General features: G+C 62.8%; 54 protein-coding genes, 1 other RNA gene and 1 riboswitch (2 of these 56 running past the window's edge). Of the genes, 21 read left to right on the forward strand and 34 right to left on the reverse strand.

Annotation, left to right across the window (positions count from 1 at the left end):
- The 4 genes from ftsZ to BLW80_RS24440 all read right to left on the reverse strand — a co-directional run.
- A protein-coding gene (gene ftsZ, locus BLW80_RS24425) for a cell division protein FtsZ (protein ID WP_093760508.1) crosses the window boundary here: on the reverse strand, nt 1-200 show its start. The gene continues 1570 nt to the left of window position 1, outside the view; the window shows 200 of its 1770 coding nt (coding positions 1-200); the start codon lies at nt 198-200; the stop codon falls past the left edge of the window.
- A gap of 98 nt (nt 201-298) precedes the next feature.
- On the reverse strand, nt 299-1624 hold the full coding sequence (gene ftsA, locus BLW80_RS24430) for a cell division protein FtsA (RefSeq protein WP_068734085.1): 1326 nt from the start codon (nt 1622-1624) through the stop codon (nt 299-301).
- The gene (locus BLW80_RS24435; protein ID WP_089267340.1) at nt 1621-2625 is read right to left on the reverse strand and encodes a cell division protein FtsQ/DivIB; all 1005 of its coding nucleotides are present in this window, start codon (nt 2623-2625) and stop codon (nt 1621-1623) included. The genes ftsA and BLW80_RS24435 overlap by 4 nt, the downstream gene beginning before the upstream one ends.
- 540 nt (nt 2626-3165) lie before the next feature.
- Nucleotides 3166-4179 carry a D-alanine--D-alanine ligase family protein gene (locus BLW80_RS24440; protein WP_093760510.1) on the reverse strand — a complete coding sequence of 338 codons (1014 nt, stop codon included), beginning with the start codon at nt 4177-4179 and terminating at the stop codon, nt 3166-3168.
- Nucleotides 4180-4312: 133 nt separating this feature from the next.
- Between BLW80_RS24440 and BLW80_RS24445 the strand changes: the two genes are divergently transcribed.
- Nucleotides 4313-5122, forward strand: coding sequence for a bestrophin-like domain (locus BLW80_RS24445; RefSeq protein ID WP_093760512.1), 810 nt, complete (start codon nt 4313-4315; stop codon nt 5120-5122).
- A 66-nt stretch (nt 5123-5188) separates the two neighbouring features.
- Here the strand turns inward: BLW80_RS24445 and murB are convergent, their stop codons facing one another.
- The 3 genes from murB to BLW80_RS24460 form a co-directional block, all read right to left on the reverse strand.
- Complete coding sequence (gene murB, locus BLW80_RS24450) at nt 5189-6109, reverse strand: UDP-N-acetylmuramate dehydrogenase (protein WP_093760514.1); 921 nt, start codon at nt 6107-6109, stop codon at nt 5189-5191.
- Nucleotides 6110-6297: 188 nt separating this feature from the next.
- Nucleotides 6298-7701 carry a UDP-N-acetylmuramate--L-alanine ligase gene (gene murC / locus BLW80_RS24455; RefSeq protein WP_093760516.1) on the reverse strand — a complete coding sequence of 468 codons (1404 nt, stop codon included), beginning with the start codon at nt 7699-7701 and terminating at the stop codon, nt 6298-6300.
- A gap of 195 nt (nt 7702-7896) precedes the next feature.
- Entirely contained in the window at nt 7897-9069 is a 1173-nt protein-coding gene (locus BLW80_RS24460) for an MFS transporter (protein WP_093760518.1), read from the reverse strand.
- Nucleotides 9070-9199: 130 nt separating this feature from the next.
- On the opposite strand from BLW80_RS24460, the gene BLW80_RS24465 reads away from it, so the two are divergent.
- Nucleotides 9200-10102, forward strand: coding sequence for a LysR family transcriptional regulator (locus tag BLW80_RS24465; protein ID WP_093760520.1), 903 nt, complete (start codon nt 9200-9202; stop codon nt 10100-10102).
- Nucleotides 10103-10119: 17 nt separating this feature from the next.
- On the opposite strand, the gene BLW80_RS24470 is transcribed toward BLW80_RS24465, so the two are convergent.
- The 11 genes from BLW80_RS24470 to rsmH form a co-directional block, all read right to left on the reverse strand.
- Nucleotides 10120-11124 carry a phosphotransferase gene (locus BLW80_RS24470; RefSeq protein WP_170849790.1) on the reverse strand — a complete coding sequence of 335 codons (1005 nt, stop codon included), beginning with the start codon at nt 11122-11124 and terminating at the stop codon, nt 10120-10122.
- Nucleotides 11125-11203: 79 nt separating this feature from the next.
- Nucleotides 11204-12307 carry an undecaprenyldiphospho-muramoylpentapeptide beta-N-acetylglucosaminyltransferase gene (murG, locus tag BLW80_RS24475; protein ID WP_093760524.1) on the reverse strand — a complete coding sequence of 368 codons (1104 nt, stop codon included), beginning with the start codon at nt 12305-12307 and terminating at the stop codon, nt 11204-11206.
- Nucleotides 12304-13452 (reverse strand): putative lipid II flippase FtsW, encoded by a 1149-nt coding sequence (gene ftsW, locus BLW80_RS24480; RefSeq protein WP_089267347.1) that lies wholly within the window; start codon nt 13450-13452, stop codon nt 12304-12306. Before ftsW ends, murG begins: the two co-directional genes overlap by 4 nt.
- An 86-nt stretch (nt 13453-13538) precedes the next feature.
- On the reverse strand, nt 13539-14231 hold the full coding sequence (locus BLW80_RS24485) for a nucleoside/nucleotide kinase family protein (protein ID WP_210185350.1): 693 nt from the start codon (nt 14229-14231) through the stop codon (nt 13539-13541).
- 118 nt (nt 14232-14349) lie between these two features.
- Nucleotides 14350-15747: a UDP-N-acetylmuramoyl-L-alanine--D-glutamate ligase gene (gene murD / locus BLW80_RS24490; RefSeq protein WP_093760526.1), complete on the reverse strand. Its 1398-nt coding sequence runs from the start codon at nt 15745-15747 to the stop codon at nt 14350-14352.
- 172 nt (nt 15748-15919) lie between these two features.
- Entirely contained in the window at nt 15920-17002 is a 1083-nt protein-coding gene (mraY, locus tag BLW80_RS24495) for a phospho-N-acetylmuramoyl-pentapeptide-transferase (RefSeq protein WP_093760528.1), read from the reverse strand.
- A 10-nt stretch (nt 17003-17012) separates the two neighbouring features.
- Nucleotides 17013-18449: a UDP-N-acetylmuramoylalanyl-D-glutamyl-2,6-diaminopimelate--D-alanyl-D-alanine ligase gene (locus BLW80_RS24500; RefSeq protein ID WP_093760530.1), complete on the reverse strand. Its 1437-nt coding sequence runs from the start codon at nt 18447-18449 to the stop codon at nt 17013-17015.
- Entirely contained in the window at nt 18446-19903 is a 1458-nt protein-coding gene (locus tag BLW80_RS24505) for a UDP-N-acetylmuramoyl-L-alanyl-D-glutamate--2,6-diaminopimelate ligase (protein WP_093760532.1), read from the reverse strand. Before BLW80_RS24505 ends, BLW80_RS24500 begins: the two co-directional genes overlap by 4 nt.
- Before the next feature lie 92 nt (nt 19904-19995).
- On the reverse strand, nt 19996-21759 hold the full coding sequence (locus tag BLW80_RS24510) for a peptidoglycan D,D-transpeptidase FtsI family protein (protein ID WP_231077580.1): 1764 nt from the start codon (nt 21757-21759) through the stop codon (nt 19996-19998).
- Complete coding sequence (ftsL, locus tag BLW80_RS24515; protein ID WP_089267351.1) at nt 21756-22136, reverse strand: cell division protein FtsL; 381 nt, start codon at nt 22134-22136, stop codon at nt 21756-21758. Before ftsL ends, BLW80_RS24510 begins: the two co-directional genes overlap by 4 nt.
- 2 nt (nt 22137-22138) lie before the next feature.
- Nucleotides 22139-23134 carry a 16S rRNA (cytosine(1402)-N(4))-methyltransferase RsmH gene (gene rsmH / locus BLW80_RS24520; protein WP_093760534.1) on the reverse strand — a complete coding sequence of 332 codons (996 nt, stop codon included), beginning with the start codon at nt 23132-23134 and terminating at the stop codon, nt 22139-22141.
- A 526-nt stretch (nt 23135-23660) separates the two neighbouring features.
- Here rsmH and BLW80_RS24525 point away from each other — a divergent pair.
- Entirely contained in the window at nt 23661-24512 is an 852-nt protein-coding gene (locus BLW80_RS24525) for an N-acetylmuramoyl-L-alanine amidase (RefSeq protein WP_093760536.1), read from the forward strand.
- Here the strand turns inward: BLW80_RS24525 and BLW80_RS24530 are convergent.
- Both BLW80_RS24530 and BLW80_RS24535 read right to left on the reverse strand, forming a co-directional pair.
- Nucleotides 24509-25768, reverse strand: a complete 1260-nt coding sequence (locus tag BLW80_RS24530) for an RNA polymerase sigma factor (RefSeq protein ID WP_093760538.1) — start codon at nt 25766-25768, stop codon at nt 24509-24511. The two genes, BLW80_RS24525 and BLW80_RS24530, sit on opposite strands and share 4 nt — an antisense overlap.
- 4 nt (nt 25769-25772) lie before the next feature.
- Nucleotides 25773-26123, reverse strand: a complete 351-nt coding sequence (locus BLW80_RS24535) for a YciI family protein (RefSeq protein WP_068732310.1) — start codon at nt 26121-26123, stop codon at nt 25773-25775.
- Nucleotides 26124-26322: 199 nt separating this feature from the next.
- Here BLW80_RS24535 and rnpB point away from each other — a divergent pair.
- Nucleotides 26323-26805, forward strand: an RNA gene (gene rnpB, locus BLW80_RS24540) — RNase P RNA component class A.
- 80 nt (nt 26806-26885) lie between these two features.
- Here rnpB and BLW80_RS24545 read toward each other — a convergent pair.
- The 5 genes from BLW80_RS24545 to BLW80_RS24565 all read right to left on the reverse strand — a co-directional run bounded on the left by BLW80_RS24545 (nt 26886) and on the right by BLW80_RS24565 (nt 33912).
- Nucleotides 26886-27614: an alpha/beta hydrolase gene (locus BLW80_RS24545; RefSeq protein ID WP_093760540.1), complete on the reverse strand. Its 729-nt coding sequence runs from the start codon at nt 27612-27614 to the stop codon at nt 26886-26888.
- Between the two features lie 95 nt (nt 27615-27709).
- Nucleotides 27710-28669, reverse strand: coding sequence for an AraC-like ligand-binding domain-containing protein (locus tag BLW80_RS24550; protein ID WP_093760542.1), 960 nt, complete (start codon nt 28667-28669; stop codon nt 27710-27712).
- Between the two features lie 209 nt (nt 28670-28878).
- Nucleotides 28879-30681, reverse strand: coding sequence for an ABC transporter ATP-binding protein (locus BLW80_RS24555; RefSeq protein WP_093761139.1), 1803 nt, complete (start codon nt 30679-30681; stop codon nt 28879-28881).
- A gap of 400 nt (nt 30682-31081) precedes the next feature.
- On the reverse strand, nt 31082-32665 hold the full coding sequence (locus BLW80_RS24560) for a DHA2 family efflux MFS transporter permease subunit (protein WP_093760544.1): 1584 nt from the start codon (nt 32663-32665) through the stop codon (nt 31082-31084).
- Nucleotides 32666-32679: 14 nt separating this feature from the next.
- Nucleotides 32680-33912 carry an HlyD family secretion protein gene (locus BLW80_RS24565; protein WP_093760546.1) on the reverse strand — a complete coding sequence of 411 codons (1233 nt, stop codon included), beginning with the start codon at nt 33910-33912 and terminating at the stop codon, nt 32680-32682.
- A 186-nt stretch (nt 33913-34098) separates the two neighbouring features.
- Between BLW80_RS24565 and BLW80_RS24570 the strand changes: the two genes are divergently transcribed.
- Nucleotides 34099-34731, forward strand: coding sequence for a TetR/AcrR family transcriptional regulator (locus tag BLW80_RS24570; RefSeq protein ID WP_093760548.1), 633 nt, complete (start codon nt 34099-34101; stop codon nt 34729-34731).
- Between the two features lie 9 nt (nt 34732-34740).
- Here BLW80_RS24570 and BLW80_RS24575 read toward each other — a convergent pair whose 3' ends face one another.
- Nucleotides 34741-35991: an extensin-like domain-containing protein gene (locus BLW80_RS24575; protein ID WP_093760550.1), complete on the reverse strand. Its 1251-nt coding sequence runs from the start codon at nt 35989-35991 to the stop codon at nt 34741-34743.
- A 468-nt stretch (nt 35992-36459) separates the two neighbouring features.
- Between BLW80_RS24575 and BLW80_RS24580 the strand changes: the two genes are divergently transcribed.
- The 5 genes from BLW80_RS24580 to BLW80_RS24600 all read left to right on the forward strand — a co-directional run bounded on the left by BLW80_RS24580 (nt 36460) and on the right by BLW80_RS24600 (nt 41838).
- Nucleotides 36460-37470: an ABC transporter substrate-binding protein gene (locus BLW80_RS24580; RefSeq protein WP_093760552.1), complete on the forward strand. Its 1011-nt coding sequence runs from the start codon at nt 36460-36462 to the stop codon at nt 37468-37470.
- Nucleotides 37471-37642: 172 nt separating this feature from the next.
- Complete coding sequence (locus BLW80_RS24585) at nt 37643-38443, forward strand: ABC transporter ATP-binding protein (RefSeq protein ID WP_093760554.1); 801 nt, start codon at nt 37643-37645, stop codon at nt 38441-38443.
- Nucleotides 38444-38510: 67 nt separating this feature from the next.
- Nucleotides 38511-39299: an ABC transporter permease gene (locus BLW80_RS24590; RefSeq protein ID WP_502688635.1), complete on the forward strand. Its 789-nt coding sequence runs from the start codon at nt 38511-38513 to the stop codon at nt 39297-39299.
- A 218-nt stretch (nt 39300-39517) separates the two neighbouring features.
- Complete coding sequence (locus BLW80_RS24595; protein ID WP_089267363.1) at nt 39518-40213, forward strand: L,D-transpeptidase; 696 nt, start codon at nt 39518-39520, stop codon at nt 40211-40213.
- 74 nt (nt 40214-40287) lie between these two features.
- Complete coding sequence (locus BLW80_RS24600; protein ID WP_093760558.1) at nt 40288-41838, forward strand: DUF4403 family protein; 1551 nt, start codon at nt 40288-40290, stop codon at nt 41836-41838.
- A gap of 106 nt (nt 41839-41944) precedes the next feature.
- Here BLW80_RS24600 and BLW80_RS24605 read toward each other — a convergent pair whose 3' ends face one another.
- From BLW80_RS24605 to BLW80_RS24615, 3 genes are all read right to left on the reverse strand, one after another.
- Nucleotides 41945-42496, reverse strand: coding sequence for a PRC-barrel domain-containing protein (locus BLW80_RS24605; protein ID WP_093760560.1), 552 nt, complete (start codon nt 42494-42496; stop codon nt 41945-41947).
- Nucleotides 42478-42954, reverse strand: coding sequence for a PRC-barrel domain-containing protein (locus BLW80_RS24610; RefSeq protein ID WP_244528436.1), 477 nt, complete (start codon nt 42952-42954; stop codon nt 42478-42480). The genes BLW80_RS24605 and BLW80_RS24610 overlap by 19 nt, the downstream gene beginning before the upstream one ends.
- A 157-nt stretch (nt 42955-43111) precedes the next feature.
- Nucleotides 43112-43705 carry a hypothetical protein gene (locus BLW80_RS24615; protein ID WP_093760562.1) on the reverse strand — a complete coding sequence of 198 codons (594 nt, stop codon included), beginning with the start codon at nt 43703-43705 and terminating at the stop codon, nt 43112-43114.
- Nucleotides 43706-43875: 170 nt separating this feature from the next.
- Between BLW80_RS24615 and BLW80_RS24620 the strand changes: the two genes are divergently transcribed.
- Both BLW80_RS24620 and BLW80_RS24625 read left to right on the forward strand, forming a co-directional pair.
- Nucleotides 43876-44613 (forward strand): response regulator, encoded by a 738-nt coding sequence (locus tag BLW80_RS24620; protein ID WP_093760564.1) that lies wholly within the window; start codon nt 43876-43878, stop codon nt 44611-44613.
- A gap of 9 nt (nt 44614-44622) precedes the next feature.
- Complete coding sequence (locus BLW80_RS24625; protein ID WP_093760566.1) at nt 44623-45945, forward strand: ATP-binding protein; 1323 nt, start codon at nt 44623-44625, stop codon at nt 45943-45945.
- A 3-nt stretch (nt 45946-45948) separates the two neighbouring features.
- Here BLW80_RS24625 and BLW80_RS24630 read toward each other — a convergent pair whose 3' ends face one another.
- Complete coding sequence (locus BLW80_RS24630) at nt 45949-47436, reverse strand: hypothetical protein (RefSeq protein ID WP_093761141.1); 1488 nt, start codon at nt 47434-47436, stop codon at nt 45949-45951.
- Nucleotides 47437-47655: 219 nt separating this feature from the next.
- Here BLW80_RS24630 and BLW80_RS24635 point away from each other — a divergent pair, with 219 nt between their 5' ends.
- The 6 genes from BLW80_RS24635 to thiC all read left to right on the forward strand — a co-directional run bounded on the left by BLW80_RS24635 (nt 47656) and on the right by thiC (nt 53132).
- Entirely contained in the window at nt 47656-48162 is a 507-nt protein-coding gene (locus BLW80_RS24635) for a lytic transglycosylase domain-containing protein (RefSeq protein ID WP_093760568.1), read from the forward strand.
- 88 nt (nt 48163-48250) lie between these two features.
- Nucleotides 48251-48395, forward strand: a riboswitch (TPP riboswitch).
- Nucleotides 48383-49420: an FAD-dependent oxidoreductase gene (locus tag BLW80_RS24640; protein ID WP_093760570.1), complete on the forward strand. Its 1038-nt coding sequence runs from the start codon at nt 48383-48385 to the stop codon at nt 49418-49420. Its footprint overlaps the riboswitch before it by 13 nt.
- A complete protein-coding gene (gene thiS, locus BLW80_RS24645) occupies nt 49411-49608 on the forward strand; it encodes a sulfur carrier protein ThiS (protein ID WP_068732274.1) in 198 nt (65 codons plus the stop codon). Before BLW80_RS24640 ends, thiS begins: the two co-directional genes overlap by 10 nt.
- A gap of 186 nt (nt 49609-49794) precedes the next feature.
- Nucleotides 49795-50577 (forward strand): thiazole synthase, encoded by a 783-nt coding sequence (locus BLW80_RS24650; protein WP_093760572.1) that lies wholly within the window; start codon nt 49795-49797, stop codon nt 50575-50577.
- Nucleotides 50564-51172, forward strand: a complete 609-nt coding sequence (locus BLW80_RS24655; RefSeq protein ID WP_093760574.1) for a thiamine phosphate synthase — start codon at nt 50564-50566, stop codon at nt 51170-51172. Before BLW80_RS24650 ends, BLW80_RS24655 begins: the two co-directional genes overlap by 14 nt.
- A 31-nt stretch (nt 51173-51203) precedes the next feature.
- Complete coding sequence (gene thiC / locus BLW80_RS24660; RefSeq protein ID WP_093760576.1) at nt 51204-53132, forward strand: phosphomethylpyrimidine synthase ThiC; 1929 nt, start codon at nt 51204-51206, stop codon at nt 53130-53132.
- A 134-nt stretch (nt 53133-53266) separates the two neighbouring features.
- Here the strand turns inward: thiC and BLW80_RS24665 are convergent, their stop codons facing one another.
- Together BLW80_RS24665 and BLW80_RS24670 are read right to left on the reverse strand one after the other, a co-directional pair.
- Nucleotides 53267-53734, reverse strand: a complete 468-nt coding sequence (locus BLW80_RS24665) for a hypothetical protein (RefSeq protein ID WP_093760578.1) — start codon at nt 53732-53734, stop codon at nt 53267-53269.
- A gap of 18 nt (nt 53735-53752) precedes the next feature.
- Entirely contained in the window at nt 53753-54412 is a 660-nt protein-coding gene (locus tag BLW80_RS24670; protein ID WP_093760580.1) for a hypothetical protein, read from the reverse strand.
- A 476-nt stretch (nt 54413-54888) separates the two neighbouring features.
- On the opposite strand from BLW80_RS24670, the gene BLW80_RS24675 reads away from it, so the two are divergent.
- Nucleotides 54889-55110 carry a helix-turn-helix domain-containing protein gene (locus BLW80_RS24675; RefSeq protein WP_089267375.1) on the forward strand — a complete coding sequence of 74 codons (222 nt, stop codon included), beginning with the start codon at nt 54889-54891 and terminating at the stop codon, nt 55108-55110.
- A gap of 9 nt (nt 55111-55119) precedes the next feature.
- Here BLW80_RS24675 and BLW80_RS24680 read toward each other — a convergent pair whose 3' ends face one another.
- Nucleotides 55120-55389 carry a hypothetical protein gene (locus BLW80_RS24680; RefSeq protein WP_139285925.1) on the reverse strand — a complete coding sequence of 90 codons (270 nt, stop codon included), beginning with the start codon at nt 55387-55389 and terminating at the stop codon, nt 55120-55122.
- Nucleotides 55390-55608: 219 nt separating this feature from the next.
- Here BLW80_RS24680 and BLW80_RS24685 point away from each other — a divergent pair, with 219 nt between their 5' ends.
- Nucleotides 55609-55989, forward strand: a complete 381-nt coding sequence (locus BLW80_RS24685) for a RidA family protein (protein ID WP_093760584.1) — start codon at nt 55609-55611, stop codon at nt 55987-55989.
- A gap of 6 nt (nt 55990-55995) precedes the next feature.
- On the opposite strand, the gene BLW80_RS24690 is transcribed toward BLW80_RS24685, so the two are convergent.
- A complete protein-coding gene (locus tag BLW80_RS24690) occupies nt 55996-56499 on the reverse strand; it encodes a DUF2380 domain-containing protein (protein ID WP_093760586.1) in 504 nt (167 codons plus the stop codon).
- 199 nt (nt 56500-56698) lie between these two features.
- Here BLW80_RS24690 and BLW80_RS24695 point away from each other — a divergent pair, with 199 nt between their 5' ends.
- Nucleotides 56699-56806 carry the 5' portion of a collagen-like domain-containing protein gene (locus BLW80_RS24695; protein ID WP_093760588.1) on the forward strand. The gene runs 489 nt beyond the window's last position, so only the first 108 of its 597 coding nucleotides appear in the window; its start codon is at nt 56699-56701; its stop codon lies beyond the right edge, outside the window.

Consider the following 56806-nt stretch of genomic DNA (forward strand, 5'->3'; position numbering starts at 1 on the left):
TGCGTGCCCATCTGCACGATGCGCTGGGCCTTCGACATAGTCAGCGCCTGCGCATCGGTGTTGGCGACGACGAAATCGACGCCCTGCAGACCGGCGGTGATCATGTTGTTGACGGCGTTGCCGCCAGCGCCACCGACACCGAACACGGTAATGCGGGGCTTCAGCTCGCTGATATCAGGAACGTTGAGATTGATGGTCATGAGGTTGCCTCTCGATTACGCGCGCGTTGTGTGGTCATGCCATTGGCCGGTGGCCGATGGCGTCGGAGATGGAAAAAACACTGGCCGGAAAAATTTCATCAGAAGCCCTCTCGAAGCCATCGTCCGACCTTTCCGAAATAACCGTCACTGGTCCCTGTCTTGAGCTGCCGCGTATGCCGCGGTTCGACATGTTCAAGATGAGCGAATTGCGGATAGACCAAGAGGCCCGACGGCACCGCGAACGAAGCGCTCTTGGCTTCATTGGGCAGCCGGCCGAAGCCGAGTGGTCGTGCAATGCGAACGGACCGTCCGAGAATCTGGCTGCCGAGTTCGGCAAGGCCCGTGAGCTGCGACGCGCCGCCTGACAGCACCACGCGTGCGCGCGGTTCTGCAGCGAAGGGCGAATCCGCCAACCGGTCCCTGACCATTTCAAAAATCTCCTCGGCACGCTGACGCACGATGTTCGCGATCGTGGCGCGGGATACGACCTGCGGAAAATCGCGATCGTTATCACCAGCCGTCGGCACGTTCATGAGTTCGCGCGCATCGGAGCCACCCGTCAGCACCGTGCCATATAACGTCTTGATTCGCTCGGCATCCGCGATGCAAGCACCGAGTCCGCGCGCGAGATCCATGGTGATGTGTTGCCCGCCGACCGCAAATCCCGACGCGTGCACGAAGCGTCCGCCGGAATAGGTCGCGATCGTTGTCGTACCTGCGCCCATCTCGACGACCGCAGCGCCGAGATCGGTCTCGTCGTCGGTGAGAACAGAGAGACCTGCGACGTAAGGCGCCGCAGCCATGGCTTCGACATTGAGATGGCAGCGCTCGACGACCAGCATCAGGTTACGTGCGACCGTCGCGTCCGCAGTGACGACGTTCATATCGACGCCGAACTGCGAGGCGACCATGCCCTTGGGATCGCGAATGCCCTTCACGCCATCGAGCGAATAGCCGACCGGCAATGCATGGAGCACCGTGCGGCCCGGCGGCGTCGCGTGGCGCATGCCGGTCGAAGTGACACGTGCGATATCGGAGGCCGTGACGGCGCCGCCCTTGATATCGGCTGACGCTTCAATCAGTTGGCCCTGCAGGCGACCGGCCGAGACCGACAGCAGCACGGATTCGACGCGAACCTTGGCCATACGTTCGGCCAGCGCCACCGCCTGACGGACGGCCTGCTCGGCCTCGCCCATATCGACGATCGCACCGGACTTGACGCCGCGCGACTGGATCTGGCTGTAGCCGATCAGCTCAACCGCGTGGCTGCGGCCACGCAGAGCTTCGTTCGGCGCGGATGGCCGCAGACGCGCGATCATGCACGCGATCTTGCTGGTGCCGACGTCCAGCGACGCCACCAGCGCGGTGCGGTTGGCCGCCATCTGACGCGTTTTCGGCGCCTGGTTGCGATCGAGACCGGTCATGCCGCGCCAGCCTTCTTCTTGGACTTGTCTTGTGCCTTGAACAGATCTTCGCGCGCCTTCGCTGCGTCTTCCGACAGCCGCACGGTCAGCCGATCCGACAGCCGCATGTCGATGGCGACGATGTCGCGCGAGAACAGGCGATCTTCCTTGTCGAGCTTGCTGAGCATGGCCAGCGCGTTGCCGACGTCGATTTCCGGGAGGCGAATGTCGAGGCCATCCTTCAGGCGGAGATTCCAGCGGCGCTCACCGACGAAGATCGCGGCCTTGGTGACCGAGCGGACCTGTGGGTAGCGATCCAGCAGCGCGAGGAAATCCCTAGCGTTGCTGTCGGCGCCCTTGCCCACCACCAGCGGCAGCGACATGAAGCGGCGCGACACGTAGTTTTCGAGAACGGCACCGTCATCGGCGATCACCGAGAGACGACCGTCCTCCTGCCACAGCGCAAAGGCCGTGCGCTCGGTGACATCGATCTGCAGACGGTTCGGATACAGCTTCAGCACATTGGCGTCGGCGATCCACGGATTGGCCTTGAGCTTGTCGCGGACAGCCGCGGCATCGAGGAAGAACAGCGAGGAGCGACCATTGACGCCGCCGATGGCCAGGATCTCGTCCTGGGTCAGCTGCTTGCGGCCGTTGAGAATGACGGAGGCAATGCGGAAGCCGGCGGCATTGGCCGCAGCGTTGCGCGCATCGCTAAAAGCTTCGACCATTTCGTCGACGTGATTGCCCTTGACCACGCCAAGCGCGAGGCTGCCCGTCAGCATCAACACTGTGGCCGCAATTCCGACGCGGCGCGGCGCGTAACGCTCAAGCGTCGCGATGAAGCGATTGGAACTCTGTTCGCGGACGGCAGGCTTGGCGGCACGAAAACGGGCCCAGAAGCGGGCGAGCGGGCTCAGCTGCTCACGCAGCAGAATGCCTGCCCCAAGGGCAGCCATTTTAAGATCAGCTTGGGGCCTCAAGGGTCGCACCGACCGAGAGAGGCGTCCTCCACCATCCATACCACGAGCTCGTCACAGGTTACGTCCGCATTGGCGCGGGACTTGAGGCGCGAGTGACGTCTCGGTCCTGCCGGGATGGATTCAAGCCTTTGAAAAAGGCCGGTTTTCCATCGATACGCGTCGTCACGGAGTCCCCGCAAAGCTCACGCCTCGGCAGCCAAGCGCACACGCGCCGCCAGCGTTAACCTTCGGCCTTCCTGGTAAACAAAGTGTAAAGGGGATGGGCGCAGAGCGCGATTTGATGCGGCTGTGGAAGACTTTAGCCGAGGTGTGGCTGACGTGCCCGAGGGAACTGCGGCGGCTTCATGGCTGGCATCGCCGGGTTGCCAGAATTAACGCGGGGATCGGGTGGTGCGGCGGTGAATCGCTGGTGCGCTCCCTCGCCCCCTAGCGAAGCTACGCTTCGCACGGCTTGCGGGGAGAGGGTTGGGGTGAGGGGCGCTTCGATCTGCAAACGCCAGCGATGAGGAGAGCACGGTGCGCTGCCCCTCACCCGCCGCGAAGACGCGGCGACCTCTCCCCGCACAGAGCGGGGAGAGGTTAAAAGCCGCCTGCCCGTTTCACCGCGAGCTCGATCTGCCCGTTCAGGAAATCCACGAAACTGATCCCCTGGGCGTTGAGCGCCTTGGGATAGAGCGAAGCCTTGGTCAGGCCCGGAAGCGTATTGGTCTCCAGATAGACTGGGCCTTTGGCCGACACGATGAAGTCCGACCGCGAATAGCCGCGGCACGACATCGCGCGGTGCGCCTTGACCGCGAGATCCATGATCGCCGCTGAAACCTCCGGCGTGAAACGCCCGGGGCAGATCTCTTGCGTCGACTTCGCAAGATACTTCGCCTCGTAATCGAAACCGCCATCGGCCGGAATGATCTCGATCGGCGGCAATGCGATCAGCGAGCCATCGGCCTGCTCCAGCACGGCGCAGGTGGCCTCAACGCCAGCGACGAACGGCTCAATCACATAGTCCTCGGTCCTGGCCGCATTGCGCACGGCGACGAGATCCTGCTTCGCATTGACGAACATCAGACCGTAGCTCGATCCGTCACGTGCGGGCTTGGCGATCAGCTTGCCGTATTCGGCGAGCGCGGCTTCCATGTCGTTCAATGCGACACCCGCCGCGATGGGCACGCCTGCGATGGCCGCGAAACGCTTGGCGCCGACCTTGTCGAAAGACAGATTGGATGACGCCGAACCGGAACCGGTGAACGGGATGCCGCGCATTTCGCACATCACCTGCAGCTCGCCATTTTCCGCAGCGCCGCCATGCATGCCGAGCACCAGCACGCGGTTCTCGGCTTGGGCCTTGTCGAGCGCCTGCGTCAGCACGCCGATGCTGCTGCCACCGGGCTTGAACGGATCCTCGAACGGACGATCATGGGAGAGCAGCGCCGTGCCCGACGTCTCGTAGACGCGGTCATCGGCATCCCAGAACCAGAGATCCGCATCGGGCAGCGCGCTGTGCAGCGCCTGTGCGGAGGCCACCGACACCAGACGCTCCTTGTTCAGGCCACCAAACATGATGGTGATCCGCTGAGGTCTCGCCTGCTCCGTCATTGTGTCGTCTCCGAACCCATCCGCGAATCGCGCCTTTGCCGACAAGGCAATAGCATCACGCTAGCCGAGTCATATAATGCCTTGTCGGAGGCGGTTTTGCGAGCCCGCCCCGCGGTGACATGGAAGCGACCTGATGATCAGAGCCTGGCTCGAACTCTCTACCTTCGGCATCTTCGCGACGCTGGGCACCATCTATTACGGAGTCGCGCTGATCCTCGTGGGGCTGACATCCAGCCGGCTGCTGTCGATGCGGCTGAAGTCCCTCCACGGCATCGTCGCGCCCTTCTTTTCCTCGGTGGCCATCCTGTTCGGCCTGCTCACGGGCTTCCTTGCCAGCGACGTCGGCGATCGCAACCGCCAGGCCGTCCGCGCCGTTCAGATCGAGGCCGGCGAGTTGCGCAACATCCATACGCTGAGCGTGGCATCGGTCACCGACATGTCCAACATACGCGCCGCGCTGAAGGCCTATGTGACATCGGAAGTAACGGAGGAATGGCCGGCAATGCTCCTCGGCCTGAAGTCGCCGCGCACCGATGTGGCCTATGACAGCCTGCTGCGCGAAATCAGCGACCCCGCCATCACGCGCGACGCCAGCAACACGGTGCATGGGGCGCTGATGGGCGCCTCGATCCGCGCCGGGACCGCGCGCAACGACCGGCTCAGCCTGTCGACCGACCACACCAACGATCTGAAATGGACGTCGGTCCTGTTGCTCGGGCTGATCACGCAACTGGCGCTGGCGCTGGTGCATCTGGAACGTCCGCGGGCCATGCTCGCGGCGCTCACGGTGTTCGCCAGCGGCGCCATCGTCGCGCTCGGCATTATCGCGCTGCAGGAGCATCCGTTCGACGGCGCCTTCCGCGTCGCCCCTGCGCCACTGGAAAATCTGCTGAGCATCAGCGAGGCCGGACCGGCGTCGGCACTACCGCCACCGCCGAAATAGTAGCCAAAGCGTTTCCGAGCGAAGTGGTGCCGGTTCGCGTCAAGGAAACGTATCAGACAAATAGTATTACGGTGCGACGCCGATCCGCTTGATTTCCCAGTGCAGGTCGATGCCCGACTGCGCCAGCACGCGCGCACGCACGGTCTCGCCGAGCGTTTCGATATCGCTCGCTGTGGCATCGCCGGTGTTGATCAGGAAATTACAGTGCATCTCCGACACCTGCGCGCCGCCGACGCGCAGTCCGCGACATCCCGCGGCATCGACCAGCTTCCACGCGCTGTGCCCTGGCGGGTTCTTGAACGTGGAGCCACCGGTCTTCTCACGGATCGGCTGCGCGGTCTCGCGATGCGCCTGCACTTCTTCCATCCGCGCGCGAATGGCGGCGGGCTCCGTCACAGCTCCGCGGAATTTCGCTGACGTGAAAATGATCGACGGTGAGACACCGGAATTGCGATAGACGAACGCCATGCCGGCATTGTCGAAAACATGTTTCGTGCCATCGCGGCCGATGCCGGTGGCCTCGATCAGTACATCCTTGGTCTCGTCGCCATTGGCACCAGCATTCATGCGCAGCGCGCCGCCGATGGAGCCGGGAATGCCGAAATAGAATTCCAGCCCGCCGACATTCGCCGCTGCCGCCGTCTCCGCCACGCGCTTATCGAGCGCAGCCGTGCCGGCGCTGACAATGTCGCCATCGGCTGACGTTGCGCCGAAGCCGCGCGGGCTCAGGCGAATGACAACGCCTTCGATGCCGCCATCGCGCACGATGAGATTGGAGCCGACGCCGACGACGGTGACGGGAATGTCGGAGGGAAGCTTCGAGAGGAAGTAAGCGAGATCGTCTTCATCAGCCGGCGTGAACAACACCTGCGCGGGGCCGCCGACGCGAAACCATGTCAGCGGTGCGAGGGATTCATTGGCGAGCAGACGCCCGCGCAAATCGGGCATGGCGGATTTGAGTTGGGGGGTGATGTCGGGGAAGGTCATAGCGTGTTTTGCACGGTGCGAAGTGTGCACCCTCCCCCCTTGCGGGGGAGGGTGGCGCGTAGCGCCGGGAGGGGGGTAAGCCGCAGGCGCCGTCGCTCGGGGTTACCCCCCTCCCCGACCCTCCCCCGCAAGGGGGGAGGGAGCGCAGCGGCGTGTGTTGCGATGCCGATATCAAACATCAACAATCCCTACCCCAGCGCCTTCAATTCGCCCGGCAATGCGTAGGCCCATTGCGTGATGTTGCCTGCACCCAAGCACACCACCGTATCGCCACTCTTGGCGACACCAGCGACCACCCCCGCAAGCGCCGCGGACTCCTGCAGCGGAATCACCTCACGATGGCCGTGGGCGCGCAGGCCGAGCACGAAATTGTCGCGGTCGATGCCCTCGATCGGTGCTTCGCCGGCGGGATAGACGTCGGCGACGATGACGGTATCGGCGTCGTTGAAGCAGGTGCAGAATTCCTCGAACAGCGACTGCAGGCGCGTGTAGCGATGCGGCTGCACCACGGCGATCACCTTGCCTGCGGTGCTTTCACGCGCGGCGCGCAGCACGGCGGAAATCTCCACGGGGTGATGGCCGTAGTCGTCGATGATGGTGACGCCGTTCCACTCGCCGGTCTTGGTGAAGCGGCGCTTGACGCCGCCGAAGCCCGCGATGGCCTTGCGGATCGCCTCATCGGACATGCCGAGTTCATGCGCGACGGCGATCGCTGCCGTGGCATTCAGTGCGTTGTGACGACCCGGCATCGGCAGCAGCAGATTGTCGATCTCATGCGCGGTGCCGGCCTTGCGATCGCGGAACGCGACCTTGAAGGACGAACCGCCATTGGCAGGTTTCAGATCGACCAGCCGCGCATCGGCCTGCGGGTTCTGTCCGTAGGTGATAATGCGGCGATCCTCGATCTTGCCGACGATGCTCTGCACCACCGGGTGATCGATGCACATCACGGCGAAACCATAGAACGGCACGTTCTCGACAAAGTGGCGGAACGCATCCTGCACGGCATCGAAGGTCTTGAAGTGATCGAGATGCTCGGGATCGACATTGGTGACGATGGCGACATCGGCCGGCAGTTTCAGGAAGGTGCCGTCGCTCTCGTCGGCTTCGACGACCATCCACTCGCCCGCGCCAAGGCGCGCATTGGTGCCATAGGCATTGATGATGCCACCATTGATGACGGTGGGATCGAGTTCGCCGGCATCGAGCAATGCGGCGACCATCGACGTCGTTGTGGTCTTGCCATGGGTGCCGGCGATGGCCACGCAGCTCTTCAAGCGCATCAGCTCGGCGAGCATCTCGGCGCGGCGCACCACGGGAATGCGCTGGGCGCGCGCGGCCATCAGTTCCGGATTGTCGCGCTTGATCGCGGTGGAGACGACGAGCACGTCGGCGCCGGACACGTTATCGGCCTTGTGACCGACATGGATGGTGATGCCTTTTTCTCTGAGGCGATTGACGTTGGCGCTTTCGGAAGCGTCCGAGCCCTGCACGGTGTAGCCGAGATTGCACAGCACCTCGGCAATGCCGCTCATGCCGATGCCGCCGATACCGACAAAGTGAATAGGTCCGATTTCGCGCGGCAGTCTCATGGGGCGTCTCTATGTTCCATCATGCCCGGGCAACGCGAAGCGAGCTTCGCTGTACGTCCGGGCATCCAAGGCTTGTTCTAACTGATGACTCCTTCAAACAGACGTGGATGGCCGGGACAAGCCCGGCCATGACGAAAAAGACGGAAATTTGGCTTGCGGATCAGGCGAATCCGCCACCTTCGCTGCTGTTGTGCCCTACTCTGCCGCCGCGGGAACCGCAGCCCGCCCCCGGTCGAAGCGGATTGCGCAAAGTGCCACAGCGAGCGCCGCCAGCGGCGCCAATGCAGCGACCCACGGCACCGAGGCGAGCCCGCCATGATCGATAACCGCACCGCCGAGCCAGGCGCCGATGGCGTTGCCGAGATTGAACGCCGCGATATTGAAGCTCGAGGCCAGGCTCTGACCAGCACCATGGGCCTTCTCCAGCACCCACATCTGCAACGGCGGCACGGTGGCGAAGCCCACGGCGCCGAGCAGCGCCACGAATGCCACCACGGCGATCTGACTGTGAACGGCGAAGGTCATCAGGAACAGCACCACCGCCAGCGCAGCGAGACTGCCCAGCACCGTCGGCAGCAGCCAGCGGTCGGCGAGCCGTCCGCCGACCAGATTGCCGACCACCAGCCCGCCGCCGAACACCAGCAGGATCGGCGACACCGCGGTCTCCGAAAAGCCGGCCAGCCGGGTCAGGATCGGCGCGATGTAGGTGAACAGCGCGAACACACCAATCCAGCTCAGCACCGTAGTGAGCAGGCCAAGCAGCACCTGCGGACGCGCGAGCACCGCCAGATCCTGTTTCAGATTCGACGGCGCCGGCTTTTCCCTATCTTGCGGCACGAACAGCGCGATGATTGCGAAGGCGGCGACGCCAACGGCGGTCACAGAGAAGAAGGTCGCGCGCCAGCCAAACCCCTGCCCCAGCCAGGTACCGAATGGCACGCCGAGAATATTCGCCACGGTCAGACCGGTGAACATGATGGCGATGGCCGAGGCCTTTTTGTCCGGCGCCACCAGCGTGGTGGCGACAACGGAGCCGACACCGAAGAAGGTGCCATGCGCGAACGCGGTCAACACGCGTGCCGCCATCAGGCTCCAGTAGTCCGGCGCGAGCGCGCAAGCGAGATTACCCAGCGTGAAGATGCCCATCAGCACCAGCAGCACGGTTTTGCGCGGCCAGCGACTGGTGGCGATGGTCATGATCGGGGCGCCGAGCACGACACCCAGCGCGTAGCCCGAGATCAGCAGACCCGCGGCCGGGATCGACACGCCGAGGTCGCCGCCGACCTCGATCAGGAGACCCATGATGACGAATTCGGTGACACCAATTCCGAAGGCGCCGGCGGTAAGCGCGTAGAGTGCGAGAGGCATGATCCTATCCCGTGCGTGAAACGGGCCAGATGCCCGACAGCGGGAGATGTGGACCTCCGGACATTGATGAGATAGACGTGGCATAGGCACAATATTTGTGAATTGAATTCACTCAATAGATTGAAGTCAGATGTCACGACTGGACGTCAACCGCTCCGGCGAGATGGAAGTGTTCACCCGCGTGGTCGAGCTCGGCGGTTTTTCGACCGCGGCGCGGGCCTTCCGGATGACCCCCTCTGCCGTCAGCAAACTGGTGGCGCGGCTGGAAGGGCGGCTCGGCGTGCGGCTCATCAATCGCTCGACGCGCAAGCTTCAGCTCACGCCGGAAGGCAGCGCTTTCTATGAGCGCGCACTACGCATTCTCGACGAGATCAGCGCGGCCGAACGCGAAGCTGCCATCGGCGCAACACCGAGCGGCCTGCTGCGCGTCAATACCAGCGTGCCCTTCGGCCTGCGTCTCCTGCTGCCGCTGCTGCCGGATTTCGCGAAGCGCTATCCCGACATCAAGGTCGAGGTCGTGCTGACCGATCTCGTCGTGGATCTCCTGGAAGAGCGCGCCGATGTCGCCATTCGCGTTGGCTTGATGCGCGAGTCACGACTGCTGGCGCGCAAACTCGGCGAGAGCCGGATGGTGGTGGTTGCCGCGCCGGACTATCTCAAAGAGCGCGGCACACCCAAGACGCCGGACGATCTCGCTGACCATAATCTGCTGCGCTTCGGCTTTGCCAAGTGGGAGAACGGCTGGCCGTTCAAGATCGGCGGCGAAACAATCGCCGTGATGCCGTCAGGGAATGCCCTCGTCAGCGACGGCGAAGCGATGCAGCACCTCGCCGTGGCCGGCATGGGCCTCGCGCGACTGGCGCGCTTTCACGTCGAGGCCGATATCAAAGCCGGCCGGCTGGTGCCGGTGCTCGAAGCTTTCAATCCAGGCGACATCGAACCGATCCACGCGGTGTTCGTCGGCCACGGCGGACAATTGCCCGCAAGGGTGCGGGCGTTTCTGGATTATCTGGTGGAGACCGTGAGGCTGTAGCGTCCAGCATCTCGTCGTCATGCCTCCGCTGTGCCCATCACTTGAAAGGCACTGATCGGCGGAGGCAGCCCCGGCGGTTTCTCGCCCGTGAAAAATGCAGCGAGATACATCTTTCCAAGCAGATGCCTGGTCTCCAACGCGTCGGGCGCCAGCCGCCCATCGCGCAAGGCCTGCTGGAATTCCGCAAGTGTAGGAGCCGAGAGATCCGTGTCCGGCACCGAGCGCGACGCGGTCGCGACGGCGCTGAACTGGACGCCCGCATAAAACAGACGGGTGAGCGCGCGCATCAATTCGAGACGATCGCGCAGGCCGCGATCGGGCGGGTAACCGAGCCATGCCTGCAAAAGCACCTCTTCGAGTTCAGGTGACGGCGCAAAATTATCGAGTATGGTCGCCATGTCGACGACGGGATCGTTGCAATAGGCCGACTCCCAATCGACCAGCCACAGACGCTCGCCATCGAACAGAAGGTTGCGCGGCAGGATATCGTTGTGGCTGGAAACCGCCTCGTCGCTATTCCACGTATAGGCGCTACGGAGGTCTGCCAGACGCTGCGTGTGGGCATCGAGCACGCCAGGCGCAAACAGATTTGTGCGGCAGACATGGGCCCACAGCCGGGCGGTGATGTCCGGATAATCGACGAAGCGCCCGAACCTCGGCGTCGCCTGCAGGCGCCGCAGCATTTCTCCCAGCGCCTGTGCCAAAGCATGGGGACCGCCGGGATAGGACTGCAGAGGCTGTTCGACGATGAAGTCCATCACCGCCACACGGGCGACCTCGTCCACATGATAGAGCCGCGGCGCGATCCCTGCCTCTGCAGCGATGCGCATCGACGTATATTGATGCGGGTTGCGCAGCGGACTGGCAAAGCCCTCCATGCGCAATACGTAGCGGCGGCCGCCGGCATCCACGCGATAGACGAGCGCGCCCGAGACGCCACCCGGAATCGGCCGGATGGAATCGATGGTTGCAGAACCGACGGTCGCCCTGAGCGCAGCTTGTGCGATCCCGCGGTGCGTCATCGGAATATCAGAAAGATACTCTCCGCTCATTGTCCCCCCGGCGAACCGCGTGGGGACGACGTGTAGCAGAATCGATGAGCTAAATCTTCGCGACCTTGGCAACGAGATCCGCCAGCCGCTCTGCCGCGTCGAGCTTGCCGACCTTGCGGGCGCCTGAGGCCATCGCGGTCAACCGCGCCGGCTCGCCGGCCAGCGCCGAGATTTCAGCAGCCAGGCGATCCGGCGTGAAATCGGCCTGCGCGATGCGGAGTGCGCCGCCGGCATCGGCAAGCACACCGGCATTGGCGAACTGATCCTGATCGAGCGCACCGGGCAGCGGCACCAGAATGGACGGACGGCCGATGGCGCCAAGTTCGGCGACGGTGCCCGCACCGGAGCGCGAGATCACAAGTTGGCTCGATGCGAGACGCGCGGGGAGATCGCTGAAGAACGGCGCAAATTCGGCTTTGATCTTGAGCTTGTCATAGACCGCACGCACACGGCTCATGTCTTCGTCGCGCACCTGTTGTGTGAGCACGAGGCGATTCCACAGCGCCGGTTCGAGACGCTCGATCGCCGGCGGGACGATATCAGCCATGATGCGCGCGCCCTGGCTGCCGCCGACGACGAGCAAGCGGAATGGCCCGGTGAGATCCGGCGCTGCATAAGGCACGGCGGCGGCGGCGAGGATCGCCGGGCGCATCGGCGTGCCTGTCGTGGTGGTCTTCTTCGACAATTCGGGATCGCGGTCGAGCACGCCAGGCAGCGATGTGGCGATGGCGCTGACCTTGCCCGACAGCATGCGGTTGGCGCGGCCCATCACCGCATTGGAATCGTGGATGAGGGTGGGGATGCCGAACAGGCGCGCGGCGAACAGTGGCGGCACGGTCGGGTAGCCGCCGAAGCCGATCACCGCCGCTGGCTTCAGGCTGCGCATCAGATTTAGCGCCATCGCGGTGCCAGCAGCGAGCATGATCGCGGTGCGGGCCAGCGAGAGGGGATTGCGGGAGCGTACCGTCTCGCTCGGCACCACATCGATCATTTCGCGTGAGAACAGACCGCTATATTTCAGCGCACGCGCATCCGTCACGAGCCGGACGCGCAGCCCGCGCTTCATCAGCGCAACGCCGAGGGCTTCCGCCGGAAACAGATGTCCGCCGGTGCCGCCCGCCGCAAGCAATATGAGGGGCGCGGTGCTCATCACGCGTAAGTGCGCGCGACGTGGGCGTCGATCGCCTCGACTTCGGTGCGCGGGCGCATCCGCGTCAAAGCGAGCAGCATGCCGACACTGTAGGCCAGCGAGATCATCGACGAACCACCATAGGAGATGAAGGGCAGCGTCATGCCCTTGGCGGGGATCAGATGCAGATTGACTGCCATGTTGATCGCCGCCTGCACGCCGAACAGAATGGCGAGGCCCGAGGCCGCAAAGCGCGAGAACAGGTCTTCGGTCGCGTAAGCGCGCGACATCGCGCGGATCACGATGAAGGCAAACAGGCTGAGCACCGCGAGACAGAGCAGGATGCCGAACTCTTCGGCGCCGACGGCAAAAACGAAGTCGGTGTGGCTGTCCGGCAGGCTGCGCTTGGCGATGCCCTCGCCGGGCCCAAGGCCGAACCAGCCGCCATTCGAAAATGCTTCCATTGCCGTATCGACCTGGAACGTGTCGCCCGAGGCGGGATCCATGAAGCGTTTGATACGGCCGGCAACGTGCGGCACCAGGAAGTAAGCCATCAATAGCCCGCCTGCCGCGGTGGCGCCGAGGCCGAATACCCAGACCATGCGCATGCCGGCGATGAAGAACAGCGAACCCCAGGCCATCAGGATCAGCATGGTCTGACCGAAGTCAGGCTGCATCACCAGCAGCGACACCAGCATCATCAACAGGACGATGGCCATGGATGTGGCCGGCATTTCCGGTTTGCGTGCGGATTCCGAGAACAGCCAGGCGGCGATGACGACGAAAGCCGGCTTGGCGGATTCCGACGCCTGGATGTTGATGCCGAGAATGGTGATCCAGCGCTTGGCGCCTTTCACTTCCGGCCCGATCAGCAGGGTCGCCAGGATCAGGACAATGGAGATCGCGAACACGACAAGGGCCGAGCGGCGGATCTGCCGCGGGGTCATGAAGGACACGCCGATCAGCACGATAATCGACGGCACCAGGAACAGGATGTGCCGGTTGAAGAAGTGGAACGGATCAAGCCCGATGCGCGTCGCCACCGGCGGCGAGGCGGCCAGCGACAGGATCACCCCGGCCAGCATCAGCGCGATGATCGCCGCCAGCAGCAGGCGGTCCACGGTCCACCACCATTCGCTGAGCGGTGTGCGTTGTTCGCGAGAGATCATAAGCGCGTCCTGCGGGTCGATGAACTCCTATCGATGGGCCATCGTGGTTGCCAGACGGTTAATGGATTGTGAAAATTTGGCCCCATTCAGGGCGGCCAGCGGCGGACTGTGACTGCAGGGTGCGTGAAATCGGAATAGTCGATGACGAGATTCGCGCGGTTTTGCGGGTCGTTCTCTTGCAGATACAGGCGCTGGCCTTCGATATAGCGCCGGTTGGACGCGGCATCCACATCAGCCGATCCGTATCCGGGGCCGCGACCGGCGCCGCGCGGGATGGTGATGGTGAATGGCGCATCCAGAAAAATCGACAGGTCCCAGACGTCCCTGAGTTCCGGGCGGTGCAGAAAAATGCCATCGAAGACGAGGACAGCATCGAGATCGGCGATCGACCAGCAAGCGGCGACCGGGGCGTTCACGGTGTGATCGAAGATGGCAGGGCAATAGACGCGCGAGCCGCCGGGTCCGAGTGGATCGAGCAGTACTTTCCGCAACTCAACATAATTGTAGGAGTCCGCGTAAAAGCCATGTGGAGAGGTTTTCCCCTGCCGGTATCGGATCTCGCGCCTGTTGTGAAAGCTGTCCACGGAGGCGCGGATAACGGGCCGTCCGAGCGTGCCGATTACACGCGCGAGCGTGTCCGCGAACACCGTCTTTCCTACACCGTCCACGCCATCGATGCCGACGCGGAGGATCGAGCCCGTCGCATGATGCCGAATAAATTCAGCGATCTCTGCGATCAGTGGCGACGTGTCCTTGCGATCATCCGACGGCTCAATCATCAACGCCCCCTGTACGGTGCGATCAAATGACCTCGACTGTTGGCTCCCAACAGCCGCGTGATATTCCCTCGACTGAGCCAGAACACGTCGGCTGATACTGGATCGTGAAGATCGCGCCTTAAACCGCCCTCACCCCATCCAGCGCCAGCACCAGCTCCCTGAACCGGTCGCCGCGGATCTCGAAATTGCGGAACTGGTCGAACGAGGCGCAGGCGGGCGACAGCAGCACGACCGGCTCTGTCAGCCCGGCTTCGGCGGCATCGCGCGCGGCATTGGCCACGGCGACGTCGAGACTGACGCTGATCTCGTACGGCACCTTGCCGTCCAGGGTCTGCGCGAAATCGTTGGCGGCTTCGCCGATCAGATAGGCGCCCCGGATACGCGGGAAGAATTCGGCCAGCGACGTGATGCCGCCTTCCTTCTGCTTGCCACCGGCGATCCAGAAAATGTCGTTGAAGGACGACAGCGCTTTCGCCGCAGCGTCCGCGTTGGTGCCCTTGGAGTCGTTGACGAACAGCGTGCTACCCTGACGACCGACCTGCTCCATGCGATGGGCAAGACCGGGAAAGCTGCGCAGGCCCTTCTGCAGCACGGCTGAACTGACGCCCAGTGCCAGCGCTGCCGCCGAGGCACATGCTGCGTTCTGCGCATTGTGCAAGCCACGCAGCGAGCCGATACCAGCGATATCGACGACATCGCTCTGCGCGCCGCCGGCATTGCGCGTAATGGTGCTGCCACGAATGGTGAGGCCATCGGCCAGCGGATGTTCGACGGAGACACGCACCACGCGCTTGCCGGCTTGCTCGATGCGATCGGCGGCCTTGCTGCACCAGTCGTCATCGACGCCGATGATCGCCGTGCCGCGCGTCTGTACGCCGGCAACGAGACGCTCCTTCACCGCAGCGTAGTGCGCCAATGTGCCGTGACGATCGATATGATCGGGCGTGACGTTGAGCAGGATGCCGACCGAGGGATCGAGCGAGGGCGTGAGATCGATCTGATAGGACGACATCTCGATCACATGGACGCGGCCGGCGCGCGGCGGCTCGAGCGACAGGATCGCGGTACCGATATTGCCGCCCATCTGCGTATCGAAACCCGCCTCGCGCATCAGATGCGCAACGAGCGCTGTCGTCGTCGATTTGCCGTTGGTGCCAGTGATAGCAACGAAAGGCGCATCGGGCGCATGCAGCTTGCGCTCACGGCAGAATAATTCGATGTCGCCGATGACTTCGACGCCTGCTGCTTTCGCGGCGACGACTGTCCAATGCGGCGCCGGATGCGTCAGCGGCACACCGGGCGTCAGGATCAGAGCCGCAAAACTGCCCCATGCCACGGTGCGCAGATCGGCGGTAATGAAACCGGCCTGCGTCGCCTCGACCATCCGATCGATGCTGTCGTCACAGGCAATGACTTCGGCGCCGCCCGCCTGCAGCGCGTGGCAGGACGCGAGGCCGGAGCCACCGAGGCCGAACACGGCGATTGTCTTGCCCGCGAATGAGGTGACGGGGATCAAAGCAACGCTCCGTTTGCTTTCTTGTCCCCTCTCCCCTTGCGGGAGAGGGTGGCGCGTAGCGCCGGGAGAGGGGTGGCAACAAGCGACGTCCGGCGTGCGTGGCACCCCTCTCCCCGGCCCTCCCCCGCAAGGGGGGAGGGAGCACTACGCGCGGCGCTCCATCTCATTTCAATCACCGCAGCTTCAGCGTGGAGAGGCCGACCAGCGCCAACATCACCGAGATGATCCAGAAGCGAATGACGATCTGCGGCTCGGTCCAGCCCTTCTGCTCGAAATGGTGATGGATCGGCGCCATACGAAAGACGCGCTTGCCGGTAAGCTTGAACGACGTGACCTGCACGATCACCGACACGGCCTCCAGCACGAACAGGCCACCGATCACCGCGAGCACGATCTCGTGCTTCACGGCTACCGCGATCGAGCCGAGCATGCCGCCCAATGCCAGCGAGCCGGTATCGCCCATGAAGATCGAGGCCGGTGGCGCATTGAACCAGAGGAAGCCAAGCCCTGCGCCGAGCACCGCGCCGCAGAGCACAGCGAGTTCGCCGGTCCCCGCAACATAGTTGATCTGCAGGTAATCAGAGAACACCGCATTGCCGGCGAGATAGGCGATCATGCCGAACGAGGCAGACGCGATCATGACAGGTACGATAGCGAGGCCATCGAGGCCGTCAGTGAGGTTCACGGCATTGCCGGCACCCACGACGATGAAGGCGCCGAACAGCACGAAGAACCAGCCGAAATTCACGATCACGTCCTTGAGGAACGGGATCACCAGCGAGGAGGACAGCGGATCGCGGCCGAGCTTGACGAAGGCGAAACAGGCGGCGCCCGCGATGATGAATTCGATCATAAGGCGTGTGCGGCCGGCAAAGCCCTTGTGGCTCTGCTTGGTCACTTTGAGATAGTCGTCATAGAAACCGACGAAGCCGAAGCCGAGCGTCACGGCCAGCACGATCCAGACATAGGGATTGCGCGGATTGGCCCAGAGCAGCGTGGAGACCACGAGGCCGGACAGGATCATCAGCCCGCCCATGGTCGGCGTGCCCACCTTGACCAGATGCGACTGCGGCCCGTCGGTGCGGATCGGCTGACCCTTGCCCTGGCGCAGGCGCAGATTGTCGATGATCCAGGGTCCGAACAGGAACACGAACAGTGCGCCGGTGACCACTGCGCCGCCGGTGCGGAAGGTGATGTAGCGGAACACGTTGAACACCGGCACGGTGCCCGCGAAGTCGATCAGCCAGTAGAACATTCAGTCCGCCCTATACCGCGGCGTCGTCGAGCGCGGCGTTGCCGGGAAAGCGCTTTTCGAGCGCGGAGACAATCGGTTTCATCTTCGAGCCGAGCGAGCCCTTGACCATGATGGCGTCACCGGCGCGGATCGCGGCCAACACCTGCGATTCGAGCGCCGCCGCATCCCCGGCATAGCCGCCCCGCTTGCCCGTGGAAAGAGCATCCCAAAGATTGCGCATCAGGGGACCACAGCAAAATACCAGATCGATGCCATTGGACTGCACCGCATCCAGCAACCCGGCATGAAGTTTCGCGCCATCGGCGCCGAGTTCGAGCATGTCCCCGAGCACCGCGATGCGGCGCCCCTTTGGACCGACTGCTGCAGCGCCCAGTACATTGATGGCCGCCGCCATCGAAGCCGGATTGGCATTGTAGCTCTCATCGATCAGCGTCGCCTCGCCGCCCGACACTTCGAGCACATGGCGAGCGCCGCGGCCCACAGCGGGCACGACCTGCGACAGCGTCAGCGCGGCATGAACGAGATCGGCGCCCATCAATTCGGCTGCAGCCAGCACCGCCAGCGAATTCATCGCCATGTGGCGGCCGGGCATACCGAGCTTGTAGGTGACGTCATGGCCGAGGATATTGGCATGCACGGCCGAACAGGTCGGATGCAATGAGACGTCGAGCAGCCGTGCCTCAGCCTTCTCGTCTGCGCCGAACGAGACGATGCGCGAGACGCCTGCCTTCTTGGCGCTCTTCTGCAACCGCGCGAATTGCGCATTGTCGCGATTGAGGATCGCGACGCCATTGGGCTCAAGCCCCAAAAAGATTTCGGCTTTCGCATCCGCGATCGCTTCGACACCGGCGAAGAATTCCAGATGCACCGGCTCGACAGTGGTGATGACGGCGTAATGCGGCCGGACCATCTTCACCAGCGTCTCGATTTCGCCGGCATGGTTCATGCCGATCTCGAAGATCGCAAAGCGCACGTCCGCCGGGCAGCGCGCCAGCGTCAGCGGCACGCCCCAGTGATTGTTGAACGACGCGACCGAGGCATGGGTCTTGCCCTGCGCTTCCAGCACGCGGCGCAGCGCTTCCTTGGTCGAGGTCTTGCCGACCGAACCGGTGATTGCGATGATCGGCGCTTTCAGACGTGCACGCGAGGCCAGACCGAGTTCGACGAGACCTGCGAGCACGTCGTCGACCACCAGCAGACGCGCATCTGCCGAAAACTTGTCGCGCTGCGCCGCTTCGACGACGGCGAGACCAGCGCCGGCTTTCAACGCAGCCTCGACGAAAGCGTGGCCGTCATGCACGTCGCCCTTAATCGCGAAATATGCCTCGCCCGGCTTGATGGTGCGGGTATCGATAGAGATGCCGGTAATGCCTTCCGGCAGCGCGCCCTGCACCGTGGCGCGCATCGCCTCGACCAGCGCGGCCGATGTCCAAAGAAACTCGCTCATGCAGTCCTCTTGGCAAGCGCCGCTGCGGCGGCCTCGTGATCGCTGAAAGGTAGCGTGCGGGTACCAACGATCTGTCCGGTCTCGTGGCCCTTGCCGGCGATCAGCAGGGCATCGCCGGGCTGCAGGCCTTCGACGGCCACGCGGATGGCTTCGGCGCGGTCACCGATTTCGATAGCGCCTTTCGCAGCGGCCAGAATGGCAGCGCGGATTGTCGCTGGATTCTCGCTGCGCGGATTGTCATCGGTGACAATCACGCTGTCGGCATTTTCGCTGGCGATCTCGCCCATCAGCGGCCGCTTGCCGGCATCGCGATCACCGCCGGCGCCGAACACCACGACGAGCTTGCGCTTCGCATAGGGACGGAGCGCCTGCAGCGCTTTCGCCAGCGCATCGGGCTTGTGGGCGTAATCGACAAACACCGGCGCGCCGTTGTGCGCACCGACCTGCTCGAGACGCCCCTTGGCGCCTTCGAGATGTTCGAGCGCAGCGAAAGTCGCATCGACATCACCGCCGGTACCGATCACGAGACCGGCCGCGACAAGCGCGTTCTCGATCTGGAATTCACCGACCAGTGGCAGCTTGATCTGATGGCTCTTGCCGCGATGCTCAAGTGTGAGTTTCTGCGCGAAGCCTTCGACCGTGGCCTCGACAAGGCGAATGCCCTCGCCTGCGCCGTCGCCCTTGCGGCCGACCTTCATCAGACCCAAGTGGCGCGACTGTGCAGCATGGATCACTTGCGGCGAATGCTCATGATCGGCCGCGATCACGGCAACGCCACCGTCCACGACCAGATTGAGGAACAACCGCAGCTTGGCACTGAGATAGTGCGCGACGTCCGGATGGTAGTCCATGTGATCGCGCGACAGATTGGTGAAGCCGGCGGCAGAGACCCGCACGCCATCAAGCCTGAATTGATCGAGGCCATGGGACGACGCTTCGAGCGCGAGATGCGTCACGCCCTCGCCGGTGATCTCGTCGATCTGCTGGTGCAGCGAGATCGGATCCGGCGTGGTCAGCGAGCCATAGACGGTGCGCTTCGGCGAGACGAGACCGATGGTGCCGATGCTGGCAGAGGCATATCCGAGACGCCCCCAGATCTCGCGTGCAAAGGATGCGACAGAGGTCTTGCCCGATGTCCCCGTGACGGCGGCAATGACCGCTGGCTGGCGCGGATAGAACTTGGCGGCGGCCAGAGCCAGCGCAAGGCGCGGATTGGGCGTGCGCACGAAGGGTACGGACAGATCGTCGGGTCTGTGGTCACTGGCGACAGCGACGGCACCTGACGCCAGTGCCTGTGCGATGAAACGCGAACCGTCGGTCTTCGCACCGGCGAGTGCAAAGAACAGATCGCCCTGTTTCACTGCGCGGCTGTCCACAGCCAGTCCGGTGACGGTGACGTCCCTTGCGGACTGCTCCATCACGGCATCAGGGTTGAACAAATCGCGTAGTTTCATGCTGCTCCGGGCAGGCCAGATCGAGGGACACATCGGGTTCGCAACGCCACGCAAACCGCATTTTGCACCGGCTGTAAAGCGCAGATGCGGCGTTACTGAGTCACCTTGGATGTCGCAAGAATAAGGCGGTCGGACGGCGCCAGATCGAAGCGCGGCTCAAGCCCCAAAAGCGGCGCGATACGGGCGATCACATTGCCCCCCGTCGGCACCGCATTCCAGCCCGAGGTGATGAAACCATGGGTTTCCGGCAGCGCCTTCGGCTCGTCCAGCATCACCAGAACCTGGAATTGCGGATTGTCCATCGGCAGCACAGCGGTAAAGGAATTCAGCACCTGCTTCTTGGAATAGCGGCCGTTGACGACCTTCTCGGCCGTACCGGTCTTGCCGCCGAGATAGTAACCCTTGGCCCTGGCTTCGGCCTGCCGCGCCGAACCGGTCTCGGCATTCAGGCGCATCATGTAACGCACCTTGTCGCTGGTCTCTTTCTTGATGACGCGCTTGCCGATCTCCCGCGCTTCCTCTTCGGTGCGCTTCAGGAAGGTCGGCGGAATCAGCAGCCCGCCATTGATCATCGCATTGACGCCCATCACCGCCTGCAGCGGCGCCACGGCCATGCCGTGACCGAATGCGATAGTGATGGTGTTCAGTTCGCCCCAACGCTTCGGCACGATCGGCATCGCGCTCTCCGGCAATTCGGTGCGCAGGCGATCGAGCTGGCCGACTTTCTTCAGGAAGGCCTTGTGCGCTTCGACGCCCTGCCCGAGCGCGATCTTCGCAGCGCCGACGTTTGACGAAAAAGTGAAGACTTCGGTGAGCGAGATCGGACGCGGCACCGGATGGGTGTCGTGGATCTTGAACTTGCCGTAGCTGAGCGGATAGCGCGCGTCATACATCGTATTGAGATTGGCCTTGCCGCTGTCGAGCGCCATCGCCAGTGTCAGCGTCTTGAAGGTCGAGCCCATTTCATAGACGCCGGTGGTCAGGCGATTGATGCGGTCCGGATCGTGCGCTTCCTTCGGATTGTTCGGATCGAAGTCAGGCAGCGAGACCATGGCGACGATCTCGCCGGTCTTCACGTTCGACACCAGACCCGACGCCGCCTTGGCGCTGTACTTCGCCTTGGCCTTGAGCAGCTCATCACGCAGCGCGTGTTCGACGCGCAGGTCGACGGCGAGTTCGACCGGCTTCTGCAGGCGATCGGACGCAAAGCCCGCGCGATGCAGATCTGCGAGGCCATTACTGTCGAGCCATTTCTCGATCCCCGCAATGCCCTGGTTGTCGATATTAGTCAGGCCGATCAGATGCGAGACCGCCGCACCGCTCGGATAGACGCGCTTGTTCTCGCGCAGGAAGCCGATGCCGGGAATGCCGAGGCGATGAATGTCGCGCTGCTGCTGCGGCGTGATCTCGCGCTTCAGCCAGGCAAAGCCCTTCTTGCTCATGATCCGCTCACGCACTTCGGCGCCGTCGAGATCGGGCAATGCGCCAGTGAGCAATTCGACCGCTTCGTCCTTGTCGATGATGCGGCGTGGCTCCGAGAACAGCGATGGTGACTTCACGTCGGTCGCCAGGATCGCGCCGTTGCGGTCGACGATATCGGGACGTGCAGTGGCGATAGCGTCACGCGTGGAGCGGCGCTCCGCATGGGTGTCGCCGTTGACGGCGAACATGATCAGGCGCACGGCAATGATGCCATACACGCCGCCGAACGCGATCATCGCAAGACCGACGCGCGCGCGTGCCTTCGCCGCACGATCGACGTTGCGCCCGTAGAGCAGGCTGCGGATCAGACGCTGGCGCCAGGGCTCCGGCGGCCGGGTGATCGGTTTGTTCGGGTCGAGTTGCGGACCTGTCACTGCGGATCCTCCGGCGCCGGCAGCGAACCGGTCACGATATCCGGATCGATGGTATGGATCATCGCGCCGATCGGATCTGGCTCACCGGGCTTGGCAAAGTTCGGCGGCCGATCCGGCAGATTCTTCATCGTGTCGAATTGCTGCGCCGTCACCGGCTGCAGCTTGAGATGACGTTCAGCCAGACCCTGCAGCCGCATTGGCGCATCGAGCTTGGCCCATTCGGCGCGCAACGACGCGATCGCATCGCGCTGTTCGCGAATATCGGCATGCAGGCGCAGCACCTTCTCGGTGCGCACGGTGGATTCCATCTTGATGCGATAGACATAGGCGGCGGCGAAGACGAGAACGGCGATGACGAGAAGGTGGATGATCCGCATGGTCAGCCTCCCCTCATCACAGAGGCAAGCGTCGGCCAGCCCGGCAACGGGCCGGCATCCTGTGCCGGCGCGTCGGTACGCTCGGCGCCGCGCAGCTTCGCAGAGCGCGCGCGCGGATTGGCCTTGAGTTCTTCGTCGCCAGCAGTGATCGGGCGCTTGTTGACGAGCGAGAAGCGCGGACGGGATTGCGCGACCTCCGGCAGATGCCGCGATCCGCCGCCGGTCTTGCTGCGTTCGGTCATGAAATTCTTGACGATACGGTCTTCCAGCGAATGGAACGAGACCACCGACAGCCGGCCGCCCGGCTTCAGCACGCGCTCGGCGGCGGCGAGCGCAGTGTGGAGTTCGTCGAGCTCTGCATTGACGAAGATGCGCAGCGCCTGGAACGTGCGCGTCGCCGGATGGATTTCGCCGGGCTTGGCCCACACGACCTTCTGCACGATATCGACGAGCTGTTTCGTCGTTTCGACCGGCGCTTCCTTGCGCGCCGCGACGATCGCGCGCGCAACAGAGCGGGAGTGCCGTTCCTCGCCGAAGATATAGATGATATTGGCGAGATCGGCCTCGGAGGCCTTCGCCACCACATCGGCCGCGGTCGGCCCGTGCTGGCTCATGCGCATGTCGAGCGGGCCGTCGAAACGGAACGAGAAGCCGCGTTCGGCCTGATCGATCTGCATCGACGACACGCCGACATCCATCACGACGCCATCGACGAGCGGCTCGCCCTGGGCGGCACACACATGGGCAAGATTGGAGAAGCGATCCTCGACCAACGTGAGACGGCCGTCGGACGCGTCGACCAGATCGAAGCCACCGGCGATGGCCGTCCGGTCGCGATCAATGGCGATGACGCGGGTTCCCTCGGTCGCGAGAATGGCGCGGGAATAGCCGCCTGCGCCGAATGTGGCATCGACATAAATACCACCGGCGCGCGGGCTCAGCATATCGACGGCTTCAACACCGAGAACGGAGATATGTCTTGTATCGGGCGTGCTCATGCGCGCGCCGGCCGGAGGCGTGCAGACAGCGCGTTCCGTTCCTTCGCATCGAGGCGCAAAATCAAACTGGACACGAACAGGCCCATGTCGCCTCAACTGTCGGCGCGCCGCCTGGCTTTTCCTCCTGAAAAGCCCGGTCGCCGCGCGATTGCGGGTTCCATTCGACGCGCCGCCCGCGTTTTGCGCGAGGCAGGCCTGATGTCCGCATGGATTTGTCGGGATTGCCATGGGATCAGAACGCCGGGATCTGAGCGACAAAATGGAACTTTGGCCGCCCTTTTCAGGTTGGCTCTTCACCACTCAGTAACGGCACTTAGCGTTAAGAAAGCGTTGATGGGTTGGAGAGCAATCGATCAATTGCAAGTGCCGGTTTCATCGTAGTGCTGATGCTTTAAGCCCACAGTGGATAAAAATGGGGCAAAACTGTCATGCAGTCGTTGCATAGCAAGGTGTCGGTCGAGGATAGTACGCGCCTGCGGCGCAACCGATATGTGTCGCTGTTCTCGTGACTGATTTGAGTTTTCTGATGGCTTCACCTACGTCCGCCCCCGCTGGATCCGACTCCAAGCGTCAACGCGCCCTCCCGATTCCCAAGGGCGCCGCGGACATGCCGACCTTTACCCCGGATTCATCCGTCGTTTCCGACGTGATCCCGTCGCCGAATTTCGGTGAGCGTAACAAGGGCCTCGTGCCCGACATGATCGTGCTGCACTATACCGGCATGCCCGATCCGGAAGGCGCGATCGCGCGCCTGTGCAGCGCGGGCACCGATGTCTCTGCGCATTACATCGTGCTCGAGGATGGCCGCATCGTGCAGACGGTGCCAGAAGCCAAGCGGGCCTGGCACGCCGGCGTCGGCTTCTGGGCCGGCGAAGAGGACATCAATTCCTGCTCGATCGGCATCGAAATCATCAATCGCGGTCATGACTGGGGCTATCCGGATTTTCCGAGCCGGCAGATCGCCGCCGTCACCGCGCTCTGCCGCGGCATCATGCTGCGTCATGACCTGCAGCCGCATCGCGTGCTCGGTCATTCCGACGTCTCGCCCTCGCGCAAGAAAGATCCCGGCGAGAAATTCCCGTGGCACTCGCTCGCCAATTCCGGCGTCGGCCACTGGGTGATGCCGGCACCGATCGTGCGCGGCGAAACCATGAAACTCGGCGCTGCGGGCGACGACGTACTGGCGCTGCAGCATGCATTGGCGCGCTATGGCTACGGCATCGAGACCGATGGCCAGTACAATGCTCCGACCATGGAAGTGGTCACCGCCTTCCAGCGCCATTTCCGTCCGGAGCGCGTCGACGGTCTCGTGGATCACTCGACGCTGACCACGCTGCAGGCCCTGCTCGCCAGCCTGCCCAGCGAAGCGACAGCCTAGATCTCCGGATCGATCATCTCGTCCAGCTCAGCCAATCGCCGCGCGTAAAGCCGGCGCAATGGCTCAAGTTGTGTGGCCGCACTGGCCCGATGATACGCATCGCGGGCGGCATCGCGCCGGCCAAGACGGCGCAACAGGTCGGCGCGCACGGCCGGCAGCAGATCGTAGCCGTCGAGTCCGCCCCTCGCCTGCAATGCGTCGACCAGATTCAAGGCACGCAGCGGACCATCGACCATCGCCACCGCGGCGGCATGGTTGAGCTCGATTACCGGCGATGGCCTGATCCGCAGCAGGACTTCGTAGAGCCCAGCGATCTGCGGCCAGTCGGTGGCTTGATAGCTTGGCGCCTGCGCATGCAGCGCGGCGATCGCGGCCTGCACTACGTAGTCATCGGGTCGGCCCGGAGCGTGCAACGCGTCCTCTACCAGCCGCAATCCCTCGACAATCTGTTGGTGATCCCACAGCGACCGATCCTGCGCTTCCAGCAGCACGATATCGCCATCCGCCGTCGCACGACCGGAGCGGCGCGCGTCGTGCAGCAGCATCAGCGCCAGCAGGCCTTTGATCTCGCGGCGCTGCGGCATCAGCGCATCAAGCAAACGAGCCAGCCGGATTGCTTCCCGCGCCAGGTCCGGCCGCATCAGATCGTCACCTGATGTGGCAACGTAGCCTTCGGTGAAAACCAGATAGATCACGGCCAACACGCCGCGCAGGCGCTGTTCGAGCGCATCTCGCACAGGCACTTCATAGGGAATTCCGGCGATGCGGATCTTCTGTTTGGCCCGGACCAGACGCTGCGCCATGGCGTCTTCGCCGATCAGAAACGCCCGTGCCACCTGAGCGGTGCTCAATCCACAGACGGTTCGCAGCGTCAGCATCACCTGCACCTCTACGGCGAAAGCCGGATGGCAACAGATGAAAATCAGCCGCAGCATGTCGTCGTCGAGAAGAGCGTCATCACAGCGATCGTCATTTGCGCACGCATTCAGCAACAGCTCGTGCGTCACCTGTTCCTGCTTGTCGCGAAACGAGACCAGACGCCTGACACGGTCGATCGCCTTGTTGCGCCCGACATTGACAAGCCACGCACGCGGATTTTCCGGCGGCTCGGCGGCGGGCCATTTTTCAAGCGCAACCGCGAAGGCATCCTGCAACGCATCTTCAGCCAAATCGAAATCGCCGACGAGGCGGATCAGCGTCGCCAGCGCGCGACCCGCCTCGTTGCGAAAGATCCTGTCGATTTCGGCCAGCGTCATGGTGTCAGTTATAGACCCAGATCGGCCGCACCTCGATCGAACCGACCCGCGCACTGGGAATCCGCGCCGCAATCGCCAGTGCGGCATCGAGATCCTTCGCGTCGACCAGATAGTAACCAGCGAGCTGTTCGCGCGTCTCGGCGAACGGACCATCGGTGGTGAGCATCTTACCGTCGCGCACCTGCACCGTGGTCGCTGTGGTCGTCGGTTGCAGCCGGTCACCAGCCTTGAAATTGCCGCTCTGGACGATGGACTGGGTGAATGCGCCATATTCCTCAAGCATCTTCTTGCCTGTGGCGGCGTCCATTTTCGCGTACTCGGCTTCGTTCTGGTAGATCATCAGCAGATACTGCATTGCGTTCTCTCCTCTTGAGCGGCGCATTCGCCGTGACATGGGCATGATCGGGTCCGAAAACTGGTTGCCACTTTCCGGGATCATGCGGTCAGTCGAACGAACCGGCAGCAGAACGACATCTTCAGGATAATTTATTTTGGCAAAGACTGCGCGCGTTCCTGGCTTGACGCCACGGCCCTGAGCCTCCATGCCTGTGCCGTCAGTCGGCTGGACGGCCGCTCCCGCTACGGTCGAAAGGCTGCGGGAGAGGAAAGTCCGGGCTCCATCGACATACGGTGCCGGATAACGTCCGGCGGGGGTGACCCCAGGGAAAGTGCCACAGAGAACGAACCGCCCTCCTACGCAGCTTCGCTGCTTCGGCGCGACAGGCCCTCGGGCTCGCCACGCCGCAACCCGCAAGGGTGAAGGCGGGTAAGGGTGAAAAGGTGCGGTAAGAGCGCACCGCGTATCCGGCAACGGAAACGGCATGGCAAACCACACCGGGAGCAAAACCGAATAGGGACGGCAAAGCAGTCAGTTCGCTCACCTTGAGCGATAACACTGCGGGGCGATGTCTTGCTCGCTGTCCGGGTAGGTTGCTTGAGGCCATAGGCAACTATGGTCCCAGAGGAATGGCCGTCACGTATCGCCGGTGCAAATCGGCGATGCCCTACAGAACCCGGCTTACAGGCCGGCTGATAACTTTCTGAACAACGAAGGGCCCGGCGCAAAACGCCGGGCCCTTCGCCAGTTTTGGCGCCGATGACCGCACCGAAATCTGCTTCAGTCCCGTCCTGCCTGAATGATCGCCTCTGCGAGGCGTGCAGGATTGCTGAAGAACATTTCATGGCTACCCGGACATTCGACCAGCCGAAACAGACCAAGACGTTCGGATAGTCGGGGATGCCATGGCAGGCTGTGTGGCAGCGCAATGTCCTGCTGACAATTTACGTAGGATTTCCCGACCGCAAGTTCGGCGAGAGGCTTGCTCAGCGAAATCTTGTCGGTGAATGTCTTGTAGGGATGCGGATTGAGTTGCTCATAGGCTGACTTCGCCAGTCCGAAATCGGCATCGTTGATGAAAGCGTCGCGCCAGATTTCAAACGGCAGCATCACCGCGTTGTTGTTGGCGGCAGCGATGGAATCGAACAGGCCAAGGTAATGCGGCGGCACCATGTCATTGAGCGACTGTCCGTTCAGCGGAACGAAGGCGTTGACATAGACCAGCCGCTTGATGCGTTCTGCCATACGGTCCGCGACGCCCGAAATCACCATGCCGCCATAGCTGTGTCCGACAAGGCGTATGTCCCGCAGATCTTCCTTCTCGATATAATCCGCGATCGAAGCGATAGCCTGCGCAAGCCCAACTGTGCTGCGGTCGTCATTCGCGTTGTTGCCAGCGACCGTCGGGCAATGAACGACATGCCCGCTCGCCCGCAGATGACCGGCGACCGCGTCCATCTCCTTCCCCGTGTGCCAGGCACCGTGAACCAGGACGTATAGATCTGCCATGCAATCCTCCCGATGTTTCCCGAACATTCATAATCACCGACATGCCGGGCAGATGGCCGGATTACGCCAGCCCAATCGACGATTTGCGTCACAGGCTATCGTCGGCGCCTGAACTCGCCGGGTGTCACCCCAAGATATTTGCGGCACTGGCGGATAAAGTGTGATGGATCCGTCAGGCCGACCTTCTGGCCGATGCCACCGATACTCACACGGTCGAAGCGCGGCTCGGCCAGCATCTTGCGGGCCATTGACATGCGGCAGTCGGCAAGCAGCCCGCTAAAGGTCACGGACGCGCTGGCGAGACCGCGATGCAGCGTGCGCTCCGAGATTTGCAGTTGCGCGGCAATCGACGCTGCAGTGAGGCCGGGCTCGGCATAGCGTTCGCGCAGAGCGCGACGAATCCGATCAATCAGCGCGGCCGTGCCAGACGTCTCCGTCGGCGACTGCGTCACATCGCCTTCCAGTGTCAGAGCCAGCAGGGCTCCCAATTGATCGACGAGGAGAGACGCCGGCAGCGGACTGCGAACGGCCAGTTCCGGTGACCATTGCCGGACGAAGCCGCTCAGTGCCAGTCCCCAGCCAGACTGTCCATCAATCACCCGGCCAAGATGCTGCTCGGGCGCCGTAAGCCAGCGCTCGACCCATCCCATCGGCAGCTCCAGCGAAATCGTGTCCGACGTCACCGGAAAATGAAATTCATAGGGGCGCCGCGAATCCACCAGGAGAAGATCATGGGGGCGCAACATCGCCGTTCTCTCGCATTGCGTGGCCGACCAGTTCCGGTCGGTCTTGCAAAGCAGATAGTAAAAATTGGACTGGCCGCGCGCGATGGCGCGTCTGGTGCGATAGACATGCTGGGGATCGCCTCGAACTTGATTGACCCCAATCACATCGAGCTGCCCGCGCTGTAGTTCGGACGCAAAGCTCGCGGGCGCGAGGCTGGCGATATCCATCTCCAGAAAGCCTTCGCAAACAGCGGAAATCCAGTAATCCAGCCGTCGTTCCGGCTCGACGAGAGCAGTCGACCATGTCTGAATGTCCGGCGAGCAATCCATCGTCGAGCCCCAATACGGTCTATACTGGTCGCAGGATCGACAGAGTGTTGCGCAAAGCAGGAACTGTCAACGAGCTCCGATTTTGCGACGACGGGCGCCACCGCGCGAGCGTCGCCACAATCGGTTCGCCCCACGGGGGGACGAAGGCATTGACGACATGCGCCGAAATGCGAACGAGGGCCAACGGCGGCCCCCGTTCCTTCCTGATATCATTCCGCCGCGGCGGTGCGATCGAGATCCAGCACCTGACGCTCGAACAGACCGCGATAGATGCCACCCGGTCGCGCTGTGAGCGTGGCATGGGTGCCCTCTTCCGCGATGTGCCCGTGATCGAACACCAGAATGCGATCGAGGCTGCGCACGGTCGACAGGCGATGCGCGATCACGATCGAGGTGCGGCCTTTCATCAACCGCTCCATCGCCTCCTGGATCAACGCCTCCGACTCTGAATCAAGGCTCGATGTCGCCTCGTCCAGAATCAGCACCGGCGCATCCGCCAGGAATGCACGCGCCAGCGCGACACGCTGCCGCTCGCCGCCTGACAGTTTCACACCGCGCTCACCAACCAGCGTGCCGTAACCTTTCGGCAGCCGGGTGATGAAGTCATGCGCATTCGCCAGCCGCGCCGCCTGTTCAATCGCCGCCATGCTGGCACCGGGCCGGCCATAGGCGATGTTGTCGGCCAGCGAACGGTGAAACAGAATCGGATCCTGCTGCACAATCGCAATCCGGCTGCGCAGCGACTCCTGCGTGACCTCGGCGATGTTCTGGCCGTCGATCATGATCTGGCCACCCGACACATCGTAGAGCCGCTGGATCAGCTTCACGAATGTCGTCTTGCCCGAACCGGAGCGCCCGACCAGACCGACGCGCTCGCCGGCGCGGATGTCGACCGACAGCCCGTCATAGAGCGGCGTGGCATGACCGCCATAGTGGAACGTCACGTCGTCGAACAGGATGCGCCCGCCGGTGATCGCAATCGGCTGCGCATCCGGCGCATCGGCGATGCCGAGCGTGACATCATGAATCGCGACAAGCTCCTCCATGTCGTTCACCGAACGCTGCAGGTTGTTGATGTGCATGCCGACATCGCGCAGATAGCCGTGGATCACGACATAGCTCGTCAGCACATAGGTGACATCGCCCGCCGTGGCTTGCCCGTTCAGCCACAGCCATAGCGCGCCGCCGATCACCGCCGTGCGCACGCAGAGTAGCACCGCGAGCTGCACCGTGCTCGTCGTGTTGTAGCGATACCATGTGCGCGCCACGCGCACGCGCCAGCGGCCGACGACCTGCCCCAGCCGACCGTCCTCACGGCTTTCCGCGCCGAAGGATTTCACCACGGCATTACAGGTCAGGGCATCCGCCAGCGTACCGCCAACCTTGGTGTCCCATGCATTCGACACGCGCGCGGCCGGCGCGATGTAACGCGTGGAGAACCACACGGTCATGGCGATATAGGCCACCGTACCGACAGCGATCACACCGCCCAGCGCCGGCCAGTGCCAGCCGAGCAGCAGCATCGAGCCAAGCAACACCACCAGCGACGGCAGCAGCGCCATCAACAGCGTGTCGTTGAGCAGATCGACCGCCCACATTCCGCGCGTGACCTTGCGCACCGTGGAGCCCGCAAAGCTGTTGGCGTGCCAGTCGGTCGAGAAACGCTGCACGCGCGCGAAAGCCTCGCGCGACAGATCCGACATGATGCGCAGCGTGAACGGAACGATGGCGTGGATGCCGAGCAGCCGCAGCAGCATCGACGTCGCGCCAAGCGCCACGATGGCGCCAAAGGCTGTGAATGCCGCCTGCCGGGCTGCCGGATCGGCGCCACCTTTGGTGACGGCATCGACCAGCTGGCCGGAGAACAGCGGCATGAACAGATCGGCCACCGTTGCGCCGAGCAGACCGACGGCAACCGTCGCCGCCCGTCCGGGCTGCCGGAACCAGTGCCGGATCACGAAAGGGATCACCACGCGGATGGCGGCGGCGCGGTCCTTCGATTTCAGAGTCATGACTTCATCCGGCAGCGCCCCTGCGCAGACCGGCTCCATGGTTTGACGCGCAACGGCCAGACCGAGCGAGCGTCCTAAAAGTACAGAAACGGGAAAGATCAGGATGATCGGGACATCAGGCCCAACCGGCAGAGGCGGAACCGGGGCTCAACGAGCCCGCATAAACCCGCATGCGTGCACCGAACCGAGAATTCCGGAGAGCAGATCAATCGACTTCATGCAGACTCTCCCTCGGGTTCGAGCAATGGAAGGTAGTTTTATAGATGTGCCGCCGACTTTTGGCAACATGATGGCCGGCAGGAAAGCGTCGGCTGGCGATAGAACCGCTCCAGCCGCTCTAGCTTTTTGTTTTGACGCGTTTTCTTGACGCGAACCGGCATCCACTTCGCTCGAAAACGCTCTAGTGCCCGCCGCCTGCATTGGCAGGATTGCTGGGCTTGTTCAGCAGCATCACCATGAGGCTGAGACCGACATAGAACACCGACAGCGCGAAGAACGCATCGCCAAAGCTCATCACCACGGCCTGGCGATGCACGATCTGCGACAGCTGTTTCATCGCCATGCGCGACGCGTCACCCATACCCTGGAACTTCTGGGTGAACATGTTGAGCATCTCGACCGCCTGCGCATTGCCCCAGGTGACCTTGTCGTGCAGCCGGGTGATGTGGAAGTCGGTGCGGTGATCGAGCACGGTGTTGATCAGCGCGAGGCCGAGTGCGCCGCCAAGATTGCGCGTCAGGTTGAACAGGCCGGAGGCGTTCTTCAGCATCTGCGGCGCCAGCGTGCCGAGCGCAATGTTGTTGATCGGCACCATGGCCATCATCATGCCGATGCCGCGCAGGATTTGCGGCAGCAGCAATTCGTAGAAATCGAAATCGCGCGTCACCCATGTCATCTGCCAGGTGCCGGCGGCGAACAGCACCAATCCCGTCATGATGAGATAGCGCATGTCGATTTTCTGCATCAGACGCGCCACCAGCGGCGCCGTCAGGAACATCGCAACGCCCGAGACGAACATCGTTTCGCCGATCATCAACGCGCTATAGCCGCGGATCTCCGCGAGATAACGCGGATAGAGATAGGTCAGGCCGTAGAGCCCGATGCCGACGCAGAACGAAAACAGACAGCCCAGCGCGAAATTACGATCCGTGAAAGCGCGGATGTCGACGATGGGCTCCCGCGCCGTCAGCACGCGCCAGAAAAATGCGATGGCCGACAGCAAGCAGATGACCGCGAAGATCGCAATCGACGTGTCCTGGAACCAATCGTTACGCGGCCCCTCTTCCAGCACATATTCCAGCGAACCGAGGAAACCCGCCATGAAGCCGAGGCCCCACCAGTCGAAATGATCGAGCAGTTCGAAATGCGGCTCGTCGAAATCCACCAGGGCGAGCACGCCGATGGTGATGCCGATGCCGGGCACCACATTGATGAAGAACAGCCAGTGCCAGGACAGCGCATCGGTGATGTAGCCGCCCACCGTCGGGCCGATGGTCGGCGCCAGCGTCGCAACGAGGCCGATGATCGGGCCGACGATATGGAATTTGGAGCGCGGAAACACCGTATAGGCCGAGGCGAACACCGTCGGGATCATGCCTGCGCCGAGGAAGCCCTGGATCGCGCGCCACAGGATCATCTGCTCGATCGACGATGTGAAGCCGCACATCAGGCTGGCGAAAGTGAATCCGGCGGCCGAGATCGCAAACAGCAGCCGCGTGCCGAGGGCGCGCGACAAAAAGCCGGACAGCGGGATCGCGATCACTTCCGCGATCAGATAGGCCGTCTGCACCCAGGAGACTTCGCTGGACGACGCGGACAATCCGGCCTGGATTTCGGACAGCGAGGCCGAGACGATCTGGATGTCCAGGATCGACATGAACATGCCGAACACCATGATCAGAAACGCGATCAGGCGTTTCGGCGCGACATAGTCCGCAGCCGGAGCGGCCGGCGGTGCGCCTGATACGGTGGTTGTCGTGGACATCTGCTTGTCCTGACTCAGCGCGCGGGTTCTGCACCCGGCTTGGTGTTGACGCGGACATAGACCGACATGCCGGCGCGCAGCAGGTTTTCCTTGGCAACGTCAGCCGGCACCCTGAGACGCACAGGCACACGCTGCACGATCTTGGTGAAGTTGCCGGTGGCGTTATCCGGCGGCAGCAGCGTGAACACCGAGCCTGCGGCTGGCGCGAGGCTTTCCACAGTGCCTTCGATGGCGCGGCTGCTATCGGCGTCGAGCTCGATCGAGACCGGCTGGCCCGGCTTCAGGCGGCGCAGTTGCGTCTCCTTGAAATTGGCATCGATATAGACGTCGTTGAGCGGCACGACATTGCCAAGACGCTGGCCGGCGCTGATGAAATCGCCGGTCGACACGAGGCGGTTCGAAAAGATGCCATCCACCGGCGACTTCACGGTGGTGAAGTCGAGATCACGCACGGCCTTGTCCAGCGCGCTCTGCAATTCGGCGAGCTGCGCGCGCGCTTCGTTCTGCTGCGCCTTCGTCACTTCGACGCTGCTCTTGGCTGCATCGACGGATGCCTTCGCGGCCTTGACGGCAGCCGAGGTCTGGTCGCGGTTCGACTGCGAGGTCTCGTAGACCGAGCGCGAGGCAAAACCCTGCTTGCTCAGCGTTTCCTGACGGTCGAATTCAAGCACGGCGCGATTGGCGGCGGCATCGGCCGATGCGAGTTGGGCCTGGGCCTGCTCGACGGCGCTTTCTTGCGCGCCGACCTGACGACCGATCCGCTCGATGGTGGCCTTCTGGGTGTCGATTTTGCGCTTGGCGGCATCGACGGCGATGCGATAGTCGCCGTCGTCGATCCTGAAGATCACCTCGCCGGCCTTCACCGCGACGTTGTCGCCCGGCAGGATCTGCGCGATGTGGCCCGAGACGCGCGCACCCAGCGTGGTGTTGCTGGCGCGGACATAAGCGTCGTCGGTCGAGACGATGAAGCGGCCGACGAGATAATAGTTGATGCCGTAATAGACGCCTGCGACGGCGAGCAGCGCGCCGACACCGAGCAGCACTTTTTTCTTCTTGCCGGATTTTGGCGCAGCGGTCTGCGCGGTCGCGGCCGGTGCTGCTGTGGCGGGCTGTTCAGGTGCGGGCGCATCCGCAGGACCGCGGGCTGCGGGTTCATCCGCTGCGGGCGACACGACGCGTACCGGCGCGCTGTCAGTCTCGCCTTCGGGGCGAATGATACGGGCAGCCTGGTCGCGTGGTCCGGCCATTCCGGCCTCCTCAAACGTGAGAATGCGGAGACCATCGGACAGGCCGGGCTCCCCGCTTGCTGCGGCAATATGTAAATTGACCGAACGGTTCGGTCAAGATAGAGTTTGGTCAGTTCATCACGATTTCGCGTTATTCCGGTTTCATCGCGGGCGATATCCCGCTGATTCATCGAACAGGCTGAACGAATGGTTGCCTCCCACCCTGCCCCCCTCTCGCCTGTCGGCGAGGAAGACAGCGCCAAGCGCCGCCAAATTCTCGATGGCGCGCGAAAAGTCTTCCTGGATCTGGGCTTCGACGGCGCCAGCATGGGCGAGATCGCGCGTGCCGCCGGCGTCTCCAAGGGCACGCTTTATGTCTATTTCACCGACAAGAGCGCGCTGTTCGAGTCGATCGTCGAGCAGGAGAAGCTCGAGCAGGGCAAGGCTGTCTTCAATCTCGATCCGGAACGCGATGCAGTGACCACGCTCGGCGAGTTCGGCCGCGCCTATATCCAGTTGCTGTGTCGGCCCGGCGGCGGCTCGGCGATCCGTACCGTGATGGCCATCGCGGAGCGCATGCCCGATGTCGGCAAACGCTTTTATGAAGCGGTGCTGGCGCACGCGATCCGGCAGGTCGCGGCCTATCTCGATGCCCGCGTCGCTGCGAAGGAATTGGCGATCACTGATACCGAGCTATCCGCCGCGCAATTCATGATGTCCTGCCAGGCGACGCTGTTTCAGCCCTTCATCTTCCAGGCCAAGCCGACACCCACGGCCGCGGAGATCGACAAGGTCGTCGACAGCGCCGTGCGGATGTTCCTCGCGGCCTACCGCATCTGACAAGCCGGCCTATTCGTTCTCGTAGAAGTCCTCGTCATCAGGCGATTTGCGCGTCGACTTCTTGGCCGTGCGCCCGATCGAGCCGGTCACGCCGCCGTAGTCATTATTGTTGCGGCTGGCATAGGGATTGCGGCTTTGCGCGCGCGCGGCAATCTCCTCGCCCGACACGGCCGCCGGCTGGCAGATCACCGGGCGCTTGGGCCGGCGCATCAGATCCACGTGAATGTGATCGTAGTGATAGACGTTGGAGCCCGGCGCTAGCACGGTGTTGAAGACCTGACACGCGCCGCCCTGGATGTCGCGCAGGAAGCCCTGCTCTTCCGGCATCCCCTTCCAGCCTGCCTTCACCGAGACACTGCGACCATCGGCGAGGACGAAGGCGGAGATATCGAGCGCGTTGCCGAATGCATGTTCGGAGATGTGCGCGCGCGAATTGCCGTTCATGCCACGGCACGAATAAGCAGAGATCTGCTTGATCTCGGCGACGCGGACGCCGAACCAGCGCATCGCCGCCGGCTGCACGGACTCCGCGAGCCACTTGTCGAGTGCCGAGACGATCGGACAGGCCAGCGTCGCCGTCGGTTTCACGACGACGGGGCCGACCGAGCCCGTGACATTGCCCTGTCCCGGTCCAAGACGCTGCGGAGCGTAATCCTGCGGCGGCTGGCTCTGCTGCACACCTGAGCTATAGCGGCCGTAAGGCGCGCGCGGCTGCTCTTGCTGCGGCGCGCGCATCGTCTGCGGCGAACCTTCCGGCGGCAATTCGATTTCGTCTTCATTGTCCGGCGGCACGCCCGGCGCGTTTAGCGAGATCGGTCCGTTATTGGGTGCGCCGCCGTAAGACGAACCGCCATAAGATGGCTGCTGCGGCGCGGCAGCTTGCGGATAGGAATTCGGATAGCTGCTGGCGGGACGCGCCATGGTCTGTGGCTGCTGCTGCACCGGCCAACGTGGCTGGCTTGCACCGCTGATGCCGCCAGGCGGCCGCAAGGTTTCATCGGCAAAACCATAGCTGCTGCTGGCCTCGCCAAGGGCTGCGACCTTCAAGGGAAATTCTGCGCCGCAGACACCGGGCCCGGAAATCGGGTTGATCCGAACGAGATCAGCGCCCTCTTTCACCGTGCCGGATTTGAGACATGCGACTTCTGCCTCGGCACGCCATGGTTCACGTTCCTGGGTCTGAAACAGACCGCGTCCGCAACCCGCAAGCGAAACAAGGACGACGGAGCCGACGAGATACAAACGAACTCTGCGCGTCATTCGCGCAAGGTGGTCGAAATGTTTTAAAGACTCTTCAACGCATTGAATTCACGTTTGATTTACCATGTTGCCGACCCTCGTACCGCTCCGGCAGCAATTGATCGGCTTCATTCTCTTTTCTGCGGGAACGGACCGCTGGCTTTCGCGTTACTCAGCGCGACAACGTCAAAGGGAGGGTTCCCATGACTATGTTCGGCCAACTGAGCGTTGTGGCCGCCTATGCGGCAATCGCCTTCGTCGGCGCTATCGTATTTGGCGTGCTGTAGAGCCCTAATCCCATGAAGCTTTCTCACCTATGGCGTCCGCTCTCCCGAGCGGACGCTTTTTGCTGTCGTGACCTGCCAATAGCCGATTGACAGTTTGACGCAGGCCGGGGCCTGATGCCCCCATTGCGAGCGCTTGCGCATCGGCCGGGACGACCGCCCCGCGCAGTAGACCAGCGCCGAATTTAGAAGTCAGGAAACGTCCATGCGCAAATTCTTTGCCGCAGCCATTGCGGCTGTATCACTCGCCGCTGCACTTGCAGCCCCCGCTGCGGCGCAAACCCCGATCAAGATCATGGTCGGCGGTATCGATAAGCAGATCTATCTGCCGGCGAAGCTCGCGGCGCAGCTCGGCTTCTTCAAGGAACAGGGGCTCGACGTCGAACTGTTCAACTCGACCTCCGGCTCGCAGGCCGCAACCGCGCTGCTCGCGCGCGAAGTACAAGGCGTGGTCGGTTTCTACGATCACACCATCGACCTGCAGTCCAAGGGCAAGTTCATTACCTCGGTGGTGCAGTTCGCCGTCGCGCCTGGCGAAGTCGTGCTGGTGAAAGCCGCCGATGCGGACAAGCTGAAGGATCCCGCCAACTGGAAGGGCCAGGCGCTCGGCGTCACCGGCCTCGGCTCTGCTACCGACTTCCTGACTCGCGCGCTCGCCGCCAAGGCGGGGCTGAAGATGCAGGACTACACACTGGTGCCGGTCGGCGCCGGCGACACGTTCCTCGCTTCGATGCAGCAAGGCAAGATCGTCTCCGGCATGACCACGGAGCCGACGGTGGCGCGCGCGGTGAAGAACGGCACGGCCAAAGTCGGCATCGACCTGCGGACGCCGGAAAGCACCCGCGCTGCACTCGGCGGCGATTATCCGGCCGCGTGTCTCTATATGGACCGCGCCTGGATGGAGGCGAACAAGGAGACGGCACAGAAGGTCGTCAATGCCTTCGTGAAGACGCTGAAGTGGATGAATACCCACTCGCCCGAAGAGATCGCAGCTCAAATGCCGAAGGACTATTATGCCGGCGAACTCGATCTCTATGTGCAAGGTCTGCGCGAAGGCAAGCCGCAATACTCCGTGGACGGCATGATGCCGGCGGGTGCGCCGGAATCGGTGCTGAGTGTGCTGAACAGCTTCTCGCCCAACCTCAAGGGCAAGACCATCGACCTGGCCAAGACCTACACCACGGATTTCGTGGTCAAAGCCAACGCGACGAACTGAGGCCCTTCTCCCCTCCCCCTTGCGGGGAGGGGCCGGGGGTGGGGGTAGCCACAAGGGACGTCACTTGTGGACCCCCCTCCCCGACCCTCCCCCGCAAGGGGGGAGGGAGCAGAACGAACGCGCTTTACCCGCCGACTTCAACAACGTCTCTGATAATAAAGCGAATGCAATCATGAATGCTCCCGCACCCTCCGCCGTCGCGCTGAAGAACGTCGCGCGCCGCTTCGTCACGCCTTCGGGTGACGTTCTCTCCGCGCTGGAGGATTTCGACCTCAGCATTGCGCCCGGCGAATTCATGGCCGTGGTCGGCCCCACCGGCTGCGGCAAGTCGACGACGCTCGGGCTGATCGCCGGCCTCGCCCGCCCGCAAGGCGGCGAAGTCACATTGTTCGATGCGCCGGTGACCGGTGTTGATCGGCGCGTTGGCTTCGTGTTCCAGCAGGATGCCGTGTTTCCGTGGCGCGACGTGCTCGGCAATGTCATGGCCGGACCGCTATTTCGCGGTGTCCCGAAAGACAAGGCGGAGGCTACCGCGCGCGACTGGATCATTCGCGTCGGCCTGAAGGGCTTCGAACATCATCATCCGCATCAGCTCTCCGGCGGCATGCGCAAGCGCGTGGCGCTGGCGCAGACTTTCATCAACAATCCGCAGGTGCTGCTGATGGACGAGCCATTCTCCGCGCTCGACGTGCAGACCCGCGAACTGATGCAGGAGGAATTGCTGCAGCTCTGGGCGCAGGCGAAATCGGCGGTGCTGTTCGTAACGCATGATCTCGACGAGGCGATCCTGCTCGCCGATCGCGTCGCCGTGCTGACCACGCGACCGGCGCGGGTGAAGTCCGTCCACACCATCGACCTGCCGCGTCCACGCGATGTCGCGACGCTGCGCTACGACGAACGTTTCATCGCCATCGCGCGAAAGATCTCTGACGACCTGCGCGAGGAAGTATTGCGCGCCCGGGCGGGACACTAGAATGACCGAAACGACAATCACCACACCCCTTGCCACCGACGGCCGCATCGAGACCGCCGTGCAGCGCATGCGCCGCCATCAGCGCCTGGTGCTGGCGCTGCGGCTTGCCGTTCTCGTATTCCTGATCGGCGGCTGGGAATTCGGCGTGCGCTTCGAGCTGATCGATCCGTTCTTCTTCGGCCAGCCTTCCGGCATCGTCCTGAAACTGATAGACTGGACCGAGAACGGCACCTCGATCGGGCCGCTATGGAAGCAGATCTGGGTGACGATCTACGAGGCCGGCGCCGGCTTCCTGATCGGCTCCGCCATGGGCATCCTGTGCGGCATCGCGCTCGGGCGTAACCAGCTCCTGTCAGACGTGTTCTCGATCTACATCAAGGTCGCGAATTCGATCCCGCGCGTCGTGCTCGGCTCGATCTTCATCGTGGCCCTCGGCCTTGGTGCGGCATCGAAGATCGCACTGGCCGTCGTGATGGTGTTCTTCGTGGTGTTCGCCAACGCCTTCCAGGGCGTGCGCGAGGCCGACAAGAACCTGATCGCCAATGCGCGCATCCTCGGCGCCAGCAACTGGCAGATGACCCGCGCCGTGGTGCTGCCCTCGGCGCTGTCCTGGATTCTCGCCAGCCTGCATGTCTCGTTCGGCTTCGCGCTGGTCGGCGCCATCGTCGGAGAGTTTTTGGGCGCCCGCGAAGGCATGGGCCTGCTGATCGCGACCGCACAGGGCTCGTTCGATTCCAACGGCGTGTTCGCCGCGATGATCGTTATCGCGATCGTGGCGCTGCTGGCCGAATGGATCCTGACCATGATCGAAAACCGGCTGCTGACCTGGCGCCCGGATACCACCGTTAACGAGTGACCACCGAAGCCCGGCGCGCTTGATTTAAATCAGCGCGCCGGCGGTCATTCCCGGTGCAACAATGTTGTCCGCCTCCCCCCGCGACGACACATTTCCCCGCCGCGACGAAACCGTTTTGCAGAATTGACGCAAATCTCCTGAAACGGCCGCTGGGTACATCTCCTGCCAACGAGGCGCCGAACGGGCGCTCATTCACAGGCGCTCAAACGGAGATTCCCATGATCACCCTCGCTTCTTTCGAACGAAAAATTCGCCGTGCTGCCGTCGCAATCGGCGCGCTCCTTGCCGGCGCATTCTCCTTTGCCCATCCGGCAGCCGCAACGCCGCTGCCGCTGTTTCCGTTCTTCATGGCGCCGCCGGTCCAGAGCGAGCCTGCGCCCTATGTGCAGTCGCCGCAGATGGATGACGAGCGCTCTGCCATCGAACAGCCCGCGCGCTTCAGGCGGCAGATCGTCAACTATCCGACCCGCGAGGCCGCCGGCACGATCATCGTCGATACGCCGAACACCTATCTGTATTACGTGCTCGGCAACGGTCAGGCGCTCCGCTACGGCATCGGCGTTGGCCGCGATGGTTTCACATGGTCCGGTGTACAAACCGTGACTCGCAAGGCCGAATGGCCGGCATGGACCCCGCCGGCTGAAATGATCGCTCGTCAGCCCTATCTGCCCCGCCACATGGCCGGCGGCCCCGGCAACCCGCTTGGTGCCCGCGCCATGTATCTCGGCGGCACCATCTATCGCATCCACGGCACCAATATGCCGGAGACCATCGGCACGCAGGTCTCGTCGGGCTGCATACGCCTCACCAATCAGGACGTGTCGGATCTGTATTCCCGCGTCACAGTCGGCACCAAGGTCGTCGTGCTGCCGATGGATCGCCGTGCGGACAGCGCAAGCGGCAAGCGTGGCTAATCTGAGGCGCGGCTCCTAACTGGCGCGCGTCACCACAGCATTGTAATGTCCCCGCGTTTTCGAGCGGGGACATCATGCGTCTGAAACCAATTCTGATCGGCGCTGTGCTGGTCGCCGTCTTTTTCGTGGTCGCACTCAAGGTGATGGACTATGTGGCGCCGCGCGGCGCCGGGTCGGCGCCGGTGCTGATCGCATTGCCGCCACTGCCACCCTCACCCGCACGCAGCTCCAGCATCGTCGCGCCGGTCGCCATTGCACTCACCGCGATCCGCGATGCCGCCGACCGCGGCGCGCCGCGCAGCTTCAACGGCACGGCTGACAATCCTGTACAGCAATTGCTGCAGGATGCCGATATCAAGTGGACGGCCGCACGCGGTCCGATCGCGGCGGCCGGCGCGCAGGACACGCTGACCATGTCCGCGCCCCTGACCGGCACGCTCAATGTCACCGGCGCCATTTCGACGAATGTGCGCGATGCGCTGGGCGGCGCGCTCGGCAACCTGCTCGGCGGCAATGTTGCCAAGCAGCTTGGCAACATCAACATCAAGAACGTCAATGCCAATGCGGAAATCCGCGGCAATGTGGTGGTCTCGGCGCAGCCGCGGCTGACGCCGAACTGGCGGATCGACCCGAACCTGACCGCTCAGGTGACACTCGGCGACACCAATGTCGCGGTCGCCGGCGCCCGCATCAATGTGCCCGCGCAGGTCAAGCCGATGATCGACAATGCGGTCAACGAGCAGATCATCGCCCTGCAGCAACGCCTGCGCAACGATCCTGCTTTCGAGCAGAATGCCCGGCGTGAATGGGCCAAACTCTGCCGGTCGATCCCGCTGCAAGGTGCGAGCGCATTGCAGAACCTGTTCATCGAACTGAAGCCGACGCGTGCCGTCGCCGCCCAGCCGCGCATCGATGCCAGCAATTTGACGCTGACACTCGGCGTCGAGGCCGAAACACGCGTGACTTCAACACAGACGCAGCCGAATTGTCCGTTCCCTGCCACACTCGCCATCGTGCCGCCCGGCCCCGGCAAACTCAGCATCGGTGTGCCCGTGGACATGCCTTTCACTGAACTGAACAAGATCATCGAGGCGCAGCTCGTCGGCAAGACATTCCCGGAAGACAATTCCGGCGCGGTCGCAGTGACGGTGAAGAAGGCAACTGTCTCGGCATCCGGCGACCGCCTGCTCATCTCGTTGCTGGTGAATGCCAAGGAGAAGCAGAGCTGGTTCGGTCTTGGCGGCGAAGCAACCGTCCATGTCTGGGGCAAGCCTGCGCTCGATCAGGCGGCACAGACGCTGCGCTTCACCGATCTGGAACTTGCCGTTGAATCAGAAGCGGCCTTCGGCCTGCTCGGCGCGGCAGCTCGTGCAGCCATGCCATTGCTGCAGAAAACGCTGGCCGAACGTGCGACCATCGATCTGAAGCCCTTTGCCTCGAATGCGCAAAAGAAGATCGCCGCCGTCATCGCGGATTTCCAGAAGAACGAAAACGGCATCCGCGTCGGCGCCGAGATCAGCAGCCTCCGCCTTGGCGGGATCGCATTCGACTCCAAAACGCTGCGGGTGATCGCGGAGGCCGACGGCGCCATCAATGTGAATGTGACGGCGTTGCCGGGGCTGTAGATTTAACGCGATGACGCGGTGAAGAGCGCACCCGCAAAACGGGCACGCTCTTATCGTCAGCCTACTGGTTCTTGGCTCGCGTTGTCACAACGTGACGAAAAAGTCCTTACATCGCATACTTGAACTCAGGCATCGCCTTCAATTGATCCTTGCTGGCGCCGCTTAGCACGGCATGGTCGGGGTACCAGGGATTCGCCTTGGCCGGCGCGGCGGCTGCGGGAGCTGCACCCGTGGTGGCTGCACCCGTGGTCATGCCGCTAGGGGGCGAGGTCGACTTCATGCCCGACGAACCGCCAGTTGAAGACGCCATTGTTGCGACCGGCTCGTTCACGAATTTGATCTTGTCATAAGGCACGGCGATCAGGCGTTCGCCGACACCGAGGAAACCACCGACGCCGATCACCACGGCCTTGATGTTCCCCTGCTTGTCGGTCAGGAGATCGTTGATCGAACCGAGGCTCTCATTGGCTTCGTTATATACGCTCAGACCGACCACCTTCGATGTACGCCAGTTGCCATTGAACGTCGTATCAGATGCGGTGACCGGCGCAGCTGCCGGGGCTGTGGTTGTCGTAGTTGCGCTCGGGCTCTGCGCGAAAGCTGCGGTTGCCAGCAACGCCGAACCAACGATACCAGCCGTCATGTATTTCTTGAACATATGTTCCTCCTGTCGTTGTGGGTCGTCCAAAACCAACGCGGAGGTACAATGACTGTTCCGGTTCCACCGAAATTGGTCGTTAGAATTCGCCCCAATAGGGTGCGACGCCGTAGTGGCGATGCAGCGCTTCTTCCTGCGACCTGTCGCCCCAGTCGAACTCGCGTTTCTCGGTGAATGACGGCGCGCTGCGCAATTCCTCTTCGCTGATATTCAAGTTGATACGCGTCGAGCGTGCGATTGAAGGTCAGCCGCGCCCAAGGCAGCGGCAGCAGATTCGAGCCGAGACCGAGAAAACCGCCGAAGCTCAGAATCGCGTAGGACACTTTGCCGCTGATCTTGTCGATCATCAGACGTTCGATATGACCGATGCGTTCGCCATTCGGACGTCGTACCGCCGTTCCCTCGATCCGGTCGCTCGCAATCAGGCTATGCGGCTTCGTCATGACGTCGGGAGTCATTGTCGCCTCCATAAATCAATTGAAGGGGTAACAATGCCCGGACGTGTTCCTTGTTCCGGCAATAGCGCGAAAGTGACCTGCACAAAAGAAACCACCACCTTTCCCTTGCGGGAAAGATGGTGGCGTCAGCCTGGTCGTAAGCGTCGCGGTCTTCGTATCAGGTCTGGTAGTCGATCAGCAGGGCGGTGAATGACGCCTTGCTGCTGGATGCTGTAGCGCTGGTGCCGCTCGCGCTGTAGGAGCTTGAAGACGAGGCCTCCAGCGATTGCTTCAGCGAGTCCAGGAACTGCTTCATGATATCGGAGATACTGGTCGCACTGTCCGTATCATCGGTACTGTCGGTACTATCGGCGCTATCCGACGGCGGTGGGCCGCCGGGTCCACCGCCAGGAGGTGGACCACCGGCACCGCGAGCGCCGCCTGCCCCACCCGGTCCGCCATCGGCGAAGGCCGACTGGAATACACCCTGCAATTCGGTGGCTTGGTCGGAGGTCAGCTTGCCGCTGGACACCTGGGCACTGATCAGGTCGTCGATCTTCGATTTGAGATCGTCGGGTGACGGCCGGGTGCCGCTGCTCTGGCTCGAACGGTCGGCCTGCAGCGACGAGTCGATATCGGTTAAAGCAGAGGACAGCGCATCCTGATCGCCGCTGCTGATCTTTCCGGAGGAAAGCTCGGCCTGCAGCTCCTGCTGCAGTTTCTGAAGGGGGGATTGGTAGGAACTGCTGGACGCAGCCGAGATAGAGGTCATGATCTGCTCCAAGGTGCTTGCTTAGTGCTCGCAACTTGCGGTTAACCTTCTTAACGAGGTCTTGTTATTGCCTTGCTGACATGTTGCGGTTTGTTGCGCCCCAGCCACCAGCAATAGTCCGAAACAAAAAACTTCTGCAGCCCGCGCCGATCCCGGCCAAAAGAGTTCGCATGGCAAACGTACCGAACATCTTGGTCGTAGAAGACGACCGCGAAACCCGTACGCTGATCGCGAAGTATCTGCGTACCAATTCCTGCAACGTCACCACCGCTGCCGACGGGCGCGAGATGGAAAAGGTGATGGCCGACACCCGTGTCGACCTGCTGATCCTCGACGTGATGCTGCCCGGCGAAGACGGCCTCAGCCTGTGCCGCAAGGTGCGCGCCGAGTCGCAACTGCCGATCATCATGCTGACGGCGCGCGGCGAAGACGTGGACCGCATTCTCGGCCTCGAAATGGGCGCCGACGACTACCTGCCAAAGCCCTTCAATCCGCGCGAATTGCTGGCACGCATCAATGCAGTGCTGCGCCGACAGGCCACGGCGCTCAATGCCAGCGCCACGCCGAACGCCACGGCGCTGTCATTCGCCGGCTGGCAGATCGACCTGCGCCTGCGCGAATTGCGCAATCCCGAAGGCGCCCGCGTCGCCATGACCTCGGCCGAATTCGATCTGCTGCGTGCCTTTGTCGAGCGCTCCGGCCGCGTGCTGTCGCGCGACAGCCTGCTCGATCTCACGCAAGGCCGCAGCGCCGGATCGTTCGAACGCAGCATCGACGTGCTGGTCAGCCGCATCCGCCGCAAGATCGAGGTCGACCCGCAGGACGCGCAAATGATCAAGACGGTGCGTTCGGGCGGCTACATGTTTACGCCGACGGTGGAAGCGGTCGCAACGGCGACGACCAACTAGTTCATCGAGATGTTCAGCGTCCTCAATCTGCGTCGGATCAGCGGCCAGATCACCGCCCTGGTGGTGATGTCGATCGTGGCTATCCACATCGTTCTCTCGCTGCTGTTCACGCTGATGAGACCGGACCCGAATGATCAGGAGCGGGATCGTGGCCACGGCGAGTTGATCGCGATCGTTCGCTTGCTGAAGACGACACCGATTGCCGATCGCCCGGAACTTCTGGTCAATCTGAAAAACGCCTTTCCCAAATTCGACATCCGGCCAGTCCCTCGGGATGCAACGGTCACAACCGACAATGGCCCCGACTATCCGCGTCACAGCTTACGCCGGCTGCTTGGTTCCGACGCGCGACTGCTGACGATCGGTGGCGCGCCGGACCGGATCGGGGTCACCCTCCCGGACGGCGACATGTTCTCCTTCAGTAGTCTGCCGGAGCGACGACCAGGCTTCTTTCTGGGCGGTCCCTGGGTTCTGACGTTTCTGTTCGTGGTGATCAGCCTGACGCTGCTGGGCCTGTGGGCCGCCCGCATGCTGTCCGCGCCGCTTTCGGCCTTTGCCAAGGCAGCCGAAGAGTTCAGCCTGAACGGCTCGGCCGAGCCTCTTCCGGAACGCGGTCCCGAAGAAATTCGCTCGGTGGCACGCGCGCTGAACCGGATGCGCGAGCGCATCGGCACGTTGATCGACGACCGCACCAAGATGCTGGCCGCGATCAGCCACGACCTGCGCACGCCGATTACGCGACTGCGTCTACGTTCGGAATTCATCGAGGACGACGGCCATCGACGCCACATGCTGCGCGACCTCGATCAAATGCGCTCGATGCTCGAAGCGGTGCTGTCGTTCCTGCGCAACGACCGCCGGCTGGAAGAGATGACGCTGACGGATATCGCCACAACCCTGCAGCTGATCGCCGACCAGTTTGCCGACATCGGCCATATGGTGACCTATCAGGGCCCGTCCCATGCCATGGCGATGGCCCGGCCCGACGATCTACATCGCGCAGTGACCAACCTGGTCGAGAACGCCGTGAAGTTCGGCTCGGAAGCGAATATCTCTCTGACGATGTCCGAGGGCGGCGCCATTGTCGACGTCGCCGATGACGGTCCTGGCATTTCGGACACACAAAAGAGCGCGATGCTGCAGCCCTTCGTACGCGGCGACGACGCCCGCAACATGGATCATGAAGCTGCCGGCTTCGGCCTCGGCCTGTCGATCGCCCGCGCCGTAACGCTGGCCCATGGCGGCGAATTGACACTGCTGGATCGTCAGCCGCGTGGCCTGATCGTCCGCATCACGCTGCCGGCACGCGATACGGACAGAGCCGCAGCGTAGCGCTCAGTTCGCCTTCACCGCTGGCGCAACGCTGTGGACCGCACCCGGCTTGCGCAGATGGATCGTAGCGATGTCGTCACTATAGACCTTCTCCCAACCATCGACGCGATCGAGCAACTTGGTTGCTGCGCTCTGGGTTCGCAGCAACGTCGCCTCGATGTCGTAATCCTTCAGCAGCCGGAACAGGTTGTCGGGCTCGATCAGACCGCTGGCATTGTTGTGGTCGACCATCAGCTTCGTCCCGAACAATTCGGTACGGCCATCGATGAAGGTCGGCACCCCACGCGCGATCAGATAGCCGCCGAAGTCGTAGTCGTTGAACACGCGGCGGAGCTTGAGCTTCTGGAGTTCAGTCACCGCCTTCGCGGGCGCAGCCGCCTCGAGCGGCATGTAGCGTTGCACGGACGCCAGTACGAACGTTCCGGCAATCAGGCAGATCGCGATCCCCGCGAACAGCAGATGCCGCGACGGCGATACATGATTGGCCGCCGGCATCTGAGGTCCACCGATTTGTTGGCCAAGCGGCGTCGCCAAGACCATCGGCGCCAGCAGCGCCAGCACTTCGGCGTTGCGCACGTGACTGAGCGCCATGAACACGAAGCCGATCACGAGCACGATGCGCATCGGCGGCAGCGTGATGCCGCGCCATAGCGCCAGCGCGAACGCCACCAGCGCGGTCAGTTCCAGAGGCCCGGCATGATTGAAATTCGCAGGCCGCCATTCGCCGATCAGCGCCAGCGCTTCGCCGAGATTGAGAATGCGACGCGACGCCAGCAGCGAGTCCCAGCCATAAGGCGTCACGCAACTCGCCACGAGCGCGGCCACGCCGAACAGCGCCCAGCGCAGCAGCAGCGCGCGCTGCATCGTCTTCGGTGCATGCCAGATCGCATCGATGCCGATCGGACCGATCAGCGCCAATCCGAGAATGAAGCCGCCGTGCAGGTTGGCCCAAAGCGCCATCAGCGGCAGCAGCCAGAACGATGGCACACTCCTGCGATCCATCGCATTCACAAGGCCGGCGACCCATGCCACCATCACCGGCATCGCCAGCAGATGCGGCCGCGCAACAACATGCCCTGCCATCAGCGCGAGAGCCGTTGCAACCAGCACCAGTGTTGCCGTGGTCGGCAGACGCTTGTCGAGAAACCGCGTCAGCACCGCGATGGTGAGAGCGACCGCACCCGCGCCGAGTACGACTGGGCCGGTCCAACCGGCGACACCATAGACCAGCGCGTAAAACACCTGCGCCAGCCACTGCGTGGAGATCCACGGCTGGCCACGCATCGTAAAGGAATAGATGTCGGTCTGCGGAACTGCCTGATGATCGAGAATCCACTGCCCCACTGCGATCTGCCAATAGGTGTCGGGATCGTTGAGCAGTGCTTTGCCCGCCGCCAGCAGCAGCGCATAGACCGCGATTCCCGCCCAGAGCGGGAGCAGCCCGTGCATCGTCTTGCGGGCTTCGGCGGGATGGGTGGCGGACATCGTCATGCTCGGCATGCCCCTGGAAAGTCGCAAGAAAAGCGCTGGAATACCGCAGCAAATCACGACAGGGCATAATTTGGGGTAAATATCGGGCGGAACTCGCGAATCTGGCCTACAGAAAGACGCAATTCGAGCCCTCATCTCGGATAATTGAATCGGATGGTTTAGGCCGTCTGAAAGACTGCCTCCGCTACTGGCGGGGGACCGAAGTTTTCGAGACCATTCATGAAACGTATTTCTCTGTCCCTGGCGACGATTCTGGCTGTTGCCGCTCTTCCGCAACTGGCATCCGCGCAGCAGCGTGCCGACTACGACGCCATGGTTGCCACCCATGCCCAGGCCAATGGCGTGCCCGAGGCGCTGGTGCATCGTGTGATCGTGCGCGAAAGCAAGTATCATCCCAATCTGATCGGCCGCGGCGGCACCATCGGCCTGATGCAGATCAAGCTCGCGACCGCGCGCGGCGTTGGCTACACCGGCACCGCCGAAGGCCTCCGCGATCCCAACACCAATCTCACTTACGCGGTGAAATATCTCGCCGGCGCCTACCGCGCTGCGAACGGCAATCACAATCGCGCGGTGTCCTACTATGCCGGCGGCTACTACTATGCCGCCAAGCGCCAGCGCCGCGAGGTTTCCGCGCCGCCGCATCAGCCACTCTTCGCCAAGGATGCCGAGCGCCTGCACCTGCAGAACGCGGCCAATGCCAACGCCCAAGCTTTGAAGCCGTAATTGTGCGTGATCGGGTGGAATCCCAAGGGATTACACGTCAAGGGATTCCCGGGGCGCGTTGACACGCCCATCCATAGGTTTACATTAGAGTCGTTCCGAGGGGGGCTCCGACGAGGAGCTGAGATACCGCAAGCTTGCACTTTTCCTGTTCCGGAAGAGACGCGCGAGACCGCGGTGACCCTTTGAACCTGATCCGGGTCATGCCGGCGAAGGGACAGGGATGTTTCAGACTACGCAATCTCCGCGCGGGGACTCTCCCGTGGCGGGTCAATCGATATCAGTCATTGGCGCTGGCATTGCCGGCGCTTGGCAGGCGTTGATGTTGGCCAAAGCGGGCCACGCCGTGACGCTGCATGAGCGCAGCGATGCCAGCATGCGCGACGCCACCAGCCATTGGGCCGGCGGCATGCTGGCGCCTTGGTGCGAAGCCGAGGTCTCCGAGCCGGTCGTCTCCCGCCTGGGCTTGCGCGCGCTCGATCTGTGGCGCGAGGAATTGCCTGACACACCGTTCAACGGATCGCTGGTCGTGGCGCATGCGCGCGACCGCGCCGATTTCGAACGCTTCGCCAAGATGACTTCCGGCCATACGCGGCTCGATGCAGCAGGCGTCGCCGAGATCGAGCCGTCGCTCGAAGGCCGGTTTCGCGACGGGCTGTTCTATCCCGGCGAAGGCCATGTGGAGCCACGCCGCGTGCTCCCGCAACTCCATGCGCGGATCACCGCCGCCGGCGGTATCATCAAATACAACAGCGAGCAGCAGCCGAAGAATCTCGACGGGCTCGTGATCGATTGCCGCGGGCTTGCGGCACGTGATGATGCCAGCACGCCGAAGCTGCGCGGCGTCAAAGGCGAAATCATCATCGTCGAGACCGAGGAGGTGCAGCTCTCGCGCCCCGTCCGCCTGATGCATCCGCGATGGCCACTTTACGTGATCCCGCGCGCCGACAACCGCTTCATGCTCGGCGCGACCTCCATCGAAGGCGAGGACACCGGCGTTAGCGCGCGCTCTGCACTCGAACTGCTCGGCGCTGCCTATGCGGTGCATCCGGCCTTTGCCGAAGCGCGCATTCTCGAATTCGGTTCGGGCCTGCGCCCGGCTTTCCCTGATAACCTGCCGCGCATCGCGATCGACAAGAACACGATCGCGGTGAACGGCCTCTATCGCCACGGCTTTCTGCTGGCGCCTGCGCTGGCGGAGCTGACGCTCGCTTATGTGCAGCGTGGCGAGATCGACAATGAGGTGATGCAATGCAAGTGATCGTCAATGGCGAGCACCGCGAAATCGAGGCGTCGCATGTCGGTGCGCTGCTGCAGGAACTGGACTACGAAGGCACGCACTGCGCCATTGCGCTGAACTTCGACGTCGTGCCACGCAGTGCTTGGGCGCAGACGCCACTGAAGGCCGGCGACGAGATCGAGATCATCACGCCACGGCAGGGAGGGTGAGAACGTGCACCTCCTTGACGTGATCAATTCGCAAAGGCCGCTGTGCTCCCCTCCCCCTTGCGGGGAGGGGTCGGGGGCGGGGGTCCACAAAGGGACTCTTACCGCGACGCTCTCGCCTGGCTCTACCCCCCTCCCCAACCCTCCCCCGCAAGGGGGGAGGGAGCACGTAAACCATGGAGCGAGTTCATGGTGAGTTTCTACGGCAAGGAATTCAAATCGCGGCTGCTGATCGGATCGGCGCTCTATCCCTCGCCCGCGATCATGCAGGACGCGATCCGCGCCTCCGGCGCCGGCATCGTCACCGTGTCGCTGCGGCGTGAATCCGCCGGCGGCAAGACAGGCGATGCGTTCTGGTCGCTGATTAGAGAACTCGACGTCACCGTGCTGCCGAACACCGCGGGCTGCCGCAGCGTGCGCGAAGCGGTGACTACGGCGAAGCTCGCGCGCGAATTGTTCGGCACCTCCTGGATCAAGCTCGAAGTGATCGCGGACAACGACACGCTGCAGCCCGATGTGGTCGGCCTCGTCGAAGCCGCCGATATCCTGATCAAGGACGGCTTCGAGGTGTTCCCCTATTGCACTGAGGATCTTAGCGTCGCGATGCGCCTGGTCGATACCGGCTGCAAGGTGGTGATGCCATGGGCGGCGCCGATCGGCAGCGCGCGCGGCATCATCAATGCCAACGCGCTGAAACTGATGCGCGACCGCCTGCCCGATATCACGCTGGTGGTTGATGCCGGCCTCGGCGCGCCATCGCATGCCGCCGAAGCGCTCGAACTCGGCTATGACGCCGTGCTGCTCAACACCGCTATCGCCAAGGCGGCCGATCCCGTTGCCATGGCCAATGCCTTCCGCCTCGCCGTCGAGGCCGGCCGCACCGGCTTCGAGGCGGGCCTGATGGGCGCGCGCGACTTCGCTTCTCCTTCCACTCCAGTCATCGGGACACCGTTCTGGCATGCCGTATCCTGACCGTTTCTATCCCGTCGTCGACACCGTAGCCTGGGTGAAGCGCCTCACGCAGTTGGGCGTCGGTACCGTGCAGCTTCGCGCCAAGGATCTCGACGACGCAGCGGCGACGACGCTGTTTCGCGAGGCGCTCGATGTCACCAACGGCACCAAGACCAAGCTGGTGGTCAACGACTACTGGCGCGTCGCCATCGACCTCAAGGCGCAGCATCTGCATCTCGGCCAGGAAGACCTTGCCGAGGCCGACGTGGCCGCGATCCGCAAGGCCGGCATCACGCTGGGTCTCTCGACCCATGACGAGGACGAACTTGAAACCGCATTACGCGCGAAGCCGGATTACGTCGCGCTCGGGCCGATCTTCTTCACCACGCTGAAATCCATGCGCTTCGCGCCGCAGGGCATTCCGAAAATCTCGGTCTGGAAGAAGCGCATCGGCACCCTGCCACTGGTGGCGATCGGCGGCATCAAGTTCGAACAAGCCGCGGAGATCTTTGCCGCCGGCGCGGATTCCATCGCCGTCGTCAGCGACGTAACGCAACACGCAGACCCGGACGCCCGCGTCCATCAATGGCTTGGCGCATCCGCCAAAGCCGCCTGACATTTCAAGAACGACAACGGAGGATTAGTCCATGAACATCCGCTCCAATCCCGACACCACCCTGCCCGCCGTCACCACCGGCAACCTGCCCTCGTCGCGCAAGATCTACGCGATCCCGGAGAGCGCCCCCGACCTGCGCGTGCCGCTGCGCGAGATCATCCTCTCCGAAGGCGCCGGCGAGCCGAACCTGCCGGTCTATGACACGTCGGGTCCCTATACCGATCCGGACGTGCTGATCGACGTCAACAACGGGTTGTCCCGCGCGCGTCTCGATTGGGTCAAGGAACGCGGCGGCGTCGAGGAATATCAGGGCCGCGAGATCAAGCCGGAAGATAACGGCAATGTCGGCGCAGCCCATGCTGCGAAGTCGTTCAAGGCCTATCACAAGCCGCTGCGCGGCGTCGACGATCACATGATCACGCAATATGAGTTCGCCCGCGCCGGCATCATCACCAAGGAAATGATCTACGTCGCCGAGCGCGAGAACCTCGGCCGCAAGGTCCAGCTCGAGCGCGCCGAGGCCGCGCGCGCCGATGGTGAGAGTTTCGGCGCCGAAGTGCCGCTGTTCGTCACGCCGGAATTCGTGCGTTCGGAAATCGCGCGCGGCCGCGCCATCATCCCCTGCAACATCAACCACGCCGAGTTGGAGCCGATGATCATCGGCCGCAACTTCCTCACCAAGATCAATGCCAATATCGGCAACTCCGCCGTGACGTCGTCAGTGGAAGAAGAAGTCGACAAGATGGTGTGGGCAATCCGCTGGGGTGCCGACACCGTGATGGACCTCTCGACGGGCCGCAACATCCACACCACCCGTGAATGGATCCTGCGCAATGCGCCGATCCCGATCGGCACCGTGCCGATCTATCAGGCGCTGGAGAAGTGCGACGGCGATCCGGTCAAGCTGACCTGGGAGCTCTACAAGGACACGCTGATCGAGCAGTGCGAACAGGGCGTCGATTACTTCACCATCCATGCCGGCGTGCGCCTGGCCTACATCCATCTCACCGCCAACCGCGTCACCGGCATCGTCTCGCGCGGCGGCTCGATCATGGCCAAGTGGTGCCTGGCGCATCACCAGGAGAGCTTCCTCTACACCCACTTCGAGGAAATCTGCGACATCATGCGCAAGTATGACGTGTCGTTCTCGCTCGGCGACGGTCTGCGCCCCGGCTCGATCGCGGATGCCAATGACCGCGCGCAATTTGCCGAACTGGAGACGCTCGGTGAGCTCACCAAGGTGGCATGGGCGAAGGGCTGCCAGGTGATGATCGAAGGCCCCGGCCATGTGCCGCTGCACAAGATCAAGATCAACATGGACAAGCAGCTCAAGGAATGCGGCGAAGCGCCGTTCTACACCCTGGGGCCACTGACCACCGACATCGCGCCGGGCTACGACCACATCACCTCGGGCATCGGCGCCGCCATGATCGGCTGGTTCGGCTGTTCGATGCTGTGCTACGTGACGCCGAAGGAGCATCTCGGCCTGCCCAACCGCGACGACGTCAAGGTCGGCGTGATCACCTACAAGATCTCAGCGCATGCCTCGGATCTCGCCAAGGGCCACCCCGCCGCGCAGCTCCGCGATGACGCGCTGTCACGCGCGCGCTTCGACTTCCGCTGGCAGGACCAGTTCAATCTCGGCCTCGATCCGGAAACCGCCGTCGCCTATCACGACGAGACGCTGCCGAAGGACGCCCACAAGGTCGCGCATTTCTGCTCGATGTGCGGGCCGAAGTTCTGCTCGATGAAGATCACGCAGGACGTCCGCGACTATGCGGCAACCCTCGGCGACAACGAGAAGGCCGCGCTGAACCTCGGCGGCACCGCGACGATGGGCATGTCGATGTCTGGCGTGATCGAGGACGGCATGGCCAGCATGAGCCAGAAGTTTAAGGATATGGGCGAGCAGGTTTATGTCCAGGCCGAGGCGGTGAAGGAAAGTAATAAGGCGTTGTAAGACGCCTCCTTCCCCCGAGTTAGTGACCGAACAACAAACACCGAAGGCCGGGCGATTGCCCGGCTTTTCTGTTGTCGGAGAGATGAATTTTCACAAACACTGCCCGTGAAATTCCCCAGCGGGTAAATTGGTGGTCATTTACCTCGTCTGAACCGTTGCATAACTGTGCGTACAGCAGCCTCTATTGCAGGCCCACTGTGTTTCAATTCATCGGCAATTTCGATGGCGCGTTCCAACGAAATCACGGCCCCTTCTTGGCAATCGAATATAAAACCACCAGTTGCTCGGGCATAACCAGCCGCGGCGCTATAAGCGGAGGATGCGGCATCGGCATCTGCCCCCCAACGTATCGCGAGAGCATATTTACTTCGATGGCCAGACTGAACGTCAGGATAAGTACGGACGAAATCTTTCACATCCCAGTGATTGCATTCGAAGTGTGAAGGTTTGCGATCTAATAAAACAGGCAGCGCCCCTCGCAATTTAGCGAATGGCGTCCCGGTCGACAGCTTCATTGAAACTCCTGTGGCATCGATTGACCTTTGCCATTCCTGGATCGAAACGAGGCGGCGTTCGGAAAGAACATATATTTCCATCGACATTCTGTTATTCCTCCAAGCTTAGTTAGAGCAAAACGACACGATGCGGATCGCACACCGGGACATTGCACCACGCGACTTTCGAGAAATCCCTCGAACGACATTCAGCTCAAACACAGGCGTATTGGGCGATGACCGCGTCATTTCGCGAAGCTCATCTGCCCTGGCGGAAGACATCCTCGCATTGCCGGTTTTTACATCGTAGATCGCAATGACGTCGCCCTGAATATCGCGAAGGGTCAAATCGGTCCTGATCGTTCCGGCCATGCCATAAGTCGGGTCTACGGCGTCAAGACTGAAGCTTCGTTCGATATCTCCAACACCGGGAAAATCTTGTAGGCTCACCGCCGCACCGAACGCGGCATGAACAGCGATTCCGTACTGAGATGCGCTCATCGTTGGCAGATGCTCCAACGTCTCCATAACGCTAACCAGCGTATCGCTTAGAGCCTGGGAGGTTTCATCGATACTTGGAATTCCCGTAAGGAATCCATCAGAAGTCTCGACCGTGACGCCTCCCTCGCTAGTCCACCTACCAAGCTCATCCCGATCCTGATCATCCCTGTAGCCAGCTTTGATAGTCAAGCGGAGCAACCGCCTGAAAATCAGCTCCCTTTTGATATCGCTGAGTTCGTCCGCCATGAAGAACAGGCCACGCTTGAAATCTAACAGAGCATTCATTGCATCCTCCTCTCATTCGAGAGCCATAATAAAGACTTTAAGCCTAGGTGTAAAGTCTTATCTAGTGAGAATGGGTGTTACCTAGGTGAACGCCCCGGGGGCCTATCGATCGCCTGGACGGTCGAGGGCTCCCCTGCTCGGCCGCGCGCCTATAACCAGCTGATCGAAGCCTATAACCGCGGTGCCAATATCTAGCGCGCCCTGTGCGCTTATCGACATGCCGGGTTCCAAGGCGCCAAGGGCCGACAAAGCGACTTTCTTTGTTGCAAAATCCCGGCGGTACACCCAATGGTACCCATGGATTAACCTTTCATTAACCAATCGCGCCCAACCTGCCGCAACGCAACGGCTGGGGGCTGTTCGTTCTCGATGTTGTTGCTTCGCGCAACGAAGCAGGCGTTGATCGGGAGATACCCATGATCCAGGAATCCCTTTACGAGTCCCTTCGCCGCCCGCGTGACGATTCGCCGGCTGAAATGGACATGTTTGCGCCCTCGTCAGATCCCAGCGAGGTCGTGACGATGCTGATCGGCGCGACTGTCCATGAGGTCGAACGCGAACTGATGCTACAGACGCTGGCGCGCTGCGACGGCAATCGCACCCACGCCGCCCGCGTGCTTGGCGTCTCCGTCCGCACCATGCGTAACAAGATCAAACAGTATTCAGCGGATGGGGCCGACGTGCCGGCGCACGGCTAGCTGATGGCGCTATTGCTGGAGCGCGTCGGTATCCAGCACCCATGTGGAGCCCTGCAGCCGGCCTTCGGTCTGCATCTCGACATCGACGAGATGCGCCTTCGGCTCAAAGCCGCGAATTCTGACAGTGAGCGGCCTGGTGAATTGCCATGCCTCGCGCGCCTGCAGCAGGCCATCCTGATACGACGCCAGAGCTTTTGAATCGCCGGCTTTCTTCAGTGCCTGCCATCGCGCCAGATTCGCGCGATCCTCGAACCAGATCGAATCCGGTTTTACCTGCATGGACGCCCCTAGGTGTATCTCGCCGGCATGCGTTGCGCTCGTGAGAGCCAACAAGGTCAGCAGCGCCGGATATGATTTCATATGTCGTCGCCCGTTGCCCTGATGAGAGCGTAAGTCGCCGCGGATCCCGTTCCGGTTCGACAGGGCCCGGCAATTCGCGGGCGCCCCGTGTGCAGACCTGCTACGCTGGCCCGTCACACATGAGCGCGAGGCCTGATCATGCCCATCCAGCACTTCCCGCCCCCTCCCGGAATCAAGGCGCCGCCGCTGTCTTATGCGGCGCGGGTCGGCGATCTCCTGTTCGTCTCCGGCATTCCCGGCTTTGACGCCAATGGCCAATTGCCGGAACAATTCGAGGCGCAGTTCGGATTTGTGGTGCGCACGATCAAACGAGTGCTGAAGGATGCAGGCACCGACATCTCGCATCTCGTCAAGGTCAACGTGCTGCTGACGCGCGCGTCCGACGTGGCTCCCATGAATGCTCTGTATGCCGAAGCCTTCGGACCACCGCCCTATCCGGCGCGCACCACTTGCGTGGTCCAGGCGCTGCCCAATCCGGCGATGCTGATCGAGATCGAGTGTGTGGCTTCGCTACCGTAACGACGCTCATCGGCCGGCCATCGCATCCTTCACCGTCTCGCTGACGAAATCGGCGGCGCGGCGGAACGCTGTGTCGGTATCGCCTCGGAAGGTAACGGCGCGACGCATCACCAGCTGCTCGCGCTCGACATCGAACAACTGCACCTCGCCCCATTGCACCAGCGTACTCATCTTGCGGATGCCGCCATAGACCAGGTAACGCGCCCCGTCGCGCCGCGCCGCCGCGACGAGATCGTCGGGCGCCATGCTGATGGCAGTGCAGGCGGGCTGCGGACATGCCGGGCGCACCACGCGGTAGTCGCGCTGCGCCAGCCCGTCGCGCAGCAGTGCAGCGAAGATGGTCATGCGGTCGCGATGCTGCGCGGACTGGTCGGCCTCCTCGCCCGAGGTGTCGCTATAGTCGAAATCGGCCACCGCGACAGCGAGCTGTCCGGCAGCCGCGGCCGGCGCAGGTGCCCCCAGCAGCGCCACAGCGCCGCACAGCAACCACAGAACCTGCCCTCTCGGCATGTTCTCCTCCCTGATCTTCTGTTCGCCGCCACGCCAAACTGGCGCGGGTGCCAGCAGGTCAAGCGACAGCCGATGCTAGTCCGCATGTGGTGAAGCGCAACCGGCAATGTCTATGGTGGCATGGCAGCAGCGGCGAATTGAAGCCGTCATCCATCCCCTGTTAAAAGCGGCCGGACAGAATCAATACGGAGTGTGAGGCGTGGCAAAAGATACGATCAGCCAGACCGGATTACGCGGCCCCCGCGGCGAACCGGGACTTCCCGGACCGCAGGGCCATCCCGGACGGCAGGGGCCGGATGGCGCGCAG

This window comes from Tardiphaga sp. OK245 (assembly GCF_900108575.1).
Lineage (GTDB): Bacteria > Pseudomonadota > Alphaproteobacteria > Rhizobiales > Xanthobacteraceae > Tardiphaga > Tardiphaga robiniae.

Coding starts and splice junctions, on each gene's coding strand:
- ftsA (WP_068734085.1), bottom strand. CDS start 1,624: ATGACCGGTCTCGATCGCAACCAGGCGCCGAAAACGCGTCAGATGGCG.
- BLW80_RS24435 (WP_089267340.1), bottom strand. CDS start 2,625: ATGGATGGTGGAGGACGCCTCTCTCGGTCGGTGCGACCCTTGAGGCCC.
- BLW80_RS24440 (WP_093760510.1), bottom strand. CDS start 4,179: ATGACGGAGCAGGCGAGACCTCAGCGGATCACCATCATGTTTGGTGGC.
- BLW80_RS24445 (WP_093760512.1), top strand. CDS start 4,313: ATGATCAGAGCCTGGCTCGAACTCTCTACCTTCGGCATCTTCGCGACG.
- murB (WP_093760514.1), bottom strand. CDS start 6,109: ATGACCTTCCCCGACATCACCCCCCAACTCAAATCCGCCATGCCCGAT.
- murC (WP_093760516.1), bottom strand. CDS start 7,701: ATGAGACTGCCGCGCGAAATCGGACCTATTCACTTTGTCGGTATCGGC.
- BLW80_RS24460 (WP_093760518.1), bottom strand. CDS start 9,069: ATGCCTCTCGCACTCTACGCGCTTACCGCCGGCGCCTTCGGAATTGGT.
- BLW80_RS24465 (WP_093760520.1), top strand. CDS start 9,200: ATGTCACGACTGGACGTCAACCGCTCCGGCGAGATGGAAGTGTTCACC.
- BLW80_RS24470 (WP_170849790.1), bottom strand. CDS start 11,124: ATGACGCACCGCGGGATCGCACAAGCTGCGCTCAGGGCGACCGTCGGT.
- ftsW (WP_089267347.1), bottom strand. CDS start 13,452: ATGATCTCTCGCGAACAACGCACACCGCTCAGCGAATGGTGGTGGACC.
- BLW80_RS24485 (WP_210185350.1), bottom strand. CDS start 14,231: ATGATTGAGCCGTCGGATGATCGCAAGGACACGTCGCCACTGATCGCA.
- mraY (WP_093760528.1), bottom strand. CDS start 17,002: ATGTTCTACTGGCTGATCGACTTCGCGGGCACCGTGCCGGTGTTCAAC.
- BLW80_RS24500 (WP_093760530.1), bottom strand. CDS start 18,449: ATGAGCGAGTTTCTTTGGACATCGGCCGCGCTGGTCGAGGCGATGCGC.
- BLW80_RS24505 (WP_093760532.1), bottom strand. CDS start 19,903: ATGAAACTACGCGATTTGTTCAACCCTGATGCCGTGATGGAGCAGTCC.
- ftsL (WP_089267351.1), bottom strand. CDS start 22,136: ATGCGGATCATCCACCTTCTCGTCATCGCCGTTCTCGTCTTCGCCGCC.
- rsmH (WP_093760534.1), bottom strand. CDS start 23,134: ATGAGCACGCCCGATACAAGACATATCTCCGTTCTCGGTGTTGAAGCC.
- BLW80_RS24525 (WP_093760536.1), top strand. CDS start 23,661: ATGGCTTCACCTACGTCCGCCCCCGCTGGATCCGACTCCAAGCGTCAA.
- BLW80_RS24530 (WP_093760538.1), bottom strand. CDS start 25,768: ATGACGCTGGCCGAAATCGACAGGATCTTTCGCAACGAGGCGGGTCGC.
- BLW80_RS24535 (WP_068732310.1), bottom strand. CDS start 26,123: ATGCAGTATCTGCTGATGATCTACCAGAACGAAGCCGAGTACGCGAAA.
- BLW80_RS24545 (WP_093760540.1), bottom strand. CDS start 27,614: ATGGCAGATCTATACGTCCTGGTTCACGGTGCCTGGCACACGGGGAAG.
- BLW80_RS24550 (WP_093760542.1), bottom strand. CDS start 28,669: ATGGATTGCTCGCCGGACATTCAGACATGGTCGACTGCTCTCGTCGAG.
- BLW80_RS24555 (WP_093761139.1), bottom strand. CDS start 30,681: ATGACTCTGAAATCGAAGGACCGCGCCGCCGCCATCCGCGTGGTGATC.
- BLW80_RS24560 (WP_093760544.1), bottom strand. CDS start 32,665: ATGTCCACGACAACCACCGTATCAGGCGCACCGCCGGCCGCTCCGGCT.
- BLW80_RS24565 (WP_093760546.1), bottom strand. CDS start 33,912: ATGGCCGGACCACGCGACCAGGCTGCCCGTATCATTCGCCCCGAAGGC.
- BLW80_RS24570 (WP_093760548.1), top strand. CDS start 34,099: ATGGTTGCCTCCCACCCTGCCCCCCTCTCGCCTGTCGGCGAGGAAGAC.
- BLW80_RS24575 (WP_093760550.1), bottom strand. CDS start 35,991: ATGACGCGCAGAGTTCGTTTGTATCTCGTCGGCTCCGTCGTCCTTGTT.
- BLW80_RS24580 (WP_093760552.1), top strand. CDS start 36,460: ATGCGCAAATTCTTTGCCGCAGCCATTGCGGCTGTATCACTCGCCGCT.
- BLW80_RS24585 (WP_093760554.1), top strand. CDS start 37,643: ATGAATGCTCCCGCACCCTCCGCCGTCGCGCTGAAGAACGTCGCGCGC.
- BLW80_RS24590 (WP_502688635.1), top strand. CDS start 38,511: ATGCGCCGCCATCAGCGCCTGGTGCTGGCGCTGCGGCTTGCCGTTCTC.
- BLW80_RS24595 (WP_089267363.1), top strand. CDS start 39,518: ATGATCACCCTCGCTTCTTTCGAACGAAAAATTCGCCGTGCTGCCGTC.
- BLW80_RS24600 (WP_093760558.1), top strand. CDS start 40,288: ATGCGTCTGAAACCAATTCTGATCGGCGCTGTGCTGGTCGCCGTCTTT.
- BLW80_RS24605 (WP_093760560.1), bottom strand. CDS start 42,496: ATGTTCAAGAAATACATGACGGCTGGTATCGTTGGTTCGGCGTTGCTG.
- BLW80_RS24610 (WP_244528436.1), bottom strand. CDS start 42,954: ATGACTCCCGACGTCATGACGAAGCCGCATAGCCTGATTGCGAGCGAC.
- BLW80_RS24615 (WP_093760562.1), bottom strand. CDS start 43,705: ATGACCTCTATCTCGGCTGCGTCCAGCAGTTCCTACCAATCCCCCCTT.
- BLW80_RS24620 (WP_093760564.1), top strand. CDS start 43,876: ATGGCAAACGTACCGAACATCTTGGTCGTAGAAGACGACCGCGAAACC.
- BLW80_RS24625 (WP_093760566.1), top strand. CDS start 44,623: ATGTTCAGCGTCCTCAATCTGCGTCGGATCAGCGGCCAGATCACCGCC.
- BLW80_RS24630 (WP_093761141.1), bottom strand. CDS start 47,436: ATGACGATGTCCGCCACCCATCCCGCCGAAGCCCGCAAGACGATGCAC.
- BLW80_RS24635 (WP_093760568.1), top strand. CDS start 47,656: ATGAAACGTATTTCTCTGTCCCTGGCGACGATTCTGGCTGTTGCCGCT.
- BLW80_RS24640 (WP_093760570.1), top strand. CDS start 48,383: ATGTTTCAGACTACGCAATCTCCGCGCGGGGACTCTCCCGTGGCGGGT.
- thiS (WP_068732274.1), top strand. CDS start 49,411: ATGCAAGTGATCGTCAATGGCGAGCACCGCGAAATCGAGGCGTCGCAT.
- BLW80_RS24650 (WP_093760572.1), top strand. CDS start 49,795: ATGGTGAGTTTCTACGGCAAGGAATTCAAATCGCGGCTGCTGATCGGA.
- BLW80_RS24655 (WP_093760574.1), top strand. CDS start 50,564: ATGCCGTATCCTGACCGTTTCTATCCCGTCGTCGACACCGTAGCCTGG.
- thiC (WP_093760576.1), top strand. CDS start 51,204: ATGAACATCCGCTCCAATCCCGACACCACCCTGCCCGCCGTCACCACC.
- BLW80_RS24665 (WP_093760578.1), bottom strand. CDS start 53,734: ATGTCGATGGAAATATATGTTCTTTCCGAACGCCGCCTCGTTTCGATC.
- BLW80_RS24670 (WP_093760580.1), bottom strand. CDS start 54,412: ATGAATGCTCTGTTAGATTTCAAGCGTGGCCTGTTCTTCATGGCGGAC.
- BLW80_RS24675 (WP_089267375.1), top strand. CDS start 54,889: ATGGACATGTTTGCGCCCTCGTCAGATCCCAGCGAGGTCGTGACGATG.
- BLW80_RS24680 (WP_139285925.1), bottom strand. CDS start 55,389: ATGCAGGTAAAACCGGATTCGATCTGGTTCGAGGATCGCGCGAATCTG.
- BLW80_RS24685 (WP_093760584.1), top strand. CDS start 55,609: ATGCCCATCCAGCACTTCCCGCCCCCTCCCGGAATCAAGGCGCCGCCG.
- BLW80_RS24690 (WP_093760586.1), bottom strand. CDS start 56,499: ATGCCGAGAGGGCAGGTTCTGTGGTTGCTGTGCGGCGCTGTGGCGCTG.